Source organism: Acinetobacter sp. YH16044, from assembly GCF_013417145.1.
GTDB lineage: Bacteria > Pseudomonadota > Gammaproteobacteria > Pseudomonadales > Moraxellaceae > Acinetobacter > Acinetobacter amyesii.
Map to the genome: position 1 here is coordinate 1 of NZ_VPEK01000023.1, position 44,212 is coordinate 44,212.

A 44,212-nucleotide genomic window follows, 5' to 3' on the forward strand; every position below is an offset into this window, starting at 1 on the left:
TGAAATTCATGCACGTGTAGCAGTCCTCAACAGATTTACGGAATTAGGTCGACCACTTACCCAAGTTACGCCTTAAATTTGGCTCAATTAGGGGGCTTTGTATTTCAAATCTTTGTGCAACAAAGCCGATCAACAAAGATAATAAAAAAAACTACTGCACCAATAAAACTCCAGAAACCTATCCCAAAAAAGTAATACTTTATTAAAAAAATCAAAAATTCAATAATAAAAAAAATAGCTATAATTAGCCTTTTACAATCGTGATAAACTCTAATTACAAATTTATCCATTATTGTTCCTTTTTAAACTATCGATCCATCTCATTACGAACTGCATCATTATTTACTTCTTCAGTAGACATCAATTATTTAATACACATTGCGGCGGTAATGACCTGCTTTACGCAGTGTATGCAGTTGTTCAATGCCCAGTATCTCTTGCAAAGTGGCATCTACCGCTTTGGCCATATTCAAACTGCCGCAGATATAGAGACAAGCCCCTTGCTCTAGCCAATCAATCAATTCAGCTTTTTTTACAACTAGGACATCTTGCACATACTTTTCAGCAAATCCATCACGAGAAAATACCCGATCGATTTCTGCAATTTTACCTTGGTTTTGTAATTCATGCAGTTCATCAGCAAAAATTGCATCGAAAGCTTGTTGACGCTCACCATAAATTAACCAGTTTTGACAGTGCTCTTTTGCGACACGTTGCTTAAGATGTGAAAGCAAACCCGCCATTCCTGAGCCATTGCCAATCATAATTGCCGACTTAACGCCCTCTGCTAAGTGAAAATTTGGATTCGCACGAATATAGGCATGAATACATTGTCCAAGTTTTAAATCGTGCGTTAATAAGCCAGAATCTAAACCTAGTTCATCGCCATGCTGCTCTTGACGTACGACGAGCTCTAAATCTTTTTAATTAAATAGAGTTTGATAATTTCACGCTTATACTAAACGACTGAATAAAGACTATAATAAAAATTAAAAATTCATTCGCCATTTGCGAAATCTTCGAGCAATCATGTCCAAAAATCTTGCAACGCTGATTGGATTCAGTGCAATCTTACAATGGTCTTCTATTGTTGGTTTACTTAAGAAAATTAGTTTCAGTATTGGCCCTGATCTTGCTGTGCTCTTTATGTATACCTTGAGCGCAATTATTCTATTGCTCTTATTTAAAATTCCAAACCTTAAACTGGTTCCGCGCCAATTTTTGATATACGCCACCCTTTTATTTGTGATTTATGAGTTGTGTTTTTCGTATGCCATTGCTTTGGCTCAAACAGCTCAACAAGCGATTGAAATCAGTTTGGTCAATTATTTATGGCCGAGTCTGACAATTGCCGCGTTAATTTTATTTAAAGAATTAAAATTTAACTTTTTCGTAATCATTGGTTTAGTCATTAGTTTGGGTGGCATCATTTTGATCCAAACGGGTAATGGAAGTTTTAACTGGTCTACAGTCTTTACGAACATTCAGTCTAATCCATTAAGCTATTTTCTTGCTTTTATGGGAGCGAGTTTATGGTCACTCTACTGTGTGATTACACGTAAATACAGTCTTGGACATAACCCTATTTCATTCTTTTTCGTCGTGATCACGATTATGCTATGGCTAAAAATGTTGATATTTCACGGTATTCCGCGAATGCCTGCCGTAGACTTACATACCGGTATGTATATGTTGACCGTGTCCATTGTAACCGCTTTGGGTTATGCAGCGTGGAATGTAGGTATTATTAAAGGCAATATTACGATATTGGTGACTTTATCGTATTTTAGTCCGATTTTTTCTTCGGTTATTTCAATGTTTATATTACAGACACCACTGAGTTTAAGTTTTTGGCATGGTGCCATTTTGGTGACATTAGGTTCGCTGGTATGTTGGATTTCAACCAGTTGGCCACAAATTAAAGCCAGATTAATGCAATTGCGCCATGAATAATAAGAAGCAGTCACTTGGCTCATTTATCTTAAACTGAATAGCAAAACCGCGATTAGGCACAGCATATGAAGTAACTGTGTTGGTGCAAAATATAGAAAATATTTCCAGCCACCTGTGAGAAATGCATTCACACATTTTGAAATCGCATGGGCTGATAATCCAATCACCACAGCATAAACCAATGTTAAATTGTCGATATTACCTTGCATCACCACGGTTGCCATAGCTGCATGGACTTCAAAGAGTGATGCTAATAATGTCCCTAAAATTAAGCCTTTATCACCTAAAGCGAGATTTAATCCATAAACAAGTGCTTGGATCAAAGTAAGCGTGATGGCAATGATTGCCGCCTGTTTTAAGCTAAACATTCGACTATCAGTATTTTCTAACGGCACTGTTTCATTCGCCTCTACACGAAGCATTTCAGGTTCTGACTCTTTATTATGCTGAACTTGAGATGAGCCATAAATCAGATATAACGCAGTAAGGACCAATATCAAGATGCCGACGATACTTGGTATAACTAATATTTTAAACCAAGCAAAACTCACCCCAAGGACAATGATCAAAAGTTGAACCAATGTCGCAACACATGAAAAAAGTCCTGCCCCTGCATTAGTTTTGGCACTGGCTTTTCCTGCTCGCACTTCCATGCCTAAGCTTGCGATTGTTGCTGTGCTCGACACAAAACCTGATGCCAAGGCCGATAAAATAATGGCTTTATCAGAGGATAATAGCCGCTTGGCGATGTGTGCTAATGACTGCACCACCAAGATCAATATCAGTAATTTTAAAATCACATAGGGATTTAATACAGAACCCCAATAGGCCTGATTCGGCGTTAAAGGTAAGGCAATTAGGATCAATGCCAGTAAAAAGACTCCATCTCTTAACTCATAGTCTTTGATCCAATGCGCTGCAAAATGATGTAAGCCTTTTTTTCCAACTAATATGAGGGTCAGCACCACAGCCAAACACGCAGCAAGTGGAATATTAAAAACACAAGCAGCGCCGATTAAATAGGTCATAACAAAAGCAAGTTCTGTGGTTGTGCCAATATCTTGTTTTTGCTGGCTTAATCCATAATAGCTAAACATACTGACGACAATTGCACCGATTACACCAACAGCTAAATGGATTAAAAAACACAATGCTCCAAACAGCGCACAAATGGTAAATGAGCGTAAACCGGCAAAGCTCTGTTCACTGTCCAAATTGTTGTTACGTTGACGCTCCAAACCGATGAGCAATCCACAGCCTAAAGCCGAAGCTAAAATAGTTAACAACGCTGGGAAGGATAAAGTTTGTATGAGTATTTCCAAATTTAAGCCCTCCCATCAATACATTGTTTATATTGGCAATATAAATAAAAAATAATAAAAAAAATTTAACGCTAAAATTTGAAAAATAAATATATAGATTGAACAACTTGAGCATTTTCAATCATGTTTAAAGTTTACTCACCCTTTAAATCATAAACAATTCCATGATAAATATCCTAGTGGACATCAAATATTTCTCATATTTAATTAAAAATATATTCGAAAAACTAACTTAAATTTGGCCTTAATTTGCTTTCATGACTGTTTAAAGCACACATTAAGCCCAAATCACCATAATGGCCGCAATCACCACAAGGGCTAATCCCCAATGATCGGTTCTTGCGAGTTTTTCCTTAAAGAAATAGGCAGAGATTAAGAGGCTAAATAATATTTCGATTTGACCTAGGGTTTTGACAATCGCAACCGTTTGCATACTCATAGCAGTAAACCAGCCCAAGGATGCTAGAAAGCTACAGACACTAACGCGAAAGGTCAGACCGACTCTATCCCACATGGCAATGAGCGTTTTGCGGCTAAATAGACTGAGGTACAGCAGCATAATCACACATTGAAAGCCAATTACACTCAACAATACCCACGCCGCACGATGCAAAGTCGGTAAATCACTTAGCTCTAAACTGGCTTCACGAACCAATAAAGAGGTAATAGCAAAACTTAATCCACTCCCTACACCGATGCATAAAGTTGGCAAAGATAACTTTTGTCGTTGAGAACCTTTGCTTAAAAGAAAAACGGCTATGCCACCAACCAAAACACCAATCCAACCAAATAAACTTAAATGTTCACTTAAGAAAATCACCCCCACTATGGCCGCAAAGATGGCTTCACTTTTCGCTAAACCGACGCCGATGGCATAATTCTTTTGCTTAAAAAGCAAGACCATTAAAATCGTCGCTAAAATTTGACTTAGTCCTGCAATCACCACATAGATCCAAAACATAGGTGTAAATGTGGTCACCTGAGTCACAGGCTGTTGTTGGTACAGCACAAATAAATAAATGCAGGCAAATGGGAGCCCAAAAATAAACCGTGCAAGGGTGACACCATACACATCAACAGTGGTACTGAGTTGTTTTTGAAATGCATTGCGCCATGACTGCATAAAAGCAGCCATTAAAGTGAACAAGATCCAAACTGGAAACATAAGAAAGGTGGTTTAACGGTGGATGCCTCATCAATTTACGCTTTTATTGAATTGAATGCGACCCAACAGGGCTAGATTATTCATTGAACTTGGTTATAGATTCGTTGAAAAAAATTTATTTAAAAACCTGATATTAAGAATATAGTATTTATCAAAATTTAAGTTTTTATAAAAAAATGCAAAGGCATATCACCTTTGCGTTTTGCTCTTTACCAATATTTAGTTGGTAACTTACAGTAAGTTAGCTTTCAAGTAGTACAGCACCAAATTGCTCACGTAGATCTTTTTTCAGCATTTTACCTGTTCCGCTCAAAGGAATAGCATCCACGAAAATTACTTTATCTGGCACCTGCCATTTAGCGACTTTATCTGCATAATAATCCAAAATTTCTGTATCAGATAAATCGACATCTGGCTTTTTAATTGCAATCAATACAGGACGCTCATCCCATTTTGGATGGGTTGCTGCAATCACTGCCGCCATTGCAATTTTAGGATGTCCCATAGCTAAATTTTCTAACTCAACAGAAGAAATCCATTCACCGCCAGATTTGATCAAATCTTTTGAACGGTCACTAATTTTTAAGAAACCATCCTCATTCAGGGTTGCAATATCCCCTGTATCAAACCAACCATCTGAGGTTAATGGAGACTCTGTTTTGCCAAAGTAATTGCCAATAATCCAATGCCCTTGGATCTGTAAATTACCCGTCGTTTCGCCATCACGTGCAACTTCGTGTGTACCGTTTTCTTCATCGGTAATACGTAAATCGACCCCAAATGGTGGACGACCTTGTGATAATCGTACTTGTAATTGTTCTTCTTCAGATAATAACAAATGTTTGGCTTTAAACTGGTTTGAAGAACCTAATGGACTGGTTTCGGTCATTCCCCAAGCATGAATCGTTTCACAGTTAAATTGTTCTTTAAACACTTTTAACATCGCAGGAGGACAAGCAGATCCACCCACCACATTACGCACTAAACTTTGGAGCTGACTACCCGCTTGTTGCGCAGCATTGATTAAACCCTGCCAAATCGTTGGAACACCCAATGCAACGGATACTTTATAGTCATCAATCATTTGCGTCAGGCTTGCTCCATCTAAACCTGGGCCTGGCAGCACTAAAGTACATCCCACCATTGCCGCAGCATATGGCGTACCCCATGCATTGACATGGAACATCGGCACAACAGGCATCATAATATCCCGCGCTGAGATATTTAATGAATCCGGCATACAAATCGCATAACTGTGTAAGACTGTTGAACGATGGCTATACAACACACCTTTCGGATTGCCTGTGGTACCAGAGGTATAACATAAAGAACTAGCCGATAATTCATCTAATTCTGGCCATGTATAGTCTGCAGATTGTCCCGCAATAAGTTCATCATAAAATTTAACATCTGGCACCGCTTCGACAATTGCTGCATCTGGTGCATCTAAACAAATAAAATGTTCAACAGATTTTAATAGTGGTTTTACTGCTTTGATTAACGGCAAAAAGGTTTTATCAAATAACATCACGCGGTCTGCGGCATCATTGATGATAAAAATTAATTGTTCTGGAAATAAACGCGGATTAATAGTGTGACAGACATAACCACTACCTGAAATAGCGTACCAAGACTCTAAGTGACGATGGTTATTCCAAGCGATGGTCGCAACACGATCCCCTAAATTTAAACCGAGTGATGCAAGAACATTGGCAAATCGTTTTGAATTTTTATGGACTTCACCCCAAGTGGTTTTCGTAATCGTCGTGTCTGTATTTTTTGAAATTACTAAACTATCCGCATGATAGCGACCCGCATGTTCAATCATGCTACTAATCAAAAGCGGTTTAAACATCATATTACCAAGCATTCTTTGCTCCCACATTCATCCATATTGAGTTGTTGTTTTTCCGCACTGTCCTGCAGATTTTTTAAAACTTTGCACCATGTCAAAAGTGATTATTCTTTATCGACAAGGTTAAAGCAGTAGATATGAAACGCATATCCAAAACTGATTCTTATGTTTTAACCTTAATTGATTTTAGAATCCACTGTTTTATTACTCAAAATATGAATGCTTTAGTGGTATAAAATGCAAAAATTAATAGCATCATCCCAATTCAAAATATGTTCCTATTTTGTTTTCGCTCTGCTGCTTTAAAAAATGTCGTTTTCAGTTATCAAATAATCGACTGAGTCAATTGGTATAAAAAAACCCAGTCTAGATACACTGGGTTCATTCGTCGCATTAGCCGTTGTAGTTACAATAGTTACAGTACTTCAAACTCAATACGACGGTTTTTCTTACGACCTTCAGGCGTAGCATTGTCTGCTACAGGCTTATTTGAGCCCATCCCTTCAGTACTTAAGTTCGCCGCTGCAATATTTTTTGAAATCAGGTAGTTTTTAACTGCATTAGCACGATCTTGGCTTAAACTTAAGTTTTTCTCAGGATTCCCCGAGCTGTCTGTGTGACCAATAATTCGTACTTTTTTCCCACCGACGCGATTCAGTGCGACAACCATTTCATCTAAGATCTGTACCCCAGATGGCGCTAAAATAGCACTTCCCGATTCAAATTCGATAATACGATTACGTAAAGCCGCATCAATAATAGCCTGTTCAGCCTGATTGACAGAAAGCTGTGCATTGAAACGAAAAGGTGCTGTGACCAAAGACTGAAACTTGGTGGTCGTTGGTTGGATATCATTTTGATTTGACATCTTGCCACTTAAATCGACTTGCGTTCCGCGTACAGAGAGTTTCCCCTGTTTTACTTTTTTTAAGTCATCATTAATCATTTGGCTTACGCTATTGCCCCAACCATTGGGTGCTGTAACCGCTCGAACCTGAATTTTATCAACCACATTTGCCTGACCATAGGTCAAATAGGCTTTATTTAATATTTCTTGCTTGGTTGCTTCATTCGGTACAGCACCTTCAATCACAATAGGCTCTGCCCAAAGCAAAGTCGAACAACCTAAAATGTACACACTCGCAAGAAATTTGGGCAACATTGGTAAGATTCTTTGCATCATTATTCTTCTATAAAAGTCTGTCTAAAAAGTTTAATGCCATGAATAAGGCTGATCTGGCGCTCACTCAAAGACTGTTCCAAAACGGCTAAGCCTGCATTTTGTTCAAGATAAGGATCAATCCAACTGGCATCGATCAGGGAAACCCAATGATCACTTTGCATATTTTGGGTAAAAACATCACTGAGTGCAGTAATATCAGCACCTTGAAAACCAAACAGTAAAACAGGTGAATCACTGTGTAGGATGCCAATGAGTAACTCAGCATCTTGGTTTTCGACAAAACGACTAATTAGGTTGACCCAAAAAGCCGCAATTTCATAGCAGTAACTAATATTATTGATCGGTAAAATCAACACTTTATTCAACCGAGACGTGCCCTGATGAATAATCGGTTGTAGCAGCAAACCGAGACCAATCATGCTTTGCGCCAACTGATAAGGCGTAAAATTCAATAAACGTGCAAATGAATGCAACGTATGATGCTCATAAAAAGAAGAGGTTTCTTCTGTTCCGAACACTTGGATTTCGTTATTCAATTTGCCTAATTTATCGAGCAAAATATCGGGATCGCGAATAGAACGCATCACTCGGTTACGCTGATATAAGTCAATTAAGGTCTGTTTATAACGATATGGTGCATACAAAATATTATCGAAAGGATCATCGATTTCTAGCAGATGAGCCAACACCATTGGAAATTGACGCTTTGAACTGTCTTCACTGCTAATCAAATTGGCAACCAAAAAACGCTTATCTTTTGGACTGGCAATAAAGAAATCTAATGAAGGCAGTGAGTTATACGCTGCATTAAAATTGTCTGAACGCATAGCGAACTCAAGCGCCTCCGTGATCCACTGATCGATTAACTGAATCAGTGAATATTGTTCACGGCTCTTTAAGAAGTCACCACGAGCTGGACATTTTCCATAATACAGCGGTGTCGTTCTCACTTCATACATCGTCACACTCCTTGTTCTTTTGCACGAATGCCACCGCTCCTATTTTTAAAATCATCATCATGGTGTTGCTGTTCCTTGTACAACACTCATCGGTGAAGTCGCTGGCGCTACAGGCGCTTGTCCTGCAGGCATCGTTTGCGCTGCGACGACACGAACACCTTTATTCGTCACCACTTGATCAACAAGAGTCATACCTGAATAGCCTGAACCTGTAGTTGGGCCAGATGCGTTACCACTGATTAAACGGAAGTTCACTTTTACAAACACTTTTGGATTTTGTTTGCTACGCCACACCATTTCAAATGAATTACCATTTTGTGTACGCTGAGCGCCTTCAACCAATCGGTTAATACCATATTCACCCGGCTCATCAAAAATGGTATGTGTTTGACCTTCCAAGTCAATCGCGGTAATACGTGCACCTGGAATTGCCCCTTTATTTGGCCAAACGAAGTTCACCCATTGCTGAACACCATTTTCATACACCATACGCTGACCATCAATATCAATGGTATATGAAAGCAACTGTGTATTTTCTAATGGGAAGAACTGGAAGTTCGATTGATTGGTTGCCGCAGGTGCTGCTTGACTCAATTCCCCTGTAGCAACGCCATTACTTGGCGCAACATAGCGTTGGAAATTCGCTACGAATTGTGGATTTAAACCAATGCCCAAATCTTTCCATGTTTTCGTGGTTAAGGTATAGCCACGACGAATCACTAATGGATCTAAATATTCTTTTACAAAGCGAGCGATACTTCCGTTTTCACCAAAAATTTGGCTAATTTCATTACTGGTCGCTTGTAAAGTGGCATTGCTATTAAATGGATATTTAGGCGCAAGATTGGTTGTAAATGGTTGATACGCCTGCATTGCCCACAACTTATTAATTTCGTTTTGAGCTGGGATCAGTAATACTTCAAATGACTGGGTCACCGGCTGCATAAAGAGCTTTTGAATCAACTGCTGGTCTAATTCATTCAGACCCACAGACATTTTTTCATCCACAAATTTTTGCGTGCTATTAAAGACAGAGCTTTGATCATTGATGGTTTGTTTCACCAATGTCATGCTTGCAGGCCCCATATCACCGCCACTCTTCAAGTCATTAAACTTACTACGTACTTGACTCAAAGACAGCATGTATTCATCTAAAATAGATTTGTTTTGCTGATCATCACGCTTACGAACCAATTGATAGAACACATCAAATTCTTTTGCAATAACACCTTGACTGGCTTTAGAAGCAACTTGCTGTGCCTGCTGCGCATCATCACGGCTGAGAACTTTACGTTTAAACCACGCAATAAAGCCTTTCTGAGGTGCTGCCAGTTCTGCTTGAACAATTGGATTATCCCAGCTGGTTTCTTTCGCAATACGGTCAACCACTTTACGAATTGGCGAATTTTCAGGTTCACCTAAAATATCGATAAAACGTGACTGCTGAGCGACATCTGCGCCTTTGCCATAATGTACAGCATTTAAGAATTTACGCCATTCAGCGATATATTCCTGCTTATAAAGTTCGGTTAACTGTTTACTGATCTGGTCTGGACTACCACTAAACGTCAGGTCATCAGAACGATTGGTATTGAGTACCCAATCTTGAGTATCCGTCGGATTATTCGCAGCTTGGTTAATCGCATCTTTTACATAATCATTCCATGCTTGGTAAGTAAAAATACCCGGCAAGGCATAACTACCTAACATGCTGTTTTGGCCTGTTTCACCTAAAATTTGCTTCACAGTTACTGCTGGGAAACGTACCGAACCACGCATTTTAATTTCATTATAAACACGGTCACGTGCAGGAATACCCATGGTAACAGCTGTTAATAATTGACGTGTTTGATCAACCAATAAAGGATCAGATTCCATTTGCGGGAACGCAGGATCGGCAGCTAAAGTCATCGCATAAGATAAAACTTGTTCAGCTTTTTGAATCATTTCCCCACGTGGCATTTGACCGCGATTTGAATCTAACCATGAACGCCAGAAACGAGTAACTTGGTCACTCAAATGGCTCGATTCCATATATTTATGATTGCTCATCATCAAATACGCCTTCAGTGCATTATATGCATCCTGAGGATTAGTATCCGATGGTTCTAAATAGGGCTGATTTGATTTCACAGCTTGAGTGATTTGCACATTGACGTGATTTTCTTTCAACGTCGCTTCATTGGCTTTAACGCGTTGTAAGTACTGCGCCATATTTTGCTGAGATGGTGCCAATACAATTTGTTGAATACCACGTAAATACTCAACTTTAAGTTTTTCACGGATTTTATTCCCTTGGTATAAACCAAAGCTGTATTTCAATGGACGATCTTCATCAAAATGATCGAGCTGCTGTAAATGCCCTTGTAATATCAGCAAAGCATCCAATTGAGTCGAAAGCTCACTTCCGCTACGGCTTTCCATTTGCACAACTTTGTCAAGGTCTGCCTGAACTTCCGCCACGAGTTGTTGGTTATTACGATACGACCAAACCCACAACCCAAGCACCACAGCAACCAATAACAATGCAACAATAAATGCCATAAAGCGCTGACGTTTACGTGCAGGATTGATATGTTGTTTAACTAGATTTTTATCTTTTAAAATGACGGTTGAAAAGAGTCCTTTTAAGAAATAACCATGGTCTTGCGAAACAGAATTCGTAGGAATGCCAAACTCACTATCCGTACTTTTCACCAAATGAAAATCTTCAGCGATTTGCTCCGTCATTGGACTTTCAATCACACCTTCTTGCAACGCACTGGTGAAATAGAACCCACGGAATACCGGTTTAAACTGATAAGGGTTGTCTTGAAACAACGTACCAATAAAAGTTTTTAACACTGGCTTTAAACTTTTAAACTCAAGTGGAAATGTCATTACACTTGGAGAAATATTTTGCGAATGACGACGACTTAAGTGCGTAGTACTGACGCTCTTCAAACCATCGTATAAAATTGAATAATGCTTTTCGAACATCTCAACGGCATGCTCAGATGAGTCTGGATCATAAGGTAGCGTTGCACCCCAAACTTGATCAAATTCATCCTTATCATAACAATCAAAAAATTCTGTAAAGCCAGCAATCAAATCCATTTTTGAAAAAACGATATACACTGGCGCAAAAATTTCTAAACGTTCCGTCAAATCCTGTATACGTGCGCGTAAGTTTTTGGCTAATTTGATTGATTTTTCAGGACTTTGACTAACAAGCTCCGCCACAGAAACAATCACGATTAAACCGTTAATTGGTGCTTTAGAACGGTTTTTCTTTAGAATATTTAAAAAGCCTAACCATTCTGAATGGTCTTCGGCATAAACTGAATATCGACCTGCGGTATCGAGTAACACACCATCTGTAGAGAAAAACCAATCGCAGTTACGAGTACCACTTAGACCTGCCGACACCATTTTCTGATGAGTTTCTTCAAATGGAAATCTAAGACCAGAATTATAAATCGCTGAACTTTTACCCGCTGCTGGGTTACCAATCACCATGTACCAAGGTAATTCATATAGGGCTGCATTCCCCTTTTTGTCGCCGAGTTTTGATTTACGGATAAGTTGAATCGAGTCTTTCATTTGCTGATTGATCAGCGCAAGTTCTTCTTTATTTTTTTGTTTACCGTATTCAGCTTCATTATCCTTGGCAATCGCCTCAGCAAGTTCTTCGCCTTGCTGTTTATGACGATAATGCTGTACTAATTCATATATACCCCACAGAATTAATCCGAGAATATAAACAGCAACCACAATGTAAAAAGTCTTTTGCGGAATCGAATTATGCATAGCCACAATGGCCACAAAAAATGACAAAGCCACCATCGCTTTAGGATTGGTGACGTACTGCCAAACATAACCGAGGATCGTATAAAATAGTGTGTTCACAATGTTCTCAATTTCGTCTTAATTCTAATTAAACAGTTTCTTGTTCAAGTTCATCTTCTACTGAAAATGCTTGAATAAAAGCAAATGTCGATTCTTGGTCTGTGCTATAAATCATGGCAGTTAACTCTTCTGGAAAGTGCATACCCAACATGAATCCAAAAATTTTTGCCAATTGCTGGGTATTTCCAAGATTCTGTTTTGTATATAAAAAATGATAGGTTTCAATCGCGGTTTCATTAAATTTATACTGTAATTTTTTCACCACTTTCATATCCGTTGCATCATCTAACATCAATAAAAAGGGTTGTTCTTGATCATACTGATCTAAATTATTCAGTGCTTTAAGCTCTAAATTACGTTTCAACTCAGGCTCATGTGCCACCACTTGTAGCACTTTATTTGGAGTTAAACCTCGAACTTGAACGTCTGAAGCAGCCAAACACCAACTCGATGCAAACTCTGCAGCAATGTATTTTTCTTGTAACCACATCTTTTCATCAATCCATTCTTGGTCGATTTCAGAGTCAGCATTGAGAATCAAACTGACTTCAAACTTTTGTTTTGAAATCATCTCTAAAATGCTTAACCATTCTGAATAAGCGACTTGAGTGCCGATAAAATGTGGCTCGATATGAATTTGTTCGGGAATGATCGAAAATCCGTCAGATAGATACTGCTGAATAATTTGAGCATAATCATCATTCCATTGATGAATCAAATTATCAGCAAGCAAAATATGGACATTTAAACGATTTAAACGTGAAACTTGCTGTGCATTGTTCGCCAAATGTTCTGGATGTTCATCTTGCGTATAATCTGGATCCACCCAACCCGGATGCATACGGTACTGATATGCCAATTCACTATCATAAAAGAGTGCTGATTGCTTCAGATGCTCAGCAATTAAAAATAGACTTTCAACGTGTTGCTCTAGTTGTTGCTGAATAAGTGACTGGATTCGTTTTTCACGCATGGTGATGGCACTATATTCATCATCTGCTTCTTCATTAGTGAGTTCATCTAAATCTTTGATTCGAAATGAAAGAACAGGCAAACCGTATGCATTAAATAACTTATCATCGAGTTCAGGACTTTTGAATTGTTGAATATCTTGGATAATTTGTTCGTTTTCACCAAAACTATGCCAAGCCGCTGAAGAATAAACATTTAAACGAAATTGCTGTACATCAATAGGCTTCGGTTTTGCTTGTTCAATGGCCTCAAGTTGTTGTTGCTCAGCTTGTTCTTCTGCACGTTTTTCAGCTTCAAGTTTTTTTTCTTTTTGATGTTGAATGCCCTTGTAAAGCAAATAAGGCGACAAAATAATTGCACATAAAGCTAAAGGAAGAAGTAAAAAGTATGTGACTAAATCGAAAGCCGTCGGATCATAGCCTGTATCTCGCCAGTAAAAAATCACGAAAGCAGTACACAAAACAAAAAGCGTACTAAAGGTTCCAATTATTAATTTCAGCATTATTATGCATTCCCCATTAAGGCATAACAGGTTTCTGTATTATCGACCTGTTTATTCGGCTGTAAAAATGCTCCCTGAGCTAAACCAATTCCGCTCAAAGAATTTAAACACACCGGTTTTATTTCTTCTTTTTGTAAAATTAAGCGCACATCCACCATTAATGTTGGACTGCACCAAGTTTGAATCATTTGTTTTAATTTTTGGCTGTGTGACTGATTCGGTAAAAATGTTAAATAATCTTCATGGTTTAAAGGTCCAATCACGATTTCAATTTTTTCGTCAATCTGTTGAATCTTTTCACCACAAAATGTATTTAGTCCCAATGAACTCGGCTGAGATCCACCTAAACATGTTCTCTGATCTTCTTCAAATACAAAAGTTTCAGGGATAAATTCTCGAATATCAAAATTCTGCTTAAAGATACAGTTCAGCATGGTTTTTAATGCATACGCTGTATTGTTTTGTCCCTGCATTAAACCTGAAAACTCAGCAAAATAATCATCTAAATCTGGCTGATCATGCTGGCTACGGATATAACCATTTAATGCATGTAAAATATCAAGATAGTGATTATCCTGCTCGATTTCATAACGAATAGGTAAATGATAATTTAAACTGGCATCAACATAATGTGCTGTTAATTTATGATTAAACAGCCCTAAAAACTTTTGAGTTTCGTGTCGCTGATGTCGCCCGCTGAGCTTAATCTTATTGGTATAACTATAAGGTAATGCACCTTGAATACCCGTTAAACCTACCATTAAATTTGTCAGTTCAACTTTCTCATCGTTGAACTCTAAACTTTCAATTTCAGTGTTCGGGAAGTTCAGATTAAGTGAACTATTAAACTCAAAGTCATTTGCCCAGTGAACTTGAGCCGCTCCATAAGGTGCATGTCTTAACAAACGAGTGGCTTGAACAAACTCGTAGGCTTTCGGTTCTTGGAAAAGTCCGTCAATTACAGAGCTTTCTTGCCACCAACGTTCTGCACGCATTGGTATAACTCCTGTTGACTATTTGCATCAAAAACCGAGACATCGACAAAGCTGTTCATATTGACTTTTAAATTAAAGATATGGGCCAGCAATTGACTAAATATATATAGGCTATGTCCTCTAAATATATCCGCATCGATATCGAGCTGTACTTTTAAACCTCTGACAAATAATGGAAATGGTTTACTATCCACAAGTTTCTGCGTAGTAGAAAACTGAATCTTTTTTATGGAGTCGATAATAATTTGGTTTTCTTTTGATTTAGGTAAATTATACAATTCCAAAAGTTCTTTAATATGAGAGACCGCATCGCCTTTCATTAAAGACATATTATTCAAAGATAAATGTGAAATGACCCGCCACTGTTCTTGTTTATTTTGCTCAAAATAATACGGTAACGACGGTCGTTTGAGCATCAGAGCACGACGTGCCAAATTACTATCATTCAGTGTTAATGCATTCTGATCTTTATTATAACTTTCGTAAGGTAACTCACGATTACTACACAAAAGTTCAGTACTAATAAAATCGGACTGAGTACTATGCGGGTCTAAAGCACGAGATATGATTGAATAGTTTAATTCCTGATGTTTATTCTTCATCTGCTGCGGATTTAAACTATAAAAAAACTGGACTTTATCTTGATGATAATGACTCATTGCAAAAAAAGGCAGTACCGGATAATACACTTCATCTTGGTTACTTTTTTCACGCACCATATTCATTTTTAAAATGCTATAGGCCTGAAAATATTCAGGATGGTGCGCATCTGTCACCAATGGATATTCCATTCGCTTATGATTAATCTTTTGCGGCTCTGCTTGTTTATTGAAGAGATTAACGATTGGTGTAGCAAACAATTTAAAATTTGCAGCATTTAATTCAGAATAATTTCGAATTGCCGCTTGATCGTTTAAATTAAGCTTAAAGTGCATTTGAACATCAAATTCACTGTGTTCTAAACTTAAAAACTTAATGAAATCTAAATTTAGATTTAAAAAATTGAATTTTTCAGGAACACAAAAATATTCCATCAATAAACGATATGCATGATGCGTATGCTGATCGATAGGTAGAACACTTTGAACTTCATCAAAGCCCATAATTTCAAATGGATTGGCAATATCAAGAATGTGCTGCCCCACACGAATCGAAAAACTCGTAGTCGATTTAAAAATACTATCTAAAACCTGTAAAGGAAAATTAGAAATAGCGTCTAAAAATATCGGCAAAGTTTCATTTTTGAGTAAAGCGTGCTTATTCGAAAAAATTTCAAATCCTAAGCTCAATGTAGCATTTTGATTTAAATGCATATGTGCCGATGGATGAGTTTTGAAATTGAGCTGTTTTAATTGAATCGGTAATAAAGTGACTTCTTGTACCGTCTGATATTCACATTGAACACCACGCGTACTTTTGGCTTTTAGACTGGTCGCCTTTGGAATAACGTGTCGATCTGTTAATTGCTTAATTTTATTTATATCTTCGAAGCTCACCACAGAACATGCAGGAAATGGTTTTAAATATTGAGGAAACATCACCTCAAAAATTGAACGGGTAAAAACGTCATAACTATCTGCAAGTTTTTTATCAATCCGTGCAGAAATTAGAGAAAATGCTTGAATTAAACGCTCAATATGCGGGTCATCTATTTGTTCTTGGTTTAAAGACAAACGCTGGGCGATTTTGGGGTATTTACTGGCAAATTCACGGGACTGTTGTCCAAATTCCTGTAGTTGTTTTTCGTAATACGGTAACAGCTCTTCAATCACAGATAACCCACTTCATTAAGCTCTTGGAGAAATAACATATTGTTGTGTTGTTGGTTTTAATAAGGCATCAAAAATAACCGGTTCATATAAAGGATGAATATTTAAATATGCCTGAATACTTAAACATAGTGCCCCCATATTATGACCATCCATGAGCATTTCGACTCGAATCTGCTTTAAACGCGGCTCATGTGCAGCAATCGATTGTTCAATTGACTGACAAATTTTGTCACGATCCGATGGATTTGCAGTCGATAAGCCAACAAAATCGATAATGCCAAATTGCAAAATAGATTTTTTTGCTAATGGAAAGTCATCAATCAGTTCATCTAACTTTGCCACCCGACTATTGAGGAGATCCTCTAAATCGGAAGCAACAGATTCACGAAGTTCTTGCAAAGACAGACCTTGAGTTTGCTGAGCATCTGCTGGTAATAAGCGGTCAAATAAAGTCGTTCTAAAACCATAAGGATAAAGCTGATCGAGATTCATATCTTCTTATAAATATTTAAAAAAATGAAAATAGAGGCTACCCAAGTAAGCCTCTATCTGAATCCATCTATTACGCTGCGTATGAAGCAGTGTTGTTAGATAATGACCACTTCTTAGTAACAGCACCTTTCGCAGTACCGTTAATATCTTGTTGGTTATATGTCCACTCTACTGCAGCATATTTCAAACCAAATGATTCGTGTGGAACACCTTCATCGTTTACAGTTGGTGTCACGCTAGAAACCAACACATGTTTCAGTTTGATTTGAAGATATTTAATACGTTTGTCGCCATTCGCACGGTAGAAATCAATTTGAACTTCATCAAATGTATAACCTGCTGAACATGCTTCCCAAAGTTTAGGGCTTGTCGCGTCTAAATCTTTAACAAACACCATATCAGAATGTTCTACACGTTCTGCAGTATGACCACCCACACTTGAAGAAGTCGCAGATTTAGGTTGACGGATGTTATGCGTCCAAGAGTTTACTTCTAACCAACTCTTGTGCTCTGCATCACGAGATTCGCCGTCTACTTTGTACTTACCACGAAATTGAATGTATATATCTTTCATTGTTCTGAATACCTATTTATTTAAAGTTATTATAGTGTTGACCCAAAATTAATTTGAGGACTGAGGTAACTCGGTCACAAGTCGTAATGAAACAGACAACTCATCCAACTGGAAATGTGGTCTTAAGAAAACCACAGATTTGTAGTGACCAGGCAAAGCTGGATTTTCTACAACTTTTACAGAAGCTTCACGCAATGGATACTGAGCTTTAGCTTCTTGAGATGCACCATCATCGAGCAATACATATTGCGATAACCATTCATTTAAGAAGGTCTCAACATTACCCGCTGATGCAAAACTACCCACTTTGTCACGCATCATTGCTTTTAAATAATGTGCAATACGTGAAACTGCCATGATGTATTGGATCTGGCTAGACAATGCAGAATTGGCATTTGCTGTATCGCTATCATATTTTTTAGGTTTTTGCGTCGATTGCGCACCGAAAAATGCAGCATAATCCGTATTTTTGCAGTGTACCAACGGAATAAAACCAAGATCACTCAGTTCTTTTTCACGACGGTCAGTAATGGCAATTTCAGTTGGGCATTTAAAGACCACTTCACCATCATTGGTTTTGAACGTATGGACAGGCAATCCTTCAACTAAACCACCACCTTCTACACCACGAATCGCAGCACACCAACCATGCATATCAAAAGCATTAGTTAAACGCGTACCAAAGGCATAAGCCGCGTTCATCCATAAATATTCATTATGGTTTTCGCCCGAAACTTCTTCAACGAAGTTAAATCCTTCAGTGGCAATACCTTCTTTTGGATCATATGGCAAACGACCCAAAACACGTGGCATTGTCAACGCAACATAACGTGCATCGTCACTTTCACGGAATGAACGCCATTGTACATATTCTGCTGTTTCAAAGATTTTAGATACATCACGCGGACGATCAATATCAGTAAAAGACTCTAGTCCCAACATATTCGGGCTAGCAGCCGAAATAAACGGTGCATGTGCAGCCGCAGCGACATGTGAAATTTGCTCAAGCAAATACATATCAGATGAAGTACGGTCAAACTCAAAGTCACCAATCAATGTTGCATAAGGCGCACCACCGAATGATCCATATTCTTCTTCATAGATTTTTTTGAACAACGTGCTTTGGTCAAAATCGGTCGCACCTTGGAAATCTTTAATCAATTCTTTTTTCGTCGTATTTAACATACGAATTTTTGTTAAAGAATTTGAAGGTGTTTCTTGGCAGAAATAATACAAACCACGCCATGTCGATTCAATTTTTTGAAATTCAGCATGGTGCATGATTTTACTTAACTGAGATGAAATCAACGCATCAATTTCAGCAATACGCTTATCAATTGATAAAGTCATATTGTCCGAAACGGTGATGGTACCTGCCATGACTTCTTTGGCAAGTTCACCGATCAGACTTTTTGCACGATCATGTTCTTGATCTGTACGCGCAATACGACTTTGTTCGACAATTGAATCTAAAAGCGAATATTCTTCAGTTGCTTCAAGGTTTGCAGCAGTTGCAGTATTAAAATTACTCATTTTCTGCCTCCACACTCAACTTACGAATTTGATCAGTGTTATGTAACACTTCATCCAGTAAATCTTCTAAGCGTTCATTATTTGAAATTTTATTACGCAAGTCAGACAGACGCTCACGCGCGGCAACTAACTTTTGTAATGGATCAACCTGTTGTACAACTTGCTCTGGAGTGAAATCAGCCATGCTCTTAAATGTAAGATCTACCGACATTTTTCCACCGTCTTCAGTCAAGGTATTCTCAACTTGAAAATTAGCACGTGGCGCTAAAGACTCCATTACTTCATCAATATTATCTAAATCAACATTAATGAATTTCTTGTCTTTTAATTTGGTTTTCTCTACTTCAGATGCCGCTGAGAAATCACCTAACACCCCTACAACGAATGGTAATTCTTTAATTTCTTTACCGTCGCCAACTTCAACATCGTAAGTCAATTGAACACGAGGAGGACGAATTCGTTGAAGTTTTTTCTGTACACTTTCACGTTTTGCCATGAGTGCTTTTCCTTGTTATTTATTTTTTAATGTATCGAAAGGTGAACCACCAGTAGCAGGTTTTTTCGCTGTAGTCTGCGGTTTTGCTGTCGTGGTGGTTTTCTTTTTGCTTGCAGCTGTAGTCGTTTGTTTAGGCTTGGTAGACGCTGTATTGGTTCGTTTTTTAGCTGGTGTTGTCTGTTTAGATTTCCCATTGCTCGAAGATTCTGTACTTTTTTCACGAACATCTGCTGCAGCAGACGTAGATTTATCAATCGTCGGCTGAATATAACGAATATTATCCGACAACACTTTGGCAGGAGAATAGGTCTGTTCATCTAGAGTACGATTTTCATTACTCCGCATATGATTCAGCGCATTATAAGAAATAGCGATACCTGCTAAAAAAGTGACATCAGTAAGTTCAGGCGACTGATAGTTCTTTTCTCGCAGCAGATTGACCGCTTGCAATGCTTTTAAATTGTAACCATTGGCTTGATATTTTTTGGCAATATCTACAAAGATTTCATTTTTTAAGTTCTCATTTTTCTTATTTTTTTTGTCACATAACTGATTATAAAAACCAATAATCTCTGGATCTGTATCACCTACTGCCAGTGGATAATCCTTTAAACAGGATTTTTTCACAGATGCCGCTTTATCTTTTGCAAAAACGGTTTGTGTTAAACTGGCTGCTAAAATTATAGGTAATAAAACACTAAATTTATTCAAAATTGCCTCTGTATTTCTACGTGCTAAAACTTAATTTATGTGGAGAAATCACCACTTATTTTCCCGTGGGTTTTCTCTTCATTTATCAAAATTAAAAATATGCAGCAGATTTAACAAAAAATAAGCACATAGAGTCAATACAAAAATGTGCCAAATACTCCAAAGTTTGTCGACGATTTGTTTTTTTTTGTTTCATTTTATAAAAAAATCTTTTTCCTTTTTTTATTTAGTCTGTATTATATCGCCTAAAGCAAGACACTAATAATATATAAGGTGTTGATTTTAAAGTTTTTATTTTTATAGCAAGAAAAAAGAGATCACAGTCAAACTTGTAAAATTTCGTACTGTGGATTCTAAATTTGATGAGTTATTTATGAATAATTTAAAAGTTTTAATTACTAAACTTTCACCTCACGCCCGCATTTCACTCGAAAAGTCAGCCAATACATGTATTTCACAGCAAAATTATGAAATCGAAATTGAACATTTTTTACTCGAATTATTAACCTATAACAATAAAAATGACCTTCAAATACTCTTAGAAAAATACAAAGTTTCTGCAGACGGTTTGGCAGATGACCTCAAAGAAAGTATCGCTCAACTTCCAAAAGGAAATACACGCACCCCGATTTTTGCCCAATCCATTGTGCGCTTACTTGAACAAGCTTGGTTATTAGCATCTGCTGAACAAAATCCACAAATTCGTAGTGGTCATTTACTTGTTGCACTGCTTACCGCGCCAGATTTATACCAAATCGCAGCAAGAGCTTCTTCTCTATTCGATTTATTACCTATCGATACGATTAAACATAAATTTTTAGATCTTTGCCTAAAAAGCATTGAAAATGAAGATTTAGCAACAGCATCACTTGATGAAAAATCAGCAGTACAAACGAATGCAACTACGCCAGTTAAAACACCAGCTCTAGACCAATACACCATTAATCTTACTGAAAAAGCTAAAAATGGTGGCATTGATCCTGTGATTGGTCGTGAGTTTGAAATCCGCTTAATGCTAGATATTTTGATGCGTCGTCGTCAAAACAATCCGATTTTAACGGGTGAGCCTGGTGTTGGTAAAACGGCCGTTGTTGAAGGTCTGGCATTAAAAATTGCAACCAACCAAGTTCCAGATGCTTTAAAAAATGTCAGCATTCATACTTTAGATATGGGCTTACTACAAGCGGGTGCCAGTGTTAAAGGTGAATTCGAAAATCGCTTAAAACAAGTCATTCATGAAGTTCAAGCCTCTGCACATCCAATCATTTTATTTATTGATGAAGCACACACGTTGATTGGTGCGGGTGGTCAAGCAGGTCAAAATGATGCAGCAAACCTATTAAAACCGGCGCTTGCACGTGGTGAGTTAAGAACCATTGCCGCAACGACTTGGGCTGAATATAAGCAGTATTTTGAAAAAGATGCCGCATTGAGCCGACGCTTCCAAGTAATTCAGGTCGATGAACCGACTGAGGAAGTTGCAATTGACATGTTGCGTGCCATGATTCCCGTAATGGCAAAACATTTCAATTTACAAATTGACGATGAAGCTATTGTTACAGCAGTCCATGCATCACACCGTTATATCACTGGCCGTCAATTGCCTGATAAAGCGATTAGTGTCTTAGATACGGCTTCTGCACGTGTTGCATTAACGCAAAATGCACAACCTGTAAAATTGGATCAACTTCATGCTCAATTACATAATTTGAAGCTTGAATTGGCGATTCTTGAAAATGAACATAAGAATATTCCTATTCACCACGAACGCATTGAAAGTGTAAAAACACAAATATCCGCGCTTGAACAAGAGATTCAGTCGACAGAAACGCAGTGGAAAAAAGAACTCGAATTCGTTCAACAGATTAAAACGCTTGAACAAGAGTCCGAGCAAAAACCAGAAAATATTGAAACTTTAAGCAATATACGTAACCAATTGGCAACTTTACAAGGTCAAACGCCGCTTGTTTTTGAACGTGTAAATGCTCAAATTATTAATGAAATCATTTCAGACTGGACCGGTATCCCTGTTGGGAAAATGGTGAATGATGAAATTCAGCAAATTTTGAAGCTTGAAGCACAGTTAGAACAACGTGTGATGGGTCAAGATTATGCACTGCATCAACTGGTACAAGGCATTAAAACCTCTAAGGCAAAATTGGAAGATCCAAATAAACCTCAAGGCGTTTTCATGCTGGTTGGCCCAAGTGGTGTGGGTAAAACCGAAACTGCACTCGCGTTAGCAAACGAGTTATATGGTGGTGAGTCACATTTAATCACCATTAACATGTCTGAGTATCAAGAAGCACATACCGTCTCGTCTTTAAAAGGCGCTCCTCCGGGCTATGTCGGTTATGGCCAAGGCGGCGTATTAACCGAAGCAGTTCGCCGAAATCCATATAGTGTGGTTTTGCTCGATGAGATTGAAAAAGCACACAGCGATGTTCAAGAGCTATTCTACCAAGTATTCGATAAAGGTACTTTGGAAGATGGCGAAGGTCGTGTCATTGACTTTAAAAATACTACGATCTTATTGACTTCAAATGCAGGCTCAAGTGCCATTATGCAGGCCTGTTTAAATCAGCCAGTAGAAGAATGGCCGTCAGCAGAAGAACTTCTAGATGTATTAAAACCAGCTTTATATAAACAATTTAAGCCGGCATTTTTAGGTCGTATGCGTATCGTGCCGTATTTCCCATTGCACGATGATCTGCTCGTACGCATTATTCAGCATAAATTAGGCAAAATCACCGCGCGTATTGAAAAACAATATGGTACGCAAACACGCTATACCGATGATTTAGTCGAATTATTATTAAGTCGCTGTACTGAGGTCGATAGTGGTGCGCGTAATGTCGACAACATTTTAAATGCGACGGTCTTACCTGCTTTAGCCACTGAATTGTTGATGGCAATGAGTGAACAAAAGATTCCATCAGTCATTGAAATCGATGTCAAAGACGATGAAATTATTTATGTTTTAGATCCTAAAAGTAAACCTGCGAAAAAACGCAGCAGCAAAAAGACTAAAACCTTAGAAGCATAAGTTAGGAACGATGTAGAATATGAGTTTAGAGCTCGACGCTTTATTGCAACCGATTACGGACGATTTACCTTGCGGTAGTGATTTTTCATTTTCAAATGATTTTCATGCAATTAAAAAAGCTAAAACACAAGATGACCCGCTCTTGGATCAAGGCGACTGGATCGCAGAACCAAAACAGGCAGATTGGGGCTTTGTGCACCAAAAATCGTCAGATCTACTTCGCGAACATACAAAAGATATTCGCTTATATGGTTGGTTGCTTGAAGCGTGGACTCACATTCATGGTTTCGAAGGGATTGCCAAAGGGATTGAACTTACACAAAAAAGTTTGCAAGACTTTTGGCTACAACTTCATCCTGAAATTGAAGATGATGACCTTGATCAACGTCTAGGTTTATTACAAGGGATAATTAATCAAATCCCAACATTAATTAAATCAGTTTCAATCGTTCATGGCGCGGCAGCTTATTCCCTATCCGACTATGATCGACTACTTCATGTTCAAAACCAAAGACGTAAATCCAACCATGAAGATGATGATCAAGAAGAGTCTTTTAATGGTATGGAACAGTTTGAACATGCCTTGTTCAATACCTCAAAATCAATTCAATACCAGTATTACCAACAGTTTTTAGATATTTTAAACCATTGGGAAAACTTAAAAACGACTCTTGATGATTTGATGGGTTTAGATGCGCCAAGCTTTGCTGGCATTGACTCTCAAATCGAAATGATTCACTTGAGTTTAAAAAAAATCTATAAAGCAGATGCTTTTATCAATTCATCGAGCGCTGAACAGGTTCAATCAAATTCTCCAATTGAAAGCCAGACACTTTCCACTGTAACTTCCGTGCAGAATGATATGCAAATAATACAACAACAGCATACACAGCAGTTTAAACCTCAAGTGCAAAATCATCTTGAAAATCGTGAACAAGCCATGAAAGTCTTGCAAGATATTGCTGACTATTTTCAAGTGAATGAGCCGCATAGCCCTGTCAGTTATATGCTGCAAAAAACCATTAAATGGTCACAAATGCCTCTACATGAATGGTTAACTCATGTGATTAAGGAGGAAAACCCTCTTGAAGCTGTACAAGAAATGTTAGGTGTTCAGCAACAAAGTAATGAATCGAATAGCGACTGGTAAAAACAATGTTTAAAGCAGAAAAAATTTTATGGGGTGAAGGATTATTTTTACGCCCGCAACACTTTCAATTACAAGATGCTTATCATGAACAGCGTTTAAACCATACGGTTCGCGCAACAATACCGTTCGCTTATGGTATTCAAAGTTTAATTTTTGATGAATCACAACTCAGTACTAATATTTTGGCTTTGAATAAAGTCGAAATGATTTGGCAAGATGGCGAGATTTATCAAGCACCTGCACAAGATTTATTACCTGAGCCTGTACTACTTGATTCATTAAATTTACGTGGTGAAATGCAAATTTATTTAGCATTACCGATCGTTCAACCGAATAAACGAAACGTCAATTTTGAAGAAAATACCCAATCGAGTCGCTATCATTCACATTTGACTGAAACTCATGATTTGTTTACAGATGCGACGGCTGCTGAAATTACTTTATTACACCGCCGTGCAGAGTTTAAAATCTTTGAATTAGGCCAAGAACCACAGCACAATCTTGATGGTTTTCTTTACATGCCTATTGGCCGAATTAAGCGCCAAAGTTCAGGTAATTTTGTTTTAGATTATCAATTCATTCCACCAATATTACATATTAGTTCGTGTGATTCACTGATTACCGGGCTTAAACGAACGCTCAATATTATCAAAGCTAAAATTAAAACCATTCAATCGAATAATCGTGAAAACGAACAAAAGTTAATTGAATTCCGTTCAGGTGATATTGTGTCATTTTGGTTGGTTAATGCGCTGAATACTGCACATGCGACCTTAAATCATTTATTGCAATATCCACTGATTCATCCTGAACGTTTGTATTTTGAATTATTACGTCTGACAGGTTCTTTACTCACCTTCTCTACAGCTTATGATGTAGATCAACTCCCACAATATCAACATCATAATTTGCAAGAAAGTTTTGCTCAATTAGATGTGATTTTACGTGAGTTGCTCGATACGATTATTTCAAATCGATATATCAGTATTAACTTGAAAGAAACCCGTCAATCCTACTGGGTGGGCAGTCTTGAAAGTGACAAAATTACTCGCGATTCGCGCCTGTATTTAGCTGTTTCAAGTAGTGTAATGCCTACACATGACATTATTTCTTATGTACCACTGCGCTTTAAAGTCGGCAATACCGTTGATGTTGAACAGCGTGTCATGGCAGCATTACCGGCTGTTCCATTGCAACATATGATGCAAGTGCCAACAGCAATTCCGGTACGTTCAGGTGTGAGTTATTTTGAAGTTGAGCCAAATAATGATTTGTATCAACGTATGCTTGATTCTGAATCCATCTGCGTTTACATACCAGCTGGCTTCCAAGATATCTCGATTGAACTTATTGCAGTGATGAATGGTTAAGGAGCAATCATGAATATTTCAAATAATGCCCCTTCACTTTTTGACGATGGTCAAATTGGATTAGGCTCTTCAAAACCAAGTGCTGAACCGAAAATCAACAGTTCAACCAATTTAGTTGATCTACTGCATGATGGTTTTTACATCGTATTCTTACTCAAAAATCAATATGTTCCATCCAGCCCTGAAAGTTTCAGGACAAAAATTATGGATCTATTAAACCGATTTGAAAGCCAAGCCCGTAAGCTTCAATTCAGCAATGAAGATATCACGGACGCAAAATATGCCTATTGCGCTTTATTAGATGAAACCATTGTCACCCAACAAGATGCACGCTTTTTTGATTTACAAAACAATTGGATGATGAATCCATTGCAATTAAGTCTTTTTGGTTCACAGCTTGCGGGTTACCGCTTTTTTGAAAATTTAGAGCAAATTCGTTCTAAGAATAAAGATCGTTTAGCAGCACTTGAAGTTTATCATTACTGCATGCTCCTTGGTTTTCATGGTAAATACCGACTTGAATCGATTGAAATGCTCAATTCACTCGTTGCACGTGTCGGTGATGAAATTGATTATATGAAAGGTAAAAAGGCGTTTTCGCCTTTCGCGGCACTGCCGGATCAAATTAAAAACATTATTCACCGTGAATTACCATTTTTTTGGATCATTATCTTTTGGGCATTGTTTGCTGTATTAGCATTTGGTGGACTGAGATATATGTTATCTAGCCAAAATAATCAGGCGTTATCACAATATCAAAACGTCATAACTGCCCCATCGGAACAGGCTTATATCACCATTCATTTACCATAAGACTTAGACACCATGGCAAACGAAAAATCGAATAACGTTAGAATTTTACAGTCGACTCAAAAAAATAATTTACCGCCTTTAGCTCATGCTGCTATCGGCTTTCTTGTTGGTGCAGCGGTGATTATTGTTGTTGGCCTGGGATATTTTTATCTAAATTCTGACGATCAGCCTACAAATGCAGAAATGACTACTTCTGCCCCAACTGAAGATAAAGCTGAAACTGAGGCATCCGCTGTACCTCGTCAAAACGAAAATGAGCAAGCTTCAGCTGAAAAAGCGCAGCAAACCGTTCATGCAACTGAAGAAAAAGATCCGGATAATGACTTATATTCGAATGATTTAGCTACTGCTTTCAATCATGGTAACACGGCTAAGGCAACTCAGCCTGTTCAAGCTGTGGCGAATAACCGTTCACCTTTTGAAATTACCCAACCGCAGCGCCCTGTTGTAGCTGCTACAACAACCGTTAAATCACATATTCCAAATACTATAGCGAAACCAAAAGCTTCGCCAACAACGGCCAAGGTGACCAAGCCTACAGAGCCATCTACGAAAGCAGCAAAAGAAGATGAGCACTTTGAAGAGCCGATGGGCGGAACGCAAATTTCCGAAACCAAACGTCCGAAAGTGGTTGCTACAACAAACACTGCCAATGCGACTGTGAGCGCTACAGTTTCCCCATGATCATCTTTTTGGTTAGTTGTTTCTTTGTCTTAGCACTGGTGACAGTGCTTTGTTTTTCTTATGAACTCAGAATTAAAGTTCAGGATTTTTTCTTTCAAATCATTCCACAAAGTAAAAAAAGAATTCAGCACGCCAAAAATTTTGCTTATGAACTGAACTATGCAGCAGCACCACAACAGATTCAATCACACTGGCATTTACAACAATGGTGGATTTTATTTGCCGGCTTTTTACTGTTTGCCAGTATTTTATTATTTGCTTTTACTCGCCCGATTACTGCAAGTAAAGTAGAAGCAGATTATTTACGCAAAATCGATCCTCAAATTTACTCGATGCTCGATGGGCAAGTTTTAGATGCCCCTCCTGAAGTCGAAGAATATCTTGTTCAAGAAGCAATTGCAGAAGAAGCGGCAATGATTGAGCAGCCATCTGTTATGGCTTCAAGCTTTAACCCAGAAGTTCAAGATATCCATACGCATTCATTTTCAACAGATGTGCCTTCAGCAGACCGTAAATGGCATAAAATGAACCCTCGTTATAAGCAGCGTTTATTGATGGTGTTTAAAATCATGCGTGAACAGCATGGTTATGAAATGGTTTTGCTTGAAGGCTATAGAAGTCCAGAGCGTCAAAATAATTTAGCCACCAATAAAAATACCACTCGTGCCCGTGGATTCCAAAGTTATCATCAGTTTGGTTTAGCAGCTGATGTTGCATTTAAACGCAATGGCAAAGTGGTCATTACTGAACGAGACCCTTGGGCTATGCGTGGTTATCAACTTTATGGTCAAGCTGCTGAGTCTGTTGGTTTAACATGGGGCGGACGCTGGAAATCTATTCAAGATTATGGTCATACAGAATATCGTATGCCAGGCCTGAAAAAAACTGCAGAGATGGCGGCACTACTGACCTCTGAAGGTCAGCTTCAAGCCAATAACATTTCGATTGAGTAATATTTCGATGTTGTGCCTTCAAAATATAATTGAAGGCACACCGTATTAATTTAAAAAATTTTGTATTTGCTCTATAACTTCAGTTGTTTTTTCTGCATGTAACCAATGGCCTGCACCTTCTATTTCTACAATTTTCGCATGTGGAAATTGGTGTTCAATCGCATTGGTATGCCCCGCTTTTGAAATATAAGGTGACTGTCCACCTTTGAGGAACAATACAGGCTGTTGCCAAGTATTTCCCATACTTTCCCAACCAATAATTTGGTCATACTGTTTATACAACGCATCTACATTAAACAACCATTGTTCTTTGCTAAAAGACTTGAGTAGAAACTGTATCACCATATCTGAATGAATATACTCACGCATAATTTCTACCGCTTGCTGTCTAGATTGAATTTGCGCATTTTGTACAGCAATCAAAGCTATAAATATTTCATCATGATGACGTTCCTGATATGCAAAGGGCGCGATATCCAATACAACAAGTTGCTCTACCCGCTCTGAGATTAAAGCCAATTGCATTGCGACCTTGCCTCCCATGGAATGGCCAATCACTGAAAACTTATCGATACCAATTACATCTAATGTCTCAAGTACATCGTTTGCCATCTCACGATAATTCATTTCTGTACTTTGAGGTGATTTACCATGATTTCGTAAATCAAGCTGAATGACAGAATGTGAATTTTGAAAAGCTCTGGCAAGCATCCCTAAATTACTGAGGCTGCCAAATAAACCGTGAATAAAGACTAGTGGGTGTGTTTCGCCTTCTAATTTTTGATGATATTCGTAATTTAGGATCATTTTTGAATACTTTGCTATGTTGATATTATGATGCCTAGTTGAATGAATGAAATCAAATGACAGTTAAAAAATTATTAGTCTTACTTAGGCTATTTGTATGTGGTATATGATTTAACTTGCTTAGGCTATTTTATAAATGAAATAGCCAACCGCAATCAACCTAAAAGATCTTTGTCTTTAATTTGCAGATTTAAAGTGATTAAAAGGAATTTTTAAATAGCGAATACCATTCCCTTCTGGTTTTGGAAATTTACCTGCATCCATATTGATTTGTATTGCAGGTAAAATCAGTTTTGGCATAGCCAATTTTGCGTCACGCTGAGTTCGCATTTTGACAAAATCTTCTTTTTTCGTACCAACGTGGATATGAATATTCTGCTGTTTTTGCGCATGTACACTGCTTTCACAGCAGTATTCTGACCGATTTTCTGGTAAATAGTCATGGCATAAAAACAAACGCATTTCAGGTGCTAACTGATAAATCTTTTGTACTGAATCGAATAATACTGCTGCACTGCCCTTGGGAAAATCACAGCGTGCTGTGCCATAATCAGGCATAAATAAGGTATCACCGACAAACACAGCATCATCACCAACCACATAGCTCAGACAAGCAGGTGTATGTCCAGGCGTTGGAATGTTATAGGCATTTAACTCACCGATTTTAAATGCCTCATGATCTGCAAATAAATAATCAAAAGACTGATGTGAATTAAAATATTTCACATCAAAATTATAAATGGCGCTGAATGTTTCCTGCACAATCTTGATGTTATGGCTCATCGCAATTTTGCCACCAAGAACCTGTTTTAAATATTGAGATGCGGTTAAGTGATCTGCGTGCACATGCGTTTCTAAAATCCATTCTACGCTTAGGCTATTTTCTTGAATATAACGAATAATCAAATCTGCATGCTTCGTTTGAGTAGTTGCAGAAGCAGCATCATAATCCAATACACTGTCTATAATCGCACATCGGTTTGTTTGCGGATCGGATACCACATAACTAAATGTATTGGTATTTTCATCAAAAAAAGGTTGTACCTGTGCACGCTTTGACATTAATTTGCTCCCGAAAATTTACGATGTAGATAGACGCCTGCAAACATCGCTATAACAAAATAAATCGCTTGATAATAGCCAAGCCCGATCAAAGTAAAGGCTGGCGCAGGACAAATCCCTGCAATCCCCCAACCTATTCCAAAGATAACACTCCCCATGACGAGTTTTGCATCAATTTGATTATTACTCGGTAATTCAATCGCCTTCCTATCAAAGGTTGTCGGTTTTGATTGACGAACGGCCATTTGAAATGGAATAAATGCAACTGCAATGGCTCCCATCATCACAAAAGCTAAACTCGCATCCCACTGCCCTGTAATATCAAGGAAACTTAAGACCTTTTCTGGATTAGACATGCCAGAAATCATTAAACCTAATGAGAAAATTCCACCAAAAATAAAAGCCAATATATTTTTCATCATTAAGCTCCGATTACATGTCTCATTACATAAACTGTGATAATCCCAGCCAACATAAAACTAGCAGTTGCAAAGAATGAACGCTTAGAAAGACGACTAATACCGCAAATGCCATGACCGCTAGTACAACCTGAACCTAATCTCGTTCCGAATCCAACCAATACCCCGGCAATGATCATCATCCATGGGCTTGCATCCAGTTCAATTGTCACAGAGGTCATTTTCCCGTAGATAAAAGGCACAATAAAAAGTCCTGCTAAAAACCATATCGCAGGTGTTTTTAAAATCGTTTGAGGATTCAACATTTGCGCAATTAAACCACTGATACCGGCGATTCGACCATGTACGTATAGGTAGCCAACTGCGGCTAGGCCCAATAAGGTCCCGCCGAGAAAAGCGGTTAGAAAGGGATGCATATTCATCAGCCTTAAAACATTATATGTTTTTATAATATGTTATTTTGAAAAAGATGCAAGCGCTCCAGTCTAAATATTCGTTCTGACTTGCCTTTTCCTGATTGAAAAATTTAACGCTTCAAGAGTGTTTGATTAGTTTTATTTAGAATTAATTTATAAACTTGAAAAATCACGAAATATTTCCTCGGAGATTTTTCAATAAAGGCTGTTTATTATGAAGTTAATTGAAATAATAGATAGTTTATAGATCAATACTGATATCGCTGAGTGCATCGCTCACCCACGTTAAAGCATCTGAACCCAATTCTATAATATTCGAACCAATTTCAGCTAAGTCGGTCAAATCTAGAGAAGATAAAGGATCAAATGATGAATTGTTTTTTTACTGTTCTTGTTCAGCTTGCTGCTCAATGACTTGATCTAGATCCGTTTGATCTAATGGAGATGAGTTTGAATGTTGTTGTAATTCATTGTCTATATTTTGCATAGAGTTATCCTGTTGTTTTTTATATCACTTACGATTGATATTACTTCGGTTCAAACTCTTTGAGCACCTTATCTACAAACCACCACGGTAAACGCTGAATACCCGAATTCATCTTTAAAATTTCAGCTTGTTCAATTTCCGCAATAAAAGACGCATGCTGTCCATCGGCAGAGTTGTCAAATAAATAACTTCGATCCGTTGCTTCTACCGCCTGCATTAACAAATCCATACTTCGATAATAACGTTCACGAATTTTTTGTTCTGGCACGCCATGTCCACCCGTTTTCACTCGGTACTGAACACGTGAAATATTGATAACAGGATCAATAGTGGAAACATAATACAGATAGGTTCGAAAGCCTTTTCTTTTTGCTTCGCGTAGAAATTCCACCTTTGAAATATGGGACATCACCGTTTCAAACGTAAAACTAATTTTTAACTCTAAAAACTGCAAACGGATGTAATCAATAATTCTTGCACAAAGATATGAATCAATCTGATCTGGATGAAATTCAATTTTCCAGGGATCTAATATCTGATGTTTACGTGCTAATAGCGGAATAAAGTCTCCATCAGCGGGACGTTTTTTCGTATCGAGAAAGTTAATTAATGCTTCTGATTTTAAAGCGGGATGATAATCCAACAAATTGAGCCGGTGTGAATGTTTCAGTTGAGCTTCAAGTTCATCCGCGTTTAAATATGCCCCAATATGATGGGGCAATAAATATTCTTTAACTGTGCTTTTACCTGCACCATTTGGACCCGCGAACATTCTAATGCGAGGCTGTGGAGGCATGTATTAAACAATTTCCTCTATTTTCTTTTTACGTTTTAAAATTTTAGGTAGATCATCCACTTGTACGAAGTCGGCTGATACATCTTTTAATTGTACTTCTTGACCATTTTGAAGACGTTGAACCAGTTGTAGACCTTTTACATAAACCACAGTGGATGACGCACTTGCTTGTTCAAAAGCATGGCGAAATGCATGGATAGCAAGGCTCGGGATCATATCGTCCTCATATTGGCTTGCTTTCATTACTGAAGTATAAGCTGTCATATAAACAACTCCTCAAACATCAAAAATAATGTGTTCAATCATCTTATCATACTCGCAATATTTGTCTATTTATCCATCAGTCATCCCGAGAAGAAATCGATAAAAATGCAAAATGCTTGAATCATTTGATTATCTTACTCGAACAGAATGTCGTATATGAGTAAATGTGCGCGGATGCTACATTATGAATCATGAAAATTTTATCAAAATTAGATTTATCACCCAATTAAGCATTTAATTTTTCACAAAAAAATAGCCACTTATTCAGTGGCCAAAAGAGAACAACATCAACAAGTTGATGTATTAGTACTGATCTATGCAACAGGACCAGGGATGTTTGTTGCATATAAATCGTTCTAACTTGATAATAATAATGTGATGGACTTGTCATTTTAAGCATATTTTATATCATTTTCTGACAATCTACATTTTCAACTTCTAATATTATTAGAAACTGCACCTATAGTGAATAATGCTGTAATAATTTTGAAATATTAGATCATTTCGAATTATGAAAAATAGAACAAAATGAAAGAAAGTTAGACTAGAGCCCAAAAGTTTTAGAAGAGAAATTTAAACCTAAATTATTTTGTAGGACTCGAACAAAATGCACTTTCGTTTAAGCCAGATGACTGCATATTCTGTTGCTGTTGTTGTAAATAATGCTGTGAAGCCACTCGCATTAGATTGGCCATTTCAAGAGCTGAGTTTTGCTGAGAAATTTCTAAAATCTGTTGATATGCATTCAATCTTAAACAAAACGCTTGAGTTTGCTGCTGACCCGTTGCAGTAGATGCAGGATCATCCAAAATAGCTTTGGTTGAATTAATTTGCTCAGTATATGCTTGTATCTGAGCATTATATTCAGCTTGAGTCAGTTGTGGAGTAACCGTTTCATTCACATTTGCATGTATTACAGAAGCAGTAAACACAGAGAAAATAAAGACATAAAGTTTATACATCAATGGAGAATGCATAAATTAAGCCTCATCACCTTCTTTCCATACATCTTCATAATCATCAGCATCGATCATAAAACGATAGCCCACATCCAAAGCTAAATACGGTAGCACTTCAGGCACAACATCTTGCAGTTTACGCACAGTCATTGTTTCAAAGTTATCTGCGCCTTCAAGCTCGCCGCCATAAATATACCAACTGACATTTTCATCACCTTCTGCAGGCTTACGAATACCAACAATTGGATCTTTATTTAAGGTATGGACAGCCACAGCAATTACATCATCGCCCTGCACTTCTACATATGCGGAACCCACTTCTTCACATAAAAGCTTTTGTTCTGCAATCAATTCTGCCAAAGGTGATGAATTTTGCGTATGTTTTGCCATGTTTGTTCTCAGGCCATATAGGTTTCGGGCATTCTACCGTGAATTACACTTATATAGATAAATTTTTTCCCTGCGAAAGCTTTCAAGCCTTGTTTTATCAATTCATTTATAGAAAAAGACTCAATGCGGTAGATTCCACATAAAGGTATAAACAGGTATAAAGGAAACTTAATTCAACACATATACCGCTCAAACACAGAAATAGACGAATAAAAAATAGAATCAGCATGCAAACAGCAAGCTTCTTTACCACCACAGATTTAACTTTTGCCAATACCTGTACAAATTTGGACAAATACCCGATTTTCCAAACTTACATGATTTGTGAAAGAAATCGTCAATGCCTTGCACGCTTCATACATTCAAAACACTGACTAGAAAATACACAGGATGGTTAATACGCTTATATATAGGTCTATAAAGTATGACTTAGCTACGCAATAAATGTTCATCATATCTAAAGCTGTCACTTATAAGGAAATGCTCCCACAGAATATTCAAATCGCTAAGGCAAACAAAATATCTAGCTTGAGCCCTATCATTTATGAAAACATTTTATTGGTTTAGAAATATGCTTTATAAACCATAAAAAAATTAACTATCTTTTAATTTTTATATACTTAGCATACAAAGCTGCTTTATTTTTTCAAATAACTCGCTTGAAAGCTGAGAGCAATTTAGATTTCTTTATGCACGAAATAAATTAAACCTTAGAAATTTTAATTCGCTGTATGAATACCATCTTTATGACTATGCATGCGTAGGCTGTTCAACTGACGACCTATAAGGCGGATACACAAATCAGCACACCTTTTAGATCATTCGCACTGGTTATTACTAAACGTACGCACCATGATAAAGCAAGTTTACACAAAAGATATCAACAGTTTTAGCCAATTGGGTTTAAAATGATGTCCTACAATATAATGATAAAAATGTAATCTTTTAACATTGCCAATTCTCTGCAAAGTTCGCATTATATAGCCCATTCTCGGCACATGCTTTTCACGTCAATTCAAAGAAATTATAAAAAAAATGTGGAATTTTATGCCATAATGAGCAAACTTTGCAGGTATCTTGCAAAGTAAATTTGCAACTTTTTATTGGAGCAGGCTAAATGAGCTCGACCATTTTGGTCATTCATGGACCGAATCTCAACTTACTGGGAAAACGTGAACCCGAAGTTTATGGCTATCTAACACTCGATGATATCAACCAAAAACTGATTTCACAGGCTCAAAACGCTTCCATTTCTCTCGACACTTTCCAAAGTAATTGGGAAGGCGCTGTCGTCGACCGAATTCATCAAGCGCAACAAGAAGGCGTTCAATTCATCATTATTAACCCAGCAGCCCTAACACATACTTCGGTTGCTGTGCGTGATGCCCTCCTTGGTGTAGCCATTCCGTTTATCGAAGTACATCTATCAAATGTCCACGCTCGCGAAGCATTTAGACATCACTCCTATCTATCTGATAAAGCCGTTGGCGTTATTTGTGGTTTAGGTGCAAAAGGCTATGCCGCAGCACTAGACTTCGCCATCGAAAAAATTCAACCAACTTCTCAATCTTAATTAGGAATACTGTTCATGGATATCCGTAAAATCAAGAAACTCATCGATTTGATGATTGAATCTGACTTACAGGCGATTGAAGTTAAAGAAGGCGATCAATCGATTGCTCTAACTCGTCGCAATCCAGTAGTTGCTGCCGCTGCGCCTGCTATGGCTGCACCTGCAGCTGCGCCTGCTGCACCTCGTTCACCACGTGGTGCTGTTGAGCCGTCTCCTATGGTTGGTGTGTTCTATGCTGCGCCAAATCCAGGTGAAGCACCATTTGTGAAAGTTGGTCAAACTGTATCTGCTGGTGAAACACTCGGTATCATCGAAGCAATGAAAATCATGAACCCAATTGAAGCAACTCAAAGCGGTGTAATTGAAGAAATTTTGGTTAAAAATGGCGAAGTGATCCAATTCGGTCAACCATTATTCCGCTATCGCGCTTAAGACCACGGGGAATCACAATGTTGCAAAAAGTTTTAATTGCAAACCGTGGTGAGATTGCGCTCCGCATCACCCGCGCTTGCAAAACTTTAGGAATTAAAACCGTAGGGATTTATTCCGATGCCGACAAAGACCTAATGCACTTACGCTTCTGTGACGAAGCTGTGTGCATTGGACCAGGTGCCAGCAGCGAAAGTTATCTCAATATACCTGCCATTATTACAGCGGCTGAAATCACCGGTGCAGATGCCATCCATCCAGGTTATGGTTTCTTATCTGAAAACGCTGAGTTTGCTGAAATTGTAGAAAACTCAGGTTTTATCTTTATCGGTCCGCGTCCTGAACACATTCGCTTAATGGGGAACAAAGTTTCTGCCATTATTGCGATGAAAAAAGCTGGTGTACCAACTGTTCCGGGTTGTGACCATGCTGTAACGATTCACAATGCATTGGCAGAAGCCAAAGAAATTGGCTTTCCATTGATTGTAAAAGCTGCCTCAGGTGGTGGTGGTCGTGGTATGCGTATCGTTGAACGTGTAGACACGCTACTCGAATCTGTACAAGCTGCTCAACGTGATGCGGAAATGTGGTTTGGTGACGACACCGTTTATATGGAACGTTTCCTTCAAAAGCCACGCCATGTCGAAGTGCAAGTTCTTGCAGATGGTAATGGCCATGCAATTCACCTTTATGATCGTGACTGTTCATTGCAACGTCGCCATCAAAAAGTGCTTGAAGAAGCGCCTGCACCGGGTTTACCTGAAGAAGCACGTGCGCATATTCTTGAAGCGTGTGTAAATGCTTGTAAATTAATGCAATACCGTGGTGCTGGTACATTCGAGTTCTTATTTGAAGAAGGTGAATTCTTTTTTATTGAAATGAATACTCGTGTACAAGTAGAACATCCTGTTACTGAGCAAGTAACTGGTGTGGATATTATCGAGCAACAATTACGCATTGCTGCTGGCTTAGGTTTGGATCTTCAACAAGAAGATATTCAACTTAAAGGTCATGCGATTGAATGTCGTATTAATGCAGAAGATCCATCTACATTTATGCCTTCACCGGGAAAAATCGATCATTTTTATGCACCGGGTGGCGCAGGTATCCGACTAGATTCTCATATCTATCAAGGATATAGCATCCCACCATACTATGATTCAATGATTGCAAAACTCATTGCGCATGGTAAAGACCGTGACACCTCTATTGCGCGTATGAAACAAGCTCTCGAAGAGATTATCTTAACTGGCGTGAAAACCAATATTCCCCTACATAAAGATTTGATTCTTCAAGATAAAAATTTCTGCGAACAAGCAATGGATATTCACTATCTTGAAAAGCATCTATTAAAGAAAGTCGAAGGACATGAAGATAAATAAATCTTCAGCGTCAAAAAAACCACTCAAATGAGTGGTTTTTTATTTTCATAATAAAAGGTCTATAATCATGCTTAAGGCAAAACTCGACGCAATGTCGCAAAACACTGCTGAGCCTGATCGTTGGCACAGAAATTAATAACCGATGGACTTTTCCACTTTACAAAGTACTGTGAAATTTCGCCGGTTTGATCTTGAATATTGCCCGAACAATCCATCTGATTATTGTCATATTTCACTTGCAAAATCAGTGCTGGAATTTGCACATTCGGATCTTGTGCAGGTTGATAGTCATATACCCCTGATGACCACTCTTCACCGCTTTTGATCACAACATCATTATTACTCTTAAAATTATAATATTCGACGCACTTTTTGTTGGTCGGAATTTCCATGCCCCATAAGCCAACCAATTCAGAACGTGTTGTCACCCTAAAGCTATTTATAGCTTCAACTTGATTTTTAGCCTCTGAATTTTGAGTTGTATTCTTATTATCTGCCGCCATCACCAACGATGAACTCAACATGAGTAAAACTGTAAGATATGCTATTTTCATACATTTAATCAGTCATATAAATCATGCTCTTAAAGTAACACATTTTTTTACAAATCCGCGGTTTATCACATTTTCATAACAATCATTTTTCATCTTTATCCAGAAAATCAATCTCCGTTAACGAAACTACAAATCAGCTAAATGCCAAACAAATCACACTATTTACAATAAAATAATATAAAATCTTTTTTATCGTTTAATATTCGAAAAAAACGAATTCTCCCATATTTAACTTAGGCTTACATAAGCTAATGAAACTGCATTCGAATAGTCTTGCTCCGCTTAATGCACGCCACAGCATGGCTTTTGTCATAGTCGCTGCAGTTATTCTTTGCTGCTGCTTAGTCGGTATTTTCAGCCGCCCATTAAGCTATTTAGCGATTTTTTGGCCTGCGAATGCAGTATTGTTAGCAATATTCTTAAGGTTCCCTAAACTGAGTAATCTGGGAGGATGGTTAGGTGCATTTACCGGTTATATGCTCGCAGATTTAGTGACGGGCAATTATTTCCAACTCACTTTATTTCTCACTTTTTCAAATTTAACCAACAGCATGGTATCGCTATTTTTTATGCGATATTTTCAGGTGAACTATCAAAACTATAATAAAGGTTTCACCTTTCTGACCATGATTGTCATCATCGCCTGTGGTGGATGCCTTGCAGGTGCTCTTTTTGCTATTTTCACTGTGCCTTATATCCCCAACACGTTTATGTCGACCGATCGATTGTCGATTGATTTTGGTATGTGGTGGATTACTGAAATATTAAATGCGCTGATTATATTACCGCTTATTCTGTCTTTTCCTAAACTGGCCGATCTTAAACTTTATTTCAAAGATCGACGTCATCAAAGCTTTCAGATCAATAAAATATTTCCGGCAATTGCAGTTGTCTTCTGTGTATTTTTAACAGCCGTTTCTGCAGGTCCAGGGGCAATTCTCTACCCTTTAGCGGCTCTAATTTGGGCAGCATTAACCTATCGATTATTTACCCTATCTCTGATTAATGCCGTAGTCATTTTAGCGACCTATTACAATTTAAATGCCTTCTATTTACATGATTCATCACTCACCTACTTGTCTACAGCCATTTCTGTACGCATTGGCCTTGCCATGCTGATAATCGCTCCATTAATTCTTTGTATTATTAGCCGCAATCGGCACGAACTGTATAAAGAAGTTTTATACCTTGCAAATCATGATAGTTTAACGCATGCGATGAATCGTCGATATTTTTTCGAGCAAGGTGAGCTTTACCTACAAAACCAAATTCAGCTTAACTTTTCCATTATCATGATAGATATTGATCATTTTAAACAATTGAATGATCAATATGGGCATTATGTCGGTGACCAAGTTTTACAGGAATTTTCTGGTATTGTACGTAAGAATTTGCGTGAAACAGATTTATTTGCATGTATAGGTGGTGAAGAGTTTAGTATATTACTTACCAACATTGCAGCACCTGAAGCCCAAGGTATCGCTGAACGTATCCGAAAAGTCGTTGAAACCACACCTATTTTCATTGATGAACAAAATACGATTTATATTACGGTGAGTATTGGTCTGATTCATCAGTCTTTGCCCAATGCTCCAAGTTTGCAAAGTATGATTAATCAAGCCGATCAGGCCTTATATCAAGCCAAAGAGCTCGGCCGTAATCAGGTGATTTTAGTCCATTGAGACTTATCAATATACTGAATTGCTTCAAGCTGGCTTTTGAATCGTTTTAGGCAAGCCCACGACCAAAAACATGGCAGGTAGAACCGCCAGTCCTGCGATCATAAAAATAACGGGTCCCGAAAGCATGTCCCAATATCGACCTGCTAAAATACTGCCACTCGCAACACCTAAGCCCCACATGGTACTGTATAGCGCTTGACCTCGCCCTTGTTGACTTGCGGTAAAATTTTGAAAAATGATTCGCATCGCGATTAAGTGGAATAATCCAAAACTGAAGGCATGAATCGTTTGCGCAGCAAATTGAGTGATAAACACCGCCGGATATAAGCCTACAATCAACCATCGCATCCCTGTTAGCCCCAAACAAATGAGCACTAAGTTACGCCAAGAATATCGATTAAAAAAGACATTGGCATAGGCAAACATAATGATTTCTGCAATGACTCCGACAGACCATAAAAAACCGATTTGGCTCGTCGAAAAATCAGCCTGCTTAAGGTAATTGCTATAAAAACTATAAAACGGTGCATGCGAAAAGAGCAGAAAAAATTCAATGATAAAAAAACTCGCTACAATAGGCCGTTTTAAGATAGGCCAAAGTGGTTCAAGTTTTTTCTGTGAAGATGGTGCAGTAGCGGGCTCTTTAATCGTAAATGACCAAATAAATGCGAGAAATGCAATGCATAACAACATGATAGGAAGCATGGAAACAGGTATTATTTCTAGCAAAGCCCCTATTCCAAATACCCCAACAATGAAACCAACTGATCCCCATTTTCTGACTTTTCCATAAAGTTCTGCACGACGCTCAGCGAGCCAAAATAAAGTTACTCCTTCAAATTGAGCCAATATGGCATTTTGAAAGAAACTAAAAACCAGCATGAGTAATGCAACAGACTGAAAACTATTGGGAATTATAAAAATCAGAAACCAAATACAGGCTTCCATCCATGTTGCTATTCGAACTAAAAGCATGCGCTTGCCGGATTTATCTGCAATCCAACCCCAAATAAACGGTGCAAAAAAACGTGTGACAATTGCAATCGAAGATAAAATACCTATTTCTTGATAATTAAACCCTTGATCCTCTAGATACAAACTCCAATACGGCATGAATGTACCCACTATTGAATAATAGAAAAAGTAGAATCCACCGAGTTTGGAATGGATTGGAATGTTAAGCATCAAGCTGTATTCCTTTGTATTTACAATAGGTTATAAACTTTTCAGAGTTGTATACTTTTGCATCTAAAAGGCTTGGTTAGGATATGGCGAGTATACAAATTTATTTTAATTAAATTATTTCAAAATTTGTATAATTTTATCAAAATATCAAATTTCCTCATTATTCTATTTATTAAACAATATGTTATTTTTACTTATAAAACTTTCATATGTTAATAAAAACCGCCCATTTGGGCGGTTTTTTATCTATTGGCTCTTAGTTCGAACTAAATTTAAAAAATGCAGATGACGCTCATATTGATCAATGACATCTTGCAAGATATCTTCTTGCGTCCATTCGATGATGTCATAATTTTGACCACCTTCCCTCAAAAATACTTCAGCTTGATAATCTTGCGTAATTTCTCCTGAATCAATCATAAAGCTTGGTGTATTTTTTTCTTGGACAACTACTTGGTAGATAAAGTTAATCTCATCTTGATGGTTTACACGAAGCTGCAAGCCATCATCTATCGTGTTTACCGTCACATCTAAATGACGACGCTTAAACTCTTTCTGTAGATTTGAAAATGCCTGGCTTACCGTTGTATCAATATATTGTTCAACTTCTTCACGTGTATGCGGATAATGCATAATCAATCCTAAACGTTGCTGCCAACTTCTTGGATTATGAATTGCTTTAGGTGTAATACGCGCATCCTGTAATGCTTGCATCTTGGTTGCATCTAAATGTAGAGCCTTGACTAAGCCCCAGCAAATTAAAAGCATTACAAAAGTGAATGGTAATGCACTCAACATTGTTGCAGATTGCAAAGCACCTAAACCTCCTGCAAACAACAAAACAATCGCAAGTACAGCCATTAACGTTGTCCAAAACAATCGCTGCCAAGTTGGAGAGTTTTCAGATTTTGCAGTTAGATAGTCTGTAACTAAAGCCCCAGAGTCTGCCGAAGTCACAAAAAACAACATGACCAGAATGGTCGCCACAAAACTCATCACGCCTGAGAATGGCAAGGTCCCTAAATATTCAAATAACGCAACGGATGAATCTCGTTGCACTGCAGAAATCAGCGAGGTGTTCGCTTCGTTTAAAATACTATAGAGTGCAGCATTCCCCATGACTCCCATCCAGATCAGCGTGAAGCCTGTTGGAATAAGTAAAACACCTACAATAAACTCACGAATAGTACGTCCTTCAGACACACGCGCAATAAACATACCTACGAATGGCGACCATGAAATCCACCATGCCCAGTACATAATTGTCCAACCACCAATCCAACCATCAGATTGATAGGCATATAAATTAAAGGTCATGTTGAATAAGTTTGAAAAATACTGGCCAGCATTTTGTATAGTCGCTTGTAATATAAATATTGTTGAACTAGCAAAAAATACAAATAATAAGAGGGTTAATGCTAAGCCTAAATTGATCTCTGATAATCGTTTAATACCCTTGTCTAAGCCCATAAATACGGACAAAGAGGCCATAGCCGTAACAATGACAATTAGAATTAGTTGCGTCGTCGTTGAATATTCAATCCTGAATAGATAATTCAGGCCGGAGTTAATTTGGGTTACACCAAAACCTAATGTCGTTGCGACACCAAATACAGTACCGATCGTCGCAAAGGTATCTACACCATCACCGATTGGACCATAGATTTTTTTTCCTATGAGAGGATATAACGCAGAGCGAATTTTTAGAGGTAGATTGTGTCTATAAGCAAAGTAAGCTAACGCCAAGCCAACAATTGTGTAGATTGCCCAAGCATGAAGTCCCCAATGGAAGAATGTTACACGCATAGCTTGCTGAGCTGATTGGATAGTTTCTGGTTCACCGGTTGGAGGTGATACATAGTGCATCACTGGCTCCGCGACACCGAAGAACATTAAGCCAATACCCATACCAGCAGTAAATAGCATAGCGAACCAGGAGCTATTACTATATTTTGGCTGGCTATGGTCTAAACCAAGTTTAATTTTACCCATATTTGAACAGGCAATATAAATAAGCACTATTAGAAAAATGGCTACAGATAACACATAGAACCAACTGAATGAGTTTGTAACCCATTGATTTAGTTGTTTAGTAATTAGATCAAAAGCATTGGGAGCTAAAAATACAATGGCAATGAAAATGCCGATAATAACAACTGTGCTAATAAACACATTTGGATTCACATTGGAATACCATGACGGTTTCAATGAAGACATACCTTCCCTATTCCGTTTTATTTGTAAGACAGATCAAAATTGATCAAAGAGATATCCGCTAACTGCGGAAGAAACAGGCTTGTAAAGATGAGTGCTGGCGATTGTAATTTCGCTCTATACGATAAATATTAAAAATATTCATGCGCATAAATTGAAAATTAAAGGCTGACTCAATCTAAGCCACTGTTTAGAATGTGCACATGTTATCATATTTTTAGATACTAAATTGAATATTAAGCAATTTATTAAATTAAGAAAACGATCAATTTAATGTCTTCATTCTAAATTCATTATATTTATCAATATCATTTTTCTTAATTTCTTATAATTTTCCAATTAATACAAAACTCAAAAAACCACTTTTTGGTGGTTTTTTGAATATTTTTTATCACTTATATAATTTCATCTGGTTGGTTTTTCTTCGGTTACTTTCTAAGTTATCCAGATCCAGATAAAGTAAGTTTAGCGAACTGCTTCAACATGCAATTTATAATTAACCGTTCTATTATTCCGTGCCGTATTCCGCATTTGGTAGATCTGAATCAAATAATTGCCTGATTCTGGCAGCTTGAATTTTCCAGATACTCCTGTTGTAGATCCAATCACTAAAGCTTCTGTTTTTCCTGGTTTATCACCAGGAGCATATATATTAATTTGGGCTAAATCATGATTGCTTGTCAGCTTATAGCTTAAAGTTTGTCCAGCCTTAGCATTCAAACTATACTGAATGTCATCGTAGCCTTTAAATGATCCTGCAACTGTAGTACCAATAGCACCTTTTGCAAACTGAATGGGTTTTACTGGTGCAGCAGATACACTTGGCGAAACCGCCGCAGACAAAGCCAAAGTTATTGAACCTAACAAAGTTAATTTTTTCATCACTATGTGCCATTTTTAAATTGATCATTTTTAATCATGTGAAATTCTAAATTTCATCAATAGATTTCTTTCATAAGTCATTTTTCACTCAGCTCCAAGTTATAAATTCCAGCAATTAGATTGAATCTCAATGCTAGTCTTTTGCCTCGATTGCGATATCGCTCAGCAAGAATTTTGAAGGTTTTCAAACTGCCAAATACATGCTCAATTCCAATTCTTCTTTTATTGATTTCCTGATTATAGATTTTTAGTTCGGAATCCAGTTTACAGTGCTTCTTTGCTTTTAATGGCAACAAGCTATTCGGATACACTGTATAAATTCC

General features: G+C 37.8%; 39 protein-coding genes. 11 read left to right on the forward strand and 28 right to left on the reverse strand.

From position 1 onward, the window contains the following. Positions 1-368: 368 nt before the first annotated feature. Complete coding sequence (locus tag FTV38_RS12415; RefSeq protein ID WP_180008126.1) at positions 369-764, reverse strand: hypothetical protein; 396 nt, start codon at positions 762-764, stop codon at positions 369-371. A 265-nt stretch (positions 765-1,029) separates the two neighbouring features. Between FTV38_RS12415 and yddG the strand changes: the two genes are divergently transcribed. Continuing rightward, positions 1,030-1,953, forward strand: a complete 924-nt coding sequence (yddG, locus tag FTV38_RS12420) for an aromatic amino acid DMT transporter YddG (protein WP_180022636.1) — start codon at positions 1,030-1,032, stop codon at positions 1,951-1,953. A 23-nt stretch (positions 1,954-1,976) separates the two neighbouring features. On the opposite strand, the gene FTV38_RS12425 is transcribed toward yddG, so the two are convergent. From FTV38_RS12425 to FTV38_RS12490, 14 genes are all read right to left on the reverse strand, one after another. Beyond that, a complete protein-coding gene (locus FTV38_RS12425; RefSeq protein ID WP_180022637.1) occupies positions 1,977-3,275 on the reverse strand; it encodes an MgtC/SapB family protein in 1,299 nt (432 codons plus the stop codon). A gap of 277 nt (positions 3,276-3,552) precedes the next feature. Then, positions 3,553-4,440: a DMT family transporter gene (locus tag FTV38_RS12430; protein WP_180022638.1), complete on the reverse strand. Its 888-nt coding sequence runs from the start codon at positions 4,438-4,440 to the stop codon at positions 3,553-3,555. A gap of 241 nt (positions 4,441-4,681) precedes the next feature. Continuing rightward, on the reverse strand, positions 4,682-6,310 hold the full coding sequence (locus FTV38_RS12435; protein WP_180022639.1) for a long-chain-fatty-acid--CoA ligase: 1,629 nt from the start codon (positions 6,308-6,310) through the stop codon (positions 4,682-4,684). Positions 6,311-6,710: 400 nt separating this feature from the next. Further along, the gene (locus FTV38_RS12440; RefSeq protein ID WP_306669385.1) at positions 6,711-7,457 is read right to left on the reverse strand and encodes an OmpA family protein; all 747 of its coding nucleotides are present in this window, start codon (positions 7,455-7,457) and stop codon (positions 6,711-6,713) included. Positions 7,458-7,477: 20 nt separating this feature from the next. After that, complete coding sequence (tagF, locus tag FTV38_RS12445) at positions 7,478-8,437, reverse strand: type VI secretion system-associated protein TagF (protein WP_078190765.1); 960 nt, start codon at positions 8,435-8,437, stop codon at positions 7,478-7,480. A gap of 57 nt (positions 8,438-8,494) precedes the next feature. Continuing rightward, the gene (tssM, locus tag FTV38_RS12450) at positions 8,495-12,325 is read right to left on the reverse strand and encodes a type VI secretion system membrane subunit TssM (RefSeq protein ID WP_180022641.1); all 3,831 of its coding nucleotides are present in this window, start codon (positions 12,323-12,325) and stop codon (positions 8,495-8,497) included. Between the two features lie 28 nt (positions 12,326-12,353). Beyond that, positions 12,354-13,799 carry a hypothetical protein gene (locus FTV38_RS12455; RefSeq protein ID WP_180022642.1) on the reverse strand — a complete coding sequence of 482 codons (1,446 nt, stop codon included), beginning with the start codon at positions 13,797-13,799 and terminating at the stop codon, positions 12,354-12,356. 2 nt (positions 13,800-13,801) lie between these two features. Beyond that, a complete protein-coding gene (gene tssG / locus FTV38_RS12460; protein ID WP_180022643.1) occupies positions 13,802-14,794 on the reverse strand; it encodes a type VI secretion system baseplate subunit TssG in 993 nt (330 codons plus the stop codon). Then, positions 14,758-16,566, reverse strand: a complete 1,809-nt coding sequence (gene tssF, locus FTV38_RS12465) for a type VI secretion system baseplate subunit TssF (RefSeq protein ID WP_180022644.1) — start codon at positions 16,564-16,566, stop codon at positions 14,758-14,760. The genes tssG and tssF overlap by 37 nt, the downstream gene beginning before the upstream one ends. 15 nt (positions 16,567-16,581) lie before the next feature. Continuing rightward, entirely contained in the window at positions 16,582-17,058 is a 477-nt protein-coding gene (gene tssE, locus FTV38_RS12470) for a type VI secretion system baseplate subunit TssE (protein WP_078190770.1), read from the reverse strand. A 70-nt stretch (positions 17,059-17,128) separates the two neighbouring features. Then, complete coding sequence (locus tag FTV38_RS12475; protein ID WP_078190771.1) at positions 17,129-17,632, reverse strand: type VI secretion system tube protein Hcp; 504 nt, start codon at positions 17,630-17,632, stop codon at positions 17,129-17,131. A gap of 48 nt (positions 17,633-17,680) precedes the next feature. Further along, positions 17,681-19,165 (reverse strand): type VI secretion system contractile sheath large subunit, encoded by a 1,485-nt coding sequence (gene tssC, locus FTV38_RS12480; RefSeq protein ID WP_180022645.1) that lies wholly within the window; start codon positions 19,163-19,165, stop codon positions 17,681-17,683. Then, positions 19,158-19,661, reverse strand: coding sequence for a type VI secretion system contractile sheath small subunit (tssB, locus tag FTV38_RS12485; RefSeq protein WP_078193364.1), 504 nt, complete (start codon positions 19,659-19,661; stop codon positions 19,158-19,160). The genes tssC and tssB overlap by 8 nt, the downstream gene beginning before the upstream one ends. A 15-nt stretch (positions 19,662-19,676) precedes the next feature. Then, positions 19,677-20,372, reverse strand: coding sequence for a hypothetical protein (locus FTV38_RS12490; RefSeq protein ID WP_180022646.1), 696 nt, complete (start codon positions 20,370-20,372; stop codon positions 19,677-19,679). Between the two features lie 373 nt (positions 20,373-20,745). Between FTV38_RS12490 and tssH the strand changes: the two genes are divergently transcribed. Genes tssH through FTV38_RS12520 form a run of 6 tightly spaced genes read left to right on the forward strand, consistent with a single transcriptional unit; the run spans position 20,746 to position 28,388 of the window. Further along, positions 20,746-23,418, forward strand: a complete 2,673-nt coding sequence (gene tssH, locus FTV38_RS12495) for a type VI secretion system ATPase TssH (protein WP_180022647.1) — start codon at positions 20,746-20,748, stop codon at positions 23,416-23,418. 19 nt (positions 23,419-23,437) lie between these two features. Next, a complete protein-coding gene (gene tssA, locus FTV38_RS12500) occupies positions 23,438-24,568 on the forward strand; it encodes a type VI secretion system protein TssA (protein WP_180005374.1) in 1,131 nt (376 codons plus the stop codon). Positions 24,569-24,573: 5 nt separating this feature from the next. Further along, positions 24,574-25,938 (forward strand): type VI secretion system baseplate subunit TssK, encoded by a 1,365-nt coding sequence (gene tssK, locus FTV38_RS12505; protein ID WP_180022648.1) that lies wholly within the window; start codon positions 24,574-24,576, stop codon positions 25,936-25,938. Between the two features lie 9 nt (positions 25,939-25,947). Continuing rightward, positions 25,948-26,751 carry a type IVB secretion system protein IcmH/DotU gene (icmH, locus tag FTV38_RS12510; protein ID WP_111885479.1) on the forward strand — a complete coding sequence of 268 codons (804 nt, stop codon included), beginning with the start codon at positions 25,948-25,950 and terminating at the stop codon, positions 26,749-26,751. A 12-nt stretch (positions 26,752-26,763) separates the two neighbouring features. After that, the gene (locus FTV38_RS12515; protein WP_180022649.1) at positions 26,764-27,435 is read left to right on the forward strand and encodes a hypothetical protein; all 672 of its coding nucleotides are present in this window, start codon (positions 26,764-26,766) and stop codon (positions 27,433-27,435) included. After that, entirely contained in the window at positions 27,432-28,388 is a 957-nt protein-coding gene (locus FTV38_RS12520) for a M15 family metallopeptidase (protein WP_180022650.1), read from the forward strand. Before FTV38_RS12515 ends, FTV38_RS12520 begins: the two co-directional genes overlap by 4 nt. A gap of 45 nt (positions 28,389-28,433) precedes the next feature. Here the strand turns inward: FTV38_RS12520 and FTV38_RS12525 are convergent, their stop codons facing one another. The 8 genes from FTV38_RS12525 to FTV38_RS12560 all read right to left on the reverse strand — a co-directional run bounded on the left by FTV38_RS12525 (position 28,434) and on the right by FTV38_RS12560 (position 33,988). Continuing rightward, positions 28,434-29,195, reverse strand: coding sequence for an alpha/beta fold hydrolase (locus tag FTV38_RS12525; RefSeq protein ID WP_180022651.1), 762 nt, complete (start codon positions 29,193-29,195; stop codon positions 28,434-28,436). A gap of 177 nt (positions 29,196-29,372) precedes the next feature. After that, the gene (locus FTV38_RS12530) at positions 29,373-30,257 is read right to left on the reverse strand and encodes an MBL fold metallo-hydrolase (RefSeq protein WP_180022652.1); all 885 of its coding nucleotides are present in this window, start codon (positions 30,255-30,257) and stop codon (positions 29,373-29,375) included. Then, positions 30,257-30,676: a DUF6691 family protein gene (locus tag FTV38_RS12535; RefSeq protein ID WP_180022656.1), complete on the reverse strand. Its 420-nt coding sequence runs from the start codon at positions 30,674-30,676 to the stop codon at positions 30,257-30,259. Before FTV38_RS12535 ends, FTV38_RS12530 begins: the two co-directional genes overlap by 1 nt. A 2-nt stretch (positions 30,677-30,678) precedes the next feature. After that, positions 30,679-31,092, reverse strand: coding sequence for a YeeE/YedE family protein (locus FTV38_RS12540; protein ID WP_168379490.1), 414 nt, complete (start codon positions 31,090-31,092; stop codon positions 30,679-30,681). A 527-nt stretch (positions 31,093-31,619) separates the two neighbouring features. Beyond that, a complete protein-coding gene (locus FTV38_RS12545) occupies positions 31,620-32,375 on the reverse strand; it encodes a zeta toxin (RefSeq protein ID WP_257228783.1) in 756 nt (251 codons plus the stop codon). Between the two features lie 3 nt (positions 32,376-32,378). Then, the gene (locus tag FTV38_RS12550) at positions 32,379-32,639 is read right to left on the reverse strand and encodes a hypothetical protein (RefSeq protein ID WP_180005523.1); all 261 of its coding nucleotides are present in this window, start codon (positions 32,637-32,639) and stop codon (positions 32,379-32,381) included. A gap of 584 nt (positions 32,640-33,223) precedes the next feature. Further along, positions 33,224-33,616, reverse strand: a complete 393-nt coding sequence (locus tag FTV38_RS12555; protein ID WP_257228784.1) for a hypothetical protein — start codon at positions 33,614-33,616, stop codon at positions 33,224-33,226. A 3-nt stretch (positions 33,617-33,619) separates the two neighbouring features. Further along, on the reverse strand, positions 33,620-33,988 hold the full coding sequence (locus FTV38_RS12560) for a hypothetical protein (RefSeq protein WP_078190788.1): 369 nt from the start codon (positions 33,986-33,988) through the stop codon (positions 33,620-33,622). Between the two features lie 1,117 nt (positions 33,989-35,105). On the opposite strand from FTV38_RS12560, the gene aroQ reads away from it, so the two are divergent. Genes aroQ through accC form a run of 3 tightly spaced genes read left to right on the forward strand, consistent with a single transcriptional unit; the run spans position 35,106 to position 37,372 of the window. After that, positions 35,106-35,561 (forward strand): type II 3-dehydroquinate dehydratase, encoded by a 456-nt coding sequence (aroQ, locus tag FTV38_RS12565; RefSeq protein WP_180022653.1) that lies wholly within the window; start codon positions 35,106-35,108, stop codon positions 35,559-35,561. 15 nt (positions 35,562-35,576) lie between these two features. Next, positions 35,577-35,993, forward strand: a complete 417-nt coding sequence (accB, locus tag FTV38_RS12570; protein WP_078190790.1) for an acetyl-CoA carboxylase biotin carboxyl carrier protein — start codon at positions 35,577-35,579, stop codon at positions 35,991-35,993. A 17-nt stretch (positions 35,994-36,010) separates the two neighbouring features. Continuing rightward, positions 36,011-37,372 carry an acetyl-CoA carboxylase biotin carboxylase subunit gene (accC, locus tag FTV38_RS12575; protein WP_078190791.1) on the forward strand — a complete coding sequence of 454 codons (1,362 nt, stop codon included), beginning with the start codon at positions 36,011-36,013 and terminating at the stop codon, positions 37,370-37,372. A gap of 71 nt (positions 37,373-37,443) precedes the next feature. On the opposite strand, the gene FTV38_RS12580 is transcribed toward accC, so the two are convergent. Then, positions 37,444-37,926, reverse strand: a complete 483-nt coding sequence (locus FTV38_RS12580; protein WP_168379494.1) for a hypothetical protein — start codon at positions 37,924-37,926, stop codon at positions 37,444-37,446. Positions 37,927-38,177: 251 nt separating this feature from the next. Here FTV38_RS12580 and FTV38_RS12585 point away from each other — a divergent pair, with 251 nt between their 5' ends. Beyond that, the gene (locus FTV38_RS12585; RefSeq protein WP_180022654.1) at positions 38,178-39,608 is read left to right on the forward strand and encodes a GGDEF domain-containing protein; all 1,431 of its coding nucleotides are present in this window, start codon (positions 38,178-38,180) and stop codon (positions 39,606-39,608) included. Between the two features lie 24 nt (positions 39,609-39,632). On the opposite strand, the gene FTV38_RS12590 is transcribed toward FTV38_RS12585, so the two are convergent. The 4 genes from FTV38_RS12590 to FTV38_RS12605 all read right to left on the reverse strand — a co-directional run. Next, on the reverse strand, positions 39,633-40,793 hold the full coding sequence (locus FTV38_RS12590; RefSeq protein ID WP_180005519.1) for an MFS transporter: 1,161 nt from the start codon (positions 40,791-40,793) through the stop codon (positions 39,633-39,635). Between the two features lie 246 nt (positions 40,794-41,039). Then, a complete protein-coding gene (locus FTV38_RS12595; protein ID WP_180022655.1) occupies positions 41,040-43,010 on the reverse strand; it encodes a choline BCCT transporter BetT in 1,971 nt (656 codons plus the stop codon). A gap of 462 nt (positions 43,011-43,472) precedes the next feature. Continuing rightward, positions 43,473-43,889: a DNA breaking-rejoining protein gene (locus FTV38_RS12600; RefSeq protein ID WP_180005517.1), complete on the reverse strand. Its 417-nt coding sequence runs from the start codon at positions 43,887-43,889 to the stop codon at positions 43,473-43,475. 77 nt (positions 43,890-43,966) lie between these two features. Further along, positions 43,967-44,212: transposase family protein (locus FTV38_RS12605; protein WP_180022472.1), on the reverse strand; the 246-nt coding region annotated here is incomplete at its 5' end.

Bases quoted from the DNA above. Each gene is read 5' to 3' on its own strand.
- FTV38_RS12415 (WP_180008126.1), bottom strand. From the start codon at position 764: ATGATTGGCAATGGCTCAGGAATGGCGGGTTTGCTTTCACATCTTAAG.
- yddG (WP_180022636.1), top strand. From the start codon at position 1,030: ATGTCCAAAAATCTTGCAACGCTGATTGGATTCAGTGCAATCTTACAA.
- FTV38_RS12430 (WP_180022638.1), bottom strand. From the start codon at position 4,440: ATGTTTCCAGTTTGGATCTTGTTCACTTTAATGGCTGCTTTTATGCAG.
- FTV38_RS12435 (WP_180022639.1), bottom strand. From the start codon at position 6,310: ATGCTTGGTAATATGATGTTTAAACCGCTTTTGATTAGTAGCATGATT.
- FTV38_RS12440 (WP_306669385.1), bottom strand. From the start codon at position 7,457: ATGTTGCCCAAATTTCTTGCGAGTGTGTACATTTTAGGTTGTTCGACT.
- tagF (WP_078190765.1), bottom strand. From the start codon at position 8,437: ATGTATGAAGTGAGAACGACACCGCTGTATTATGGAAAATGTCCAGCT.
- FTV38_RS12455 (WP_180022642.1), bottom strand. From the start codon at position 13,799: ATGCTGAAATTAATAATTGGAACCTTTAGTACGCTTTTTGTTTTGTGT.
- tssG (WP_180022643.1), bottom strand. From the start codon at position 14,794: ATGCGTGCAGAACGTTGGTGGCAAGAAAGCTCTGTAATTGACGGACTT.
- tssE (WP_078190770.1), bottom strand. From the start codon at position 17,058: ATGAATCTCGATCAGCTTTATCCTTATGGTTTTAGAACGACTTTATTT.
- FTV38_RS12475 (WP_078190771.1), bottom strand. From the start codon at position 17,632: ATGAAAGATATATACATTCAATTTCGTGGTAAGTACAAAGTAGACGGC.
- tssC (WP_180022645.1), bottom strand. From the start codon at position 19,165: ATGAGTAATTTTAATACTGCAACTGCTGCAAACCTTGAAGCAACTGAA.
- tssB (WP_078193364.1), bottom strand. From the start codon at position 19,661: ATGGCAAAACGTGAAAGTGTACAGAAAAAACTTCAACGAATTCGTCCT.
- tssH (WP_180022647.1), top strand. From the start codon at position 20,746: ATGAATAATTTAAAAGTTTTAATTACTAAACTTTCACCTCACGCCCGC.
- tssA (WP_180005374.1), top strand. From the start codon at position 23,438: ATGAGTTTAGAGCTCGACGCTTTATTGCAACCGATTACGGACGATTTA.
- tssK (WP_180022648.1), top strand. From the start codon at position 24,574: ATGTTTAAAGCAGAAAAAATTTTATGGGGTGAAGGATTATTTTTACGC.
- icmH (WP_111885479.1), top strand. From the start codon at position 25,948: ATGAATATTTCAAATAATGCCCCTTCACTTTTTGACGATGGTCAAATT.
- FTV38_RS12515 (WP_180022649.1), top strand. From the start codon at position 26,764: ATGGCAAACGAAAAATCGAATAACGTTAGAATTTTACAGTCGACTCAA.
- FTV38_RS12520 (WP_180022650.1), top strand. From the start codon at position 27,432: ATGATCATCTTTTTGGTTAGTTGTTTCTTTGTCTTAGCACTGGTGACA.
- FTV38_RS12525 (WP_180022651.1), bottom strand. From the start codon at position 29,195: ATGATCCTAAATTACGAATATCATCAAAAATTAGAAGGCGAAACACAC.
- FTV38_RS12530 (WP_180022652.1), bottom strand. From the start codon at position 30,257: ATGTCAAAGCGTGCACAGGTACAACCTTTTTTTGATGAAAATACCAAT.
- FTV38_RS12535 (WP_180022656.1), bottom strand. From the start codon at position 30,676: ATGAAAAATATATTGGCTTTTATTTTTGGTGGAATTTTCTCATTAGGT.
- FTV38_RS12540 (WP_168379490.1), bottom strand. From the start codon at position 31,092: ATGCATCCCTTTCTAACCGCTTTTCTCGGCGGGACCTTATTGGGCCTA.
- FTV38_RS12545 (WP_257228783.1), bottom strand. From the start codon at position 32,375: ATGCCTCCACAGCCTCGCATTAGAATGTTCGCGGGTCCAAATGGTGCA.
- FTV38_RS12550 (WP_180005523.1), bottom strand. From the start codon at position 32,639: ATGACAGCTTATACTTCAGTAATGAAAGCAAGCCAATATGAGGACGAT.
- FTV38_RS12555 (WP_257228784.1), bottom strand. From the start codon at position 33,616: ATGCATTCTCCATTGATGTATAAACTTTATGTCTTTATTTTCTCTGTG.
- FTV38_RS12560 (WP_078190788.1), bottom strand. From the start codon at position 33,988: ATGGCAAAACATACGCAAAATTCATCACCTTTGGCAGAATTGATTGCA.
- aroQ (WP_180022653.1), top strand. From the start codon at position 35,106: ATGAGCTCGACCATTTTGGTCATTCATGGACCGAATCTCAACTTACTG.
- accB (WP_078190790.1), top strand. From the start codon at position 35,577: ATGGATATCCGTAAAATCAAGAAACTCATCGATTTGATGATTGAATCT.
- accC (WP_078190791.1), top strand. From the start codon at position 36,011: ATGTTGCAAAAAGTTTTAATTGCAAACCGTGGTGAGATTGCGCTCCGC.
- FTV38_RS12580 (WP_168379494.1), bottom strand. From the start codon at position 37,926: ATGAAAATAGCATATCTTACAGTTTTACTCATGTTGAGTTCATCGTTG.
- FTV38_RS12585 (WP_180022654.1), top strand. From the start codon at position 38,178: ATGAAACTGCATTCGAATAGTCTTGCTCCGCTTAATGCACGCCACAGC.
- FTV38_RS12590 (WP_180005519.1), bottom strand. From the start codon at position 40,793: ATGCTTAACATTCCAATCCATTCCAAACTCGGTGGATTCTACTTTTTC.
- FTV38_RS12595 (WP_180022655.1), bottom strand. From the start codon at position 43,010: ATGTCTTCATTGAAACCGTCATGGTATTCCAATGTGAATCCAAATGTG.
- FTV38_RS12600 (WP_180005517.1), bottom strand. From the start codon at position 43,889: ATGAAAAAATTAACTTTGTTAGGTTCAATAACTTTGGCTTTGTCTGCG.